This window comes from Mesorhizobium sp. Cs1299R1N3 (assembly GCF_037179625.1).
Classification (GTDB): domain Bacteria; phylum Pseudomonadota; class Alphaproteobacteria; order Rhizobiales; family Rhizobiaceae; genus Mesorhizobium; species Mesorhizobium salmacidum.
The window spans coordinates 1-55589 of the sequence record NZ_JAPYKQ010000023.1 but is presented as its reverse complement, the minus strand read 5'-3'; the positions used below and the strand labels follow the sequence as shown (position 1 = coordinate 55589).

The following is a 55589-nucleotide window of genomic DNA, read 5'->3' as shown; positions in this document are numbered from 1 at the left end:
AGAAACGCACCGTCGAGGACACGTGGCGCCACATCGGACATCTCGTCGAAACCATCGAGGCAGCCGAATGTAAGAACTACTTCGAAAACGCAGGATACGCTTCCGTCAAAACGTGAAAGGCTCTAGGGAAAGCGCTACGCGCTTTTCCGGGGAAAACCGCTTCACACCTTTCCTGGAATTGCTCAGGCGTCAGCCCATCATGTTGATGATCGGCGCGATCTCGACGTTGCAGTTCGGCTCCATCAGGATCGGACACTCCCTGGCCTTGCTGGCAGCGTCATCGATGTCCTTCGCCTCGATGATCGAATAGCCGCCGGTCGGGTTGCTGCCGCCATTGTTCTCGACCTTGCCGCCGGGCAGCACCGTCTTCGACATGCCGACAGGATTGCCGCGCTCGACCACGGCCGAGCCGAGTTTTCCGAACCAGCCTGTCCAGGCGTCGGTCATTGCTTTGCGGTCCGCTTCGTTCGCCGGCATCTTGCCCGAGCCATGATAGATGTAGAGAAACTTTGCCATGCTCTCCTCCCTGATCAGCGGCATCGAACCGACATGCGGTCATGCCGCCTGCCGATCATCGGACCAAAATGACCAGCAGGCAATGAAAATTCGCCAGCGCTAATATTCGTCTCCGTGAGGTGATCGCCATATGCTACTGGACCGTCCTGAAGGTGGGCATCGGTTCCTGGATACCCGCCTTGCGGCGGCTTTCATCACTTGGGCAGAACGCCGGCCGTCGGAAAGGCGGCACTCTTCGGCGCCTGCGGTCCGCCGGGATAGAATTTCGAGGCGGGGTTCTCCTGCATGAAATCATAGGCGACCATGCCGAGCGGCCGCTTTTGCCGTTCCGATGCCGCCTGATGCCAGGGGATCACCTGGCGCAGCGCCTCGAGTGCCGCGGTTGGCGCCTCACCGAATTTCCGCTGCGGGTTCTGCGCCTTGCGGATTTCCATCCAATAGCTTGCCGTCAACAGGTCCTGCGCCAGCAGGTGAAACGACACGTCGACCGCCTGGCGGGCGCGTTGCGTCTTGATGCGGGTCTGCGCTTCGAGGTCCTCGACGGTGGCGACGATGGCCTGGCCATTCGGCGTCACCGGCGTGCCGAGGTCGGCCAGTTCCTGCCAAAGATCGGTCGGCAGATAGCCGTCGAAGGTCGGGATATCGTTACGCTCTTCGGGCTTCAGCACATCGGCCGGCTTGACCACGGTGAAGAAGGGATTGCGGAAGCGCTCGATGCGCTGCGCCACCGCGACGCCAAGGTTGGTGAGAGAGATGGTGAAAGCCTCGACCTGATTGGCCATGGGATAAGGATCCCAGTTGGCGTTGGAGAAGATATAGCCGGACTTGCCGTTACTCAGCGGCCCGCCCTTGATGTAATATTTCATGAATTGCGGTGTGCTCAGCTCCGGCGAGCTCTGCGGCGTCAGGCCCGGCAGCACGGCCGGATTGTGATCCGACGAGTTGATGGAGAGCAGCACGGATTGGCGCAGATCCGCCCAGGCCTGCCAGACCGAGCCCTGGCGCTGGCTGGAGGCGCGCATGCTTTCCGGGTCCTGGATGATGCGGGCCGCATCCTCATCGAAGAGATAGCTACCCTTGATCATGTCCATGATCCTCGCCGCATCCCATGTCAGCCACGGGTAAGGCCGCATCGATTGCACCGGGACCGATATTGGCGTCACGCTGGAATTCATGCCGTTCAGCCCCATGGCGTAGCTGAGGTCGGTCCATTCCAGCAGTTTTCGCGCGTCCTCCAGCAAAAGCACCGCCTGTGCCTGCGCGTAGGCATTGCTGCTGATCAGCGCGGCCTGATCGGCGGCGAACGGTTCGAGCGGCTTCAGGCCGGCCTGCGAAAGGGCCTGCGCGGCCGGCATGCGAACGCCGTTGAGGTAGGCCTCGCCTTCGCCGACCATGGCCGCGCCGATATTGCCGAGTGTCGCGAGGTCACCTTCGCCGAGCGTGCCGCGCGATTGCACGACCGGCGTCACCCGCTTGTTCAGCATGTCGAGGAGCATATGCGTCAGCTGCGGGCTGGCGGCTTCGTAGGACATGGTGTTGGCGCGGATCGCCATGATCGCGCGCACAAGCGCCTCCTCCTGCAGCTCCGGCCCGTAGCCTCTGTTGACCCCGCCCTTGAAGCGGGCGAGCTGCTGATCCTTGAGGAGCTTGCTGTTTTCCGGCGTCGTCGGGTCGCCGGAGAAGATCACCGTTTCGCGCTGGTCGCCGGCGCCACGGTTGAACCAGTAGATCGTGATACCTTCGGCGGCACCCTCGAGCAGCAGGCCGTAGGCATCCGCCGAGCGCTGCAGCGCTTCCGGGCTGAGCTCGACCTTGGCACCGTTGCGGGCGATGTCGATGACCTGGTCGATGGTCAGGTCGTGGCCGGTCAACGTTACTGTCCTGGCCGCCGCCGTCTCGAAAATGGGCTGGTAGGCTGTCGCCGCCTCGAATGCATGGGCGGGTGGGGATGCGAGCGCCAGCGTCATGGTCAGGGCGCAGAGAACAATCGTGGGTTTGGCAATTCGGTCAAGCATAAAGGCTCCCATTCTCGAAGCGTTAGCCTCGGGCACGAAGTTTCACCCCTCGGAAAGTTTGTTTCCCGGAAACCTAGCCGGCAGTGTCTGCCTGTCAACGCTTGATGAGAACCAGGACCGATGGTGGAGCGCGCGTGGCCCTATCGCGCCATGACGTGATATTCGTCGTTCGGCCGCATGTCGATCGCGGCCGCGACACGATTCGACATGTTGAAAAAGGCCGCGGTCGAGGCGATGTCCCAGATGTCGCGATCGCTGAAGCCGGCCTGGCGTAGCGCCGCGCGGTCGGCCTCGACGATCCTGGCCGGCTCTTGCGTCAGCTTGACGGCGAATTCGAGCATCGCCGTTTGCTTCGGGGAAAGGTCGGCGGCGCGGAAATTCATCACCATCATCTCGCCGAGCAAGGGATCGCCGGAGAGCTGACGCACCGCAGCGCCATGCGCGGTCAGGCAATAGTAGCAGTGGTTGATGGAGGAGACGGCGACAGCGATCATCTCGCGTTCCAGCTTCGACAGGCCGGATTCGCCCAGCATCAGGTCGTTATACATGTCGGTGAAGGCGCGCAGCTTCTTGTCGTCGAAGGCATAGGCCCTGAGCACGTTTGGGACGAGGCCGAGCTTTTCCTCGCATTTGGCGAAATAGGCTTTTGTCGGCTCGCTCAGCTCTCCCGAGGCCAGGTCAAGCGCGGTGATTTTGCCGGTCATGGATCATTTCTCCTCGTCAGGCGATGCCTCGCCGCCGAATTCCGACAATTCTTGGCAAGCCGTCAAACCTTTGTCGCCAAACAGCGGTCATCTGCTACCATAGTCGCAAAAGCATGCGACGGGAGGGAAGAAGCGTCATGGCCAGTGTGAAGTCCGCAGCCAAGTCGAAGAAGAAGGCACCTGCGGCGAAGATCGAGGACAGACCAGCCAGGCTTGCCGATTACCTGCTCGCCCGCGCGCCGGCGGAGGATATCGCCGCCTATGACGTGACGGACCTCGAACGTGCCGCCGATCTCGCCGGCCAGGCGGTCGCCGTTCACAAAAAGAGTGAGTGCGTCGTCGCCGTCGAAGCCGATTCGGGCGTCGTTCGCGAAGGCCGCCCGGTAACCGTCATCACGGTCGTCAACGACAACATGCCGTTCCTGTTCGATTCCATCCTCGGCGAGGTCACAGAGACATCAGGTGAACCGACCCTGGTCACCCATCCGGTGATCGCGGTTCGCCATGGCAAGACGGGTGTGGACGAAATCCTCGGCGACGGCAATTTCGCCAGGGATGACGGAAGCCATGACCGGCTGAGCGTGATCCATGTCCACATTCCCCGGCTGACGCCGGAACAGGCAAATGGCTTGACCGAGCGGCTGCGCAAGATGCTTGGACAGGTCCACGCCGCGGTCAACGACTGGCGGCCGATGCTGGCCCGGCTCGATCAGGCAATCTCCGAATTCCGCTATTCGGCGGTGCCGCTCGACAAGAAGAGCGTCGCCGAGGCCATCGCCTTCCTGGAGTGGCTGCGCGACGACAACTTCACCTTCCTCGGCATGCGTGAATTCAAATACACCGGCGGCGAGGAAAGCGGCAATCTGGAACGCGCCGAAAAGCCCGGCCTCGGCATCCTGACCGACCCGGACGTGCTGGTGCTGAGGCGCGGGACCGAGGCGGTGACGACGACGCCGGAAATCCGTGCTTTCCTGCACGGACCGGAGCCGCTGATCGTCACCAAGGCCAATGCCAAGTCGCTGGTGCATCGGCGCATCTATCTCGACTACATCGGCGTCAAGACCTACACCGCCAAGGGCGCGTTGGCGGGCGAACTGCGCATCGTCGGCCTGTTCACCTCGACCGCCTATACGCGGTCGGTGATGAAGATCCCGTATCTCAGGTCGAAGGCCGAAACCATCATCGCCAAGTCCGGGTTCGACCGCCATGACCACTCCGGCAAGGCGCTGATCAACGTGCTGGAAAGCTACCCGCGCGACGAGCTGTTCCAGGTGCCGGTGCCGATCCTGCGCAAGCATGCCGCTGCCATTCTCGGCCTGGTCGAACGGCCGCGCGTGCGAGCGCTGGTGCGCGCCGACCAGTTCGACCGCTTCGTCTCGATCCTCGTCTTCGTGCCGCGCGACCGCTACGACAGCGTCGTGCGCGAGAAGATCGGCGCCTATCTGAAAACCGTGTTCGAGGGCCGGCTGTCGGCCTACTACCCGGCCTTTCCCGAGGGCGGGCTGGCGCGCGTTCACTTCATCATCGGCCGCTCCGGCGGCAAGACGCCGAAGGTCGAGCAGGCGACGATAGAGGCGGCGATCCGCGACATCGTGCGCACCTGGGAAGATGCGCTTGCCGATGCGGCCGAAGCCAGCGGCAGCGACCCGGCGTTGAAAGCTATCGCCGCGCGGCTGCCGGAGAGCTACCGGGATACGTTCAGCGCGGCGGTGGCGCTGGCCGACGCCGGACGTATCGCCAAGATCAGCGCCGGCAATCCGATCGCTATCGACTATTACCGCCATGCCGAGCAGAAGCCGCACCAGGCCGCGCTGAAGATCTATCACCATGGCAGCCCGGTGGCGTTGTCGCGGCGCGTTCCGGTGCTGGAGAACATCGGCTTCCGTGTCATCAGCGAGCGGACTTTCGAAGTCGGCGACGAAGCCTCCGGCATGATCAATAGTGATCAGCCTGGGATGGTCTTCATCCACGACATGGAGCTGGAGAACAGCTACGGCAAGCCGATCGACCTCGCCGACGGCGGCGCGCTGTTCGAGGACGCTTTCCTGTCGGTATGGCGCGGCGATGTCGATAATGATGGCTATAATGGCCTTGCCCAGACCGCCGGCCTGTGGTCGGGCGAGATCACGATCCTGCGCGCCTATGGCCGCTATTTGCAGCAGGTCGGCATTCCGCAGAGCCAGGATTTCATTGCCGCGGCGCTCAACCGCTATCCCGAGATCGCGCGCGGCCTGCATGACCTATTCATCGCGCGGCTCGGCCCGACGGCGGAAACGGAAGGCGTGGTGGCGGCCAAGCACCTCAAGGCCAAGATCAGGGATGCGCTGGAAGATGTGCCCAACATCGACGACGACACCATCATCCGCCGCTATTTAAATCTGATCGAAGCCTCGCTACGCACCAATCATTTCGTTGCCGATACGAACGAGAAAGGCCAATCGCTGGCGATCAAGCTCGAATCGCAAGCGGTCGAGGGATTGCCGGCCCCGCGGCCATGGCGGGAAATCTTCGTCTACGGCTCCGAGGTCGAAGGCCTCCATCTGCGCTTCGGCCCGGTGGCGCGTGGCGGCCTGCGCTGGTCGGACCGCGCCCAGGACTACCGCACCGAAGTGCTCGGCCTGGTCAAGGCGCAACAGGTCAAGAATGCCGTCATCGTGCCTGTCGGCGCCAAGGGCGGCTTCTATCCCAAGAAGCTGCCGATGAGCGCCGGCCGCGACGCCATTTTCGAGGCCGGCACCTCGGCTTACAAGAACTTTGTCTCCAGCCTGCTGTCGATCACCGACAATATCGGTCTGGACGGCGTCATTCCGCCGGCCGGCGTGGTGCGCCGCGACCAGGACGATCCTTATTTCGTCGTCGCCGCCGACAAGGGCACGGCGACCTTCTCCGACACCGCCAACGCCATCTCGGAGAAGCACGGCTTCTGGCTCGACGATGCCTTCGCCAGCGGCGGTTCGGCCGGCTACGACCACAAGAAGATGGGCATCACCGCCAAAGGCGCCTGGGAAGCGGTCAAGCGGCATTTCCGCGAGATGAACCGCGATGTCCAAACCTCGCCGTTCTCTGTTGTCGGTGTCGGTGACATGTCGGGCGACGTGTTCGGCAACGGCATGCTGTTGTCGCCGAAAACGCGGCTGATCGCCGCCTTCGACCATCGCGACATCTTCATCGATCCGGATCCTGACATGGCGGCCTCGATGGCCGAGCGCGAGCGTATGTTCGCGTTGCCGCGTTCGAGCTGGCAGGATTATGACAAGACCAAGCTGTCGGAAGGCGGGGTCATCGTCTCGCGCAGCCAGAAGTCGATCACCTTGCCGGTGGCCGCGGCGGTCGCGATCGGCCTCGCCAAGACGACCGCCACGCCGGTCGAGATCATGACCGCCATCCTCAAGGCGCCGGTCGACCTGTTGTGGTTCGGCGGCATCGGCACGTATCTCAGGGCGTCGACCGAAACCAATGCCGAGGTTGGCGACCGCGCCAACGATGCCGTGCGCATCACGGCGCTCGACGTGCGCGCCAAGGTGATCGGCGAGGGCGCCAATCTGGGTGTGACGCAGCGCGCACGCATCGAGTTCGGCATGAGTGGCGGCCGCTGCAATTCCGACGCCATCGACAATTCGGGCGGCGTCAACTGCTCCGACGTCGAGGTCAACATCAAGATCGCGCTGGCGTCCGCCATGCGCAAGGGATCGCTGACGCGTCCGGCGCGCAACAAGCTGCTGGCCGAGATGACCGACGAGGTCGGCGGCTTGGTGCTGTCCAACAACTACCAGCAGACGCTGGCGCTTTCGATCGCCCGCAAGCGCGGTCTCGCCGACATCGCGCATCAAAGCCGCTTCATGACGGCGCTGGAAGCGCGCGGCCTGCTCGATCGTGTGGTCGAGACGTTGCCGTCGCCGCTGGCCCTTGCCGAGCGCGAGGCACGCGGCGAGCCGCTGACCCGGGCCGAGCTTGGCGTTCTGCTCGCCTATGCCAAGATCGTGCTGTTTTCCGACATCGTCGCCAGCGACGTGCCGGACGATGCGCATTTCGACCGCGACCTGATGGGCTATTTCCCGGACCGGATGGCGAAGAAATACGCTTCCGAGATCCACGGTCATCGGCTGCGCCGCGAGATCATCGCCCGTGTCGTGGCCAACGACCTGGTCAATCGCGGAGGGCCGTCCTTCGTCAACCGGCTGCAGGAAGCGACGGGGCGCACCGCCGCCGATGTGGTGCGCACCTTCGCCGTGGTGCGCGATGGCTTTGCGCTGCCGGCGCTCTATCGCGAGATCGACGCGCTCGACAACCAGATCGACGGCCAGGTGCAGCTCGATCTCTATCAGATGGTGAGCCGGCTCATCTATATGAGCAGCGGCTGGTATCTGAAGAACGATGCCGGCACAGCACCGCTCGGCCAGCGCATCGCCGAACTGCAGGATGCGCGCAAGGCGCTGGAGCCCAAACTGGTATCGCTGCTGCCGGCTTTTTCCCGCGAGCGGATCGAGGAGAAGCGGCACGGGCTGTTCAAGGCTGGCGCCCCGGAGAAGCTGGCCGAGCAGCTGGCGATGAGCGAGGCAGCGGAGCTCATCCCCGACATCGCGCTGACGGCGCGCACCGCCGGTGCCGATATCGTCGCGGCCGCCAGGGCGTTCTTCGCCGTCAGCGATGCCTTCCGCATCCCGCGCGTCGAGGATGCGGCGCGCTCGATCACGCCTTCGGACTATTATGATCAACTCGCTCTGTCCCGCGCCACCGACACGATCGGCGCGGCACGGCGCGGCATCGCGGTCGCCGCCCTCACCGGCCAGTCCAAGGCGGCCGATCCGGTGGCGGCCTGGCTCGAAGCCGGCGGCGAGCGGGTGGCGCGCATCCGCGATCGGCTACAGGCGCTGACGGAAGGCGGCGACATCACCGTGTCGCGGCTGTCGGTTGCGTCGGGCCTGATAAGCGATCTGACGGGAATGTGAGCCAGCGCTTGTCCATTTGCATGAACATTCGAAACATGCAGACATGGCGCCCGAAATGGGCGGAGCGGGTGCCGGGGGAATCATTATGGCGGTAGACACAGTGCAGCGCGCGTCCGGGCGCGGCATCTGGGGGTGGATGTTCTTCGACTGGGCGGCGCAGCCCTTCTTCACGGTCGTCACCACCTTCATTTTCGGCCCCTATTTCGTTTCGCGCATGGCGGGCGATCCCACCACCGGCCAAGCCGTCTGGGGCTATGGCATCGCCGCTGCAGGGCTGGTCATCGCGGTGCTGTCGCCGATCCTCGGTTCGATCGCCGACCAGACCGGACCGCGCAAGCCATGGATCGCCTTCTTCGCCGCGATCAAGGTCACCAGTCTCACCTTGCTCTGGTTCGCCGCGCCCGGCTCGAACCTGTTCCTGATCGTGGCGCTGTTCTCGCTGGCGTCGGTGGCGGCGGAGTTTTCCACCGTCTTCAACGATTCCATGATGCCGCGCCTGGTGCCGAAGAGCGAGATCGGCCGCATCTCCAACGTGGCCTGGGGCCTCGGTTATCTCGGTGGCATGATCGCACTGATCTTCGTCGTCACCTGCCTGGCCGGCTCGCCGGAAACCGGCAAGACGATCATCGGCATCACCCCATTGTTCGGTCTTGACCCCAAGCTGGGCGAGGATGCCCGCGCCACCGGGCCGCTGTCGGCCGGTTGGTATTTCCTGTTCATCCTGCCGATGTTCTTCTTCACGCCCGACGCCATCAAGGGCATCGCGATCGGGCCGGCGGTGCGCGAAGGCCTGTCGGAGCTGAAATCGACGCTGGCCGAGGTGCGCAAGCGTGGCGGCATCTTCCGCTTCCTCGTCGCCCGCATGATCTACCAGGATGGCGTCAATGCGCTGCTGGCGCTGGGCGGCACCTTCGCGGCGGGCATGTTCCAATGGTCTATCACCGAGATCGGCATGTTCGGCATCATCCTCAACGTCGTCGCCATCTTCGGTTGCTGGATCGCGGCGCGGCTCGACACCGGCCTAGGTTCCAAGGCGGTGGTGATGATTTCGCTGGTCATGCTGTCCATCGCCACCATCGGCGTCGTCTCGACCGGGCCGGGCTTCACGCTGCTTGGCCTGATCCAGCTTTCGACCGCCGACTCGGGAGGCCTGTTCGGCACGGCGGCCGAAAAGGCCTACATCATGTACGGCCTGCTGATCGGCCTGGCTTTCGGGCCGGTGCAGGCGTCGTCGCGCTCCTACATGGCGCGCAGCGTGACCGCAGCCGAATCCGGCCGCTATTTCGGCATCTATGCGCTGGCCGGGCGGGCAACCAGTTTCCTGGCGCCGTTCATGGTGGCGACGATTACCGCCACCAGCGGCTCGGCGCGGCTCGGCATGGCGGCGATTATCCTGTTCCTGGCCATTGGCATGGCGATCCTGGTTCGCACACCGTATCCGGCGGATCGGCCAGTTGAATAGCAGCGCCTCTTCCTTCTCCCACAACAAGGGGAGAAGGGAAGAAGCTCCTCAATGCCGGAAATGCCGCACGCCTGTGAACACCATGGCGATGCCGTGTTCGTCGGCGGCGGCGATGACGTCGTCGTCGCGCATCGAACCGCCCGGCTGGATCACGGCGGTGGCACCGGCTTCGATGGCCGACAGCAGGCCGTCGGCGAAGGGGAAGAAGGCGTCCGAAGCGACCACCGAGCCCTTGGTCAAAGGCTCCGCCATGCCTGCCGTCTCCGCCGCGTCGACCGCCTTGCGCGCGGCGATGCGTGAGGAATCGACCCGGCTCATCTGGCCGGCGCCAATGCCGACGGTGGCACCGTCCTTGGCATAGACGATAGCGTTCGACTTGACGTGCTTGGCGACGCGGAAGGCGAATTTCAGATCGGCCATTTCGCTGGGCGTCGGCGCGCGCTTCGTCACCACCTTCAATTCGAGGTCGTCGACCACGGCGTTGTCGCGGCCCTGGACGAGCAGGCCACCGGAAACCGACTTGACCGTCGTGCCTGCCGTGCGCGGGTCGGGCAGGCCGCTGGTGACCAGCAGGCGCAAATTCTTCTTGGCAGCTATGATTGCCGCGGCCTCGTCGGTGGCGTCGGGGGCGATGATCACCTCGGTGAAGGTTTTCACGATTTCCTCGGCCGCCTCGGCGTCAAGGGTGCGGTTCAAGGCGACGATGCCGCCGAAGGCCGAGATCGGGTCGCAGGCGAGCGCCTTGGCGTAGGCCGCTTTCAGCGACGTACCTTCGGCCACGCCGCACGGATTGGCGTGCTTGATGATGGCGACGGCGGCCGAGCGGTTCGGATCGAACTCGCCGGCCAGTTCGAAGGCGGCATCGGTGTCGTTGATGTTGTTGTAGGATAGCTGCTTGCCCTGCAGCTGCCGCGCCGTGGCGACGCCTGGCCGCTTGTCGCCATTGACGTAGAAGCCGGCATCCTGATGCGGGTTTTCGCCGTAGCGCATGACCTCGGCAAGCCTGCCGCCGAAGGCGCGCCAGGTCGGATGCTCGATCTCCAGCGCCTCGGCGAACCAGCCCGAGATCGCCGCGTCATAGGTGGCGGTGCGGGCGAAGGCCTTGGCCGCCAGCTTCTTGCGGAAATCCAGCGACAGCGAGCCGATGTTCATCTCCAGCGCGTTGAGCACCGCGGCGTAGTCGCCGGGATCGGTGACAATGGCGACATAGGCATGGTTCTTGGCCGAGGCGCGGATCATCGCCGGGCCGCCAATGTCGATATTCTCGACGATCGCCGCGTACTCGGCGCTGGAGCGGCGGACTTCCTCGAACGGATAAAGGTTGGAGACGACAAGATCGATCGGCTCGATGCCGTATTTGCGCATCGCCAATGCATGCTCGGGATCGTCGCGCACGCCAAGCAGCGCGCCGTGCACGGACGGGTGCAGCGTCTTGACGCGGCCGTCCATGATCTCGGGAAAACCGGTGAGCTCGGAGACATCGCGCACCGCCATGCCGGCTTCGGCGATCGCTTTTGCCGTGCCGCCGGTGGAGACGAGCTCGACACCGGCCGCGGCCAGTGCCCTGGCGAAATCGATCAGCCCGGTCTTGTCGAAGACGGAGAGCAAGGCACGGCGGACGGGAACGAGGTCCGGGACGGGAATATTCTTGGCGGCGACGGCCATTGGCTGGCGGCCTTTCACGGCTGGTGTGATGGATGCCCGCGCCGTAGCATATGAGGCCCGGAAATCAAGCGTCGCGCGTCATTCGGCGGTTTCATATGAAATTGAGGGCATCCAGTATAGGCTCATCTGCTCGCGATGGAGGAAAACCTATGGCATTCGTGCGTATTGGCCAGTTCATGGCGTTGCCAGACACGACGGAGCGGTTGCGGGAAGTCTACGAGGCCGAGGCGATCCCCGCCATCCGCGCTGCCGAGGGCAATATCAGCGCCGTGCTGCTGCAGCAGCACCAGGCGCGCGACACGTTCATGGCAATCACCGTTTGGAGCACGGCGGAGGATGCCGAGCGCTATGACCGAAGCGGCGAGGCGGCGGCGATGGTCGACAAGATCCGCTTCGCCTTCGCCGGCCCGCCATCGCTCAGCACCTATGACGCCTTCGGTATCCCGCGGCAGGCTTGAGCCGACTGGTTTGGCGGCGGGTCAGTTGTTTTCGGGATAACCGGCGATCTTTGTCCGCGTCAGCTGCCAATGGACTTCGGCAATTTCGGACGCCTTGAAGGCGAGCACGATCTGGCGGCTGCGGCGCGGCCCGCCCAGACCGGCGAAATAGATCGATTCCTCAACTTCGGGCACCACTTCGTCCGAGGTGAACACCCAGGTGTCGGCTTGGTCGGCGGTCAGCACCAGCCGCTCCTGTTCGTCCTGCAGCAGATTGATGTCCGGATGGACGTGAAAGCGCACGGTGATGAAATCGCGGCCGCTGTTGCGGATCGCGGCGTTGCCGGGCCGCTGGAACCGGTCCCGGCCCGCCAGCACATTGCCGTCCGAAGAGAGTTTCAGCTCGCGCTCGTGCAGGAAGCCGAAACGCTGCAGATAGCCGTCATGGCGGGCGATGAAGCCGTGGACGCCCTTCTGGTCGATCCGCTTGCACTGCACTTGCTGCGGGCCGCCGATCAATGGTGAACCCAACTGGTCGTTGACCCGCAGCGCGTGGGTGAAACGCGCCGAAGACGTGTCGTTGATGGTGGCTGTCGAATGCGCTGCGGTAGCGCGGGCCAGTGGCCGGAACTCGGCGGCGCCGTAGGTGTCGATGCCGGCATTGACGATATAGTGCTGGCGGCCCGACGACAGTTCGAACGCGAGGCAGCCGGCATGGGCCGCATTGGACACGTCGACCGGCGGCGGCAGGCCGGTATCGGCGATCACGGTGGTGCCGCCGATTGCCAGCCGTTCATAGCCCGAATGCGGCGCATGCAGCAGCGGGGAGCCGGCGGTGTCGTCATGGCGCAGGATGGTGGCGATGCGGTCATGGATTGTGGCGCCCATGCCGTTGAAGCGGGCGAGGCTGCCATCCTGATGGCGGAAGAAGCGCAGCGCCGGCAGCATGCGGTCGATGGCGCCGATCAGCGCCTGCGGCGGCGCTTCGGCCTGGTTGGCGTAGGTCTGGCGCAGCGGCAGGAGGTCGGCGAGGATTTCCAGCACCGCCATTGGATTGCGCGAGATATGGCCGCCGTCGGCAAGGATCTGGCGATTGAGTTCCCCGGCAAGGTTGCGGGTGGCGCCGCGCAGCGCGGAAGCCGGCGCCGGCAGGGACAGTGCCGCGAAGGCCAGCGCGATACGGGCGCGCAGCCGGTCCTTGCCGTCGGGCATTTCGCGCGCCATCGACCTGAGATAGCGGATCTGCATGGCCAGCGATTTCAGGAAAGCGCGGTAAAAGGGGAACTCGGCGCCCTGCAGCACGACGGAAGAATGCTGCAGCCAGGCGATGATGCGTTTGGCCGTCGTGCCTGGCTCCCAGGCGATGCCTGAAATATGGTTGCCATGCATGGCGATCCAGTCGGAGACGAGCGCGCGGGCGTTTGCCGCGGCGAGCTCCGTGCCGGCGGCACGCATGTGGCGCAGCCAGCGGAAGCCATGCAGCGTCTTCTGCCACCCGTGATTGGGGACATTGATCTGGAAAGGGGATTTGCCGCCGGTCTCGACCAGATGGCCAGACAGGGGATAGCGGCCGTAATAGATCTCGAGTGCGATCTGCGGGTCGGCGAGGCGCAGGTCCGGCGGCGCGATCAGGACACGTTCGGGCGTGCGGCCGGAATAGCGCCAGCGATAGACCGGGCTGGCACGCAGGCGCCGGCGCGTCTTGCGCCAGAACTCCTTCGCGACCAGCGTCCACAGACGCGTCGTGTTGCTGGCAGCCAGTGCCAAAACCCCTCCTGATCGTCCTCTACCCCAAGCACAAGCTTATATGATTCAAGAACTTATGCGAAGGCGAATTCCATAGGACGGCGCCGGGTCCCCTGCTTTTGGACCGGTTCCTTCCTAAAAAAATCTGCAAATCCCAGTGCTTAGGCCGAGGTTCGACGCATGCGCGCGGCGAAGAAGCCGTCCAGCCCGGAGCGCTCCGGCGCGCCGAGGTCAAGATCGGCGGGCGTGGTGCGCAGTGTGCCTTGCGGCGTCAGGAACGAATCGATGCCGGCGATCTCGCCTTGCCGCAGCGGATCGTCAATGACCGCAGCCGTGTCCTTGAGAAAGGAACGATGCAGTTCTTCGCCTTCGAGCGGGTCGAGCGAACAATTGGAAAAGACGATCCGGCCGCCGGGCCTGACCAGCGTAACGGCGCGGGCGAGCAGCCTGCGTTGGAGGTCGGCGAGTTTTTCGACGTCCGCCGCCGTCTTGGTCCACGGCACGTCCGGATGTCGCCGCACCGTGCCCGTCGAGGAACATGGCGCATCGAGCAGCACGGCGTCGAACAATTCGCTGGGCTCGTATTTGAGCAGGTCGGCCTGGACGATGTCGGCGGAGAGGCCGAGGCGGTCGAGATTCTGCGCCAGCCGCGCCAAGCGGTTCTTCGAGGTGTCTACCGCTGTGACCCTGGCGCCAGCGAGAATGAGCTGCGCGGTCTTGCCGCCGGGCGCTGCGCAAAGGTCGGCGACGCGCAGGCCGGTGACATCGCCGAACAGCCGGGCGGGAAGGCTGGCCGCCGCATCCTGGACCCACCATGCCCCCGCCGCGAAGCCCGGCAATTCCGTGACGGCGCAGGCTAGCTTCTCCACCCGAACCGTTCCCGTGGGCAGGACAATGCCGCCGAGCTTTTCGGCCCAGAGTTCGGCATCGGCCTTGACCGAGAAATCGACCGGCGCCTCGTGGCGATGGGCAGCCAGGATCTGCCGGGCCTTCTCGGTGCCATAGGCGGCCTTCAGCCGGTCGGAAAACCATTTTGGCGCTTCGTCTGTGGCGGCAAGCGCGGCCGGAAGCTCGGCTTCCTTGGCTCGCGCCAGCGTGCGCAGCACGCCGTTGACCAGGCCGGAAAAGCGCTGCGTGCGGGGGTCGGACTTGGCGTGGGTCACGGCAAGGTCGACGGCGGCGCTGTCGGGGATGTCGAGGAACAGGATCTGCGCCGCCGCCACATGCAGTATGTGCGACAAGGCGGTCGCGTTGGGCGGCAGCGGTTTTTCCAGGCGCCGCGCCAGCAGTCCCGATATTGTCATGCGGTAGCGCAGCGCGGTGACCAATATGGCGCGCACCAGGCCACGGTCGCGCAAATCGAGTGCCCTGTATTGCGGGTGGCCGTTCTCGTGATCGGTCAGGCCGTCAAGCGGCGTGCGGGCGTCGATGACTGCGGCCAGCAGCCGCGCCGCAGCCTTCCGCGCGGGGAGGCCGGCAACGAACTCGCCGCCGGCATTGTGTTCCTGATCGCCTGAAACCGTGCGTCGAGGTGCTCTGCCCGCCACGCTCACGACCACCGGCCCTTGGGCCCCGTCGGGTTGCGACCCCACGGATTGGATTTCGGGCTGGCCGGTTCGGCCGGCTGCTCCGGTTCGGCCGGCTTGCCCCACGGTCCAGCCGCTTGCGGCTCGTCCGCTTGCGATGGCGTCGGTGCCTGGCGCTGCGCGGTTCGCGGAGCGCCATCGCCCATCTGCCGCGCCATTGCCTGCAGGGCGGCGATGCGGTTGTCGGTGCTCGGATGGGTGGAGAACAGACTGTCCATGCGCTCGCCATGCAGGGGGTTGATGATGAAGAGATGCGCCATCGCGGGATTGCGCTCGGCATCGGGGTTGGGAATGCGTTCGGCCCCGCGGGCGATCTTGTCAAGCGCGGAGGCCAGCCATAGCGGGTGTCCACAGATTTCGGCGCCGCGCCGGTCGGCCTCATATTCGCGGGTGCGGCTGACCGCCATCTGCACGATCATGGCCGCGAAGGGCGCGACGATCATCGCCGCCAGCACGCCGACAAAGCCGAACGGGTTGTTGTCGCGGTTGCCGCCAAGGAAAAAGGCGAAATTGCCGAGCATCGAGATGGCACCGGCAAAGGTGGCGACGATGGTCATGGTCAGCGTGTCGCGGTGCTGGACGTGGGCGAGCTCATGCGCCATCACGGCGGCGACCTCTTCATGGGTCAGCCGCTGCAGCAGGCCGGTGGAGGCGGCGACGGCCGCGTTCTGCGGATTGCGGCCGGTGGCAAAGGCATTCGGCTGCGGATTGTCGATCAGATAGGTTTTCGGCATCGGCAGCCCGGCCTGCTTGGCCAGCGCCTGGACAATGGCGTAATATTCCGGCGCGTTCTTCTCGTCGACCTCGACGGCGCGGTTCATCGACAGCACCATCTTGTCGGCGTTCCAGTAGCTGAACAAATTGGTGCCGGCAGCGACCAGCAGGGCGATCATCATGCCGCCCGAACCGCCGATCAGGAAGCCGACGCCCATGAACAGCGCAGTCATGGCGGCGAGAAGCATGGCGGTGCGAATGGTGTTCATCGTCTGCTCCTGTCCGGATGGTGGTGAAAAAGGGTCGATCCTCGTGACGTCATCGTTATATGATGGGAAACGCCTGTTCCTGTTTCAATCCGCTCGAGATATCGCATGAACGATGAAACCAGTAAAACGCCAGCCGGCACGGATGACGGCGAGCCGCCAAAAGAGCTGACGCCCGCCGCCCGCCGCGCGCTGCAGGAAGCCGAGGCAAGACGGCAAGACTACCGCCGCAAGGAAGCAGCACTGCCCCGGGAAATCGGCGGCCGCGGCGGCAAGGAACCCGGCCGCTATGGCGACTGGGAGGTCAAAGGCCTGACCAGCGACTTCTAGAGTGTGTTGATATTCAGGTGAGACTGCAAACGGAAGCTGCCTGCGCTTCCGTTGCTCCCGTAGCTCAGTACGCTCCGCTCCGGTTCTCGGCAGCTTCCGTTTTCGACTCGGCCTGACCTGAATCTCGGCACACTCCAGGCCGCGCTGCACTCTAAGCTGCGTTGCGCCGGGGCTCGAGCGCGACCCAGCCGCGTTCGTCGAAGGTGATGTCGATTTCGTCGTAACCGGCGATCGCGGCATGCTGTGTTGCCAGGGGATGCTGGTGCGTGGCGTTGATCACCATGACCGACGCTCCCGCCGCCTCCGCCGCCGCGATGCCAGCCGGGGCATCCTCGAACACCAGGCAGTCACGCGCGTCGAAGCCAAGGCGTCTTGCGCCGAGCTGGAAGCAGTCGGGCGCCGGCTTGCCACGGGAAACATCCTCCGCCGCGACGAGGACCCCAGGGACAGGAATGCCGGCGACCTTCATGCGTGCAAGCGCCAACGAGCGTGGCGCCGAGGTTACGATCGCCCAGCGCTCCGGCGGCAGCGCGTTGAGAAACGCCACGGCACCGGAGATCTGGAGGATGCCCTCGAGATCGTCGGCCTCGGCCTTCAGCAGTAGATCGGCTTCGTGTGTCGGGTCGACGCCCGGGAGTGCAAGGGCGGTGATGGTCTCGATCGCGCGCACGCCATGAATTGTCGGCAGGAAGGCCGCGACGTCGAGGCCGTGGCGCAGCGCCCAGTCGCCCCAGACCCGCTCCGCCGAGGCGATGGAATTGATGAGCGTGCCGTCCATGTCGAAGAGGAAGGCGGCGAATTTTTTGCCAGCAAACATGATTTTCCTTGAAGTCCGGGGGAGGGTGTCGAGGGAGGACGCAACCGTAACGCCAAGGTGCCGACATGGAAAGGCGCGAGCGCTTTTGGGTCGCGGTCCAGGGAACCACCGTCACCTTGCAACGTTTGAAACCGTACAATTCCCATCGCGCGAACCAGGGGACGACGCCCATGCTGATACGCCTCGGCTACGAGATCGCGATTGAATGCGCCGAGGCAACCCCGGTGATTTCTCTGCTCGAAATCCACAAGGACAGGCGGGCCGACATCAAGCGGCAGACACGCGTGCTCATCTCGCCATCGGTGCCGACCAGGCTCTATCACGACCTGCATGGCAATGCCTGCCGCCGTTTTACCGCGCCCGCCGGCGGCTTTCGCATCCTCTACGACGCGGTTGTCGAGGACAGTGGCGAGACGGACGAGGTCAACACGCTGGCCCGGGAAATGCCGGTCGCCGAGTTGCCCGACGAGGTGCTCTTCTATCTGCTGGGCAGCCGCTATTGCGAGACAGATCATCTGAGCAATCTCGCCTGGCAGCTTTTCGGCCATCTTCCGTCCGGTTGGGCGCGGGTGCAGGCGATTGTCGACTATGTCCACAACCGCCTGTCCTTCGGCTATGGCTATGCGCGTTCGACCCGCACCGCCGCGCAGGCGCACGAGGAACGCGTCGGAGTGTGCCGCGACTTCGCCCATCTGGCGATCACGCTTTGCCGGTGCATGAACATTCCGGCACGCTACGTGAACGGCTATCTCGGCGACATCGGCGTGCCGGCCGATCCGGCGCCGATGGATTTCTCGGCCTGGATGGAAGCGTTCCTCGACGGCAAGTGGTACACGTTCGATCCGCGCCATAACCGGCCCAGGGTTGGTCGGGTCGTCATCGCGCGCGGCCGCGACGCCACCGACGTTCCCTTGCTGCACAGTTTCGGCCCGCACCGGCTCACCTTGTTCAAGGTATGGACCTACGAACAGGAAGGCAGGCTGTTCAATCCACCCCACCGCGGTATCGACAGGACAGTCAGCGCGCAGGTGCTGGCCTAGCTCTCGGCGTCAGCCATTTTCGAGTCCGCCTGACCTGAATCTCAACGCGTTGGCTAATGCATGTCGCCCGGAAGTGTCCTCGGTTCCGGGACAACGACATGCATTAAATCAGAAGCCTACAGCAGGTCGGGCGCACCCATTCGCCGCGACATGCTGTAGGTTTGTGCCATGCCTCGCAACCCTGGGACAGTTGGTCCGCTTCGGCACAGAAGGCCTGTGCCGCAACAGGACGTCGCCAAGGCTTCGGCGATTACCTCGTCTCGAGCATGGTAAGCGCCTGGTAAACGCGGCGACGATCGTGGTTTTTCGTTTACCAGTCGTTCACCTTTGCGAAGGTCGAGAGCAAGCAAAAACAACGGTTTGATCTCTGGCCGAAGGTGTTGCGGCCGGAGGTGGCGTCATCCGGCTGGAATCCTGCATTGCCCTGTCCGCGGCGACGAGGCCGAGGCAAGCGGAGGCGGTTGGATGCGGAATTACGGGGGTCTTGTTCACGCGGTCGGCGGGTTCGCCAGAGATCGCGGTGGAAATTTCGCGGTCCTGTTCGGCTTTGCTGCCTCGGTCTTGGCGCTGGTCGCGGGCTTCTCGGTCAATGTCACCCAGCTCTACAATGCCAAATCGAGCCTGCAGGGCGTCGTCGACGCGGCGGTGACATCGACGGCACGTGACCTGACCACCGGCGCCATCAAGGAGGCCGACGCAAACAAATCCGTGCAGGCCTTTCTCGACGCCAACGCTACCGCCGGAATTCTGCAGGCCGGCCAGATCGTGCTCGACAAGCTGATCGTCGACAGGACCGCCAATACGGTCCAGGCGGATGCCCACGTCGATGTCGGCCTCTATTTCCCGCTGTTCAGCACCGGTGACATGCAGCGCGTCGGCGCTTCCACCACAGCGCTCTATTCCGACAAGCAGATCGAGGTGGCCATGATGCTCGACATAACGGGATCGATGGCCAAGCGGGGCAATGTCAACAAGATCGGCGATCTGATAGCCGCTGCGAGAAATGCCGTCCAGACGATGCTCGAGAACCAGGACCCGAAGAACCCCCGCGTCCGTGTCGCGATTGTGCCTTATGCATCTGGAGTGAACGCCGGCAAACTGGCCGAAAACGTCTATGCCGAAAAGCAAGGGAGCTCTGAACTGCCACCCGTCGCCGGCAGTTCGCTTCTCGTTGCCAAGACGGGCAAAAATCTGCTGCCGTCCTTCAGCGACTACATCTCCATTGTTGGTGCGGCCATGCCGCGCCCGGATAGTTGCGCTACCGAGCGCAAGAACCAAAACGGCGATGCGGATTTGAGCGCCGACGGCCCAGACACTGTTCGCACCGACAGGAACGGCAAGAAATATTATGCCCTGGTCAATCGGGATGATCATCTCGGCGGCGAGGGAATGAACAGGTGTCCTGACGCACAAGTGATCCCGCTGACCGCGGATTCCGATGCATTGCTTGATTCGATCGACGACTTCCGGGCCGGTGGTTATACAGCCGGCGCGATCGCCATTCAGTGGACCTATTATATGCTGTCGCCGCAATGGCGCACTGCGATCAAGAATGCCGGCCTCGGCAACGGCGCTTCGAATCCCAATGGGAAGAAGATTGCCAAGGTCGCAATCCTGATGACGGATGGCCAGTTCAATACGGCCTTCGCGGGTGTCGCCGGGAGCTACAACAGCCAGGGTAACCTTGCGCGCGGCAATGCCGAAACGCTGTGCGGCAACATGAAAAATGACGGCATCGAGATTTTCACCATCGGCTTCGACCTGAACGACAAGGACATGTCGGCAACCGAGCGGGACCAGGCAAAGGCGGTGCTAAAGGATTGTTCGTCGAAAGACGCCTCCGCCGCCGAGAGACATTATTTCGAGGTGTCCACCGGAGGTGAATTGGACGATGCCTTTCAGGAAATCATCCGCAACACCGAAAAGGTCATACTGACCCAATAATCCATGAAACGGAAAAGGCCGCCGCTTCTTTCGAAGCCGGCGGCCTTCCGTGTTTCCGTCCATGGCGCGGCTCAATGGCGATGACGTTCGCGTCACCCGCCGCGCATCTCGCGCCTTAACGGGAAGACTGCTTCCCGAAAGTGCAATCCGCTGAGGCCACGTTCTGGAAAACGAAATCACTCGACATCGGATCACCTCCTTTCGATTTGTTGAACACACCCTCATGATGGGGTGCGTTGCAGCAAATGACAAGTGCCATGCTGAAAAAGGCGTCTTTGCCGGAAGAAGGCGCCGCATGCTTTGGCTTGCGATCCAGGTCCCGAACGGACAAGATTGAGCCATCGACAGCGGGGAAGGGTATGGACGCCACCGAAAGAGCTGCGCGCATCGTTCGAACGGTAGTCGAGGCGGTGAAGCCCGGCTTCGCGGTCAGGCTGTGGACCGGCGAGCGGATCGGCCCCGCCACCGGCCCCGTGCTCGTCATCAACGACCACGACATTGTCTGGCAGATCGTTCGCCGACCGTCCCTGTCGACCCTTATCGAGATGTGGATTTCCAAGGCAGTCGACATCGAGGATGGATCGCTGTTCGATTTCTACGCCCTGCCTTCGACGGGCAAGTTGCGGTCGAAGCTGAAGGCATTGCCGAAACGGGCTCTTCTGCGTGACTTGCCGGCGGTGCTGTTTTCGAGAAAGCAGATGGCGTCGCGGGTTGATCTCGCTGGTCGCAACCCGTTCGTCAGCGGCTCCAGCAAGGAGGCGATCCAGCATCACTATGATATCTCGAATGCCTTCTACGGGCTCTTTCTCGACGAGCGCATGGTCTATAGCTGCGGGTATTTCCAGGATTTCGCAAATGGCATCGACGAGGCGCAGGTCGACAAGCTCGACCATATCTGCCGCAAGCTTCGGCTGAAACCGGGTGAAAGATTGCTCGACATCGGCTGCGGCTGGGGCGCGATGCTGATCCACGCCGCGAAAAATTATGGTGTCGTCGGACACGGCGTCTCGCTGTCGCAGGCCCAGACCTCGCTAGCCCGCGAGCGCATTCGCGCCGAGGGTCTGGAGGACAAGATCACCATCGAGATAAAGTCCTACGCAGAGCTCACCGGCACCTTCGACAAGATATCGTCCATCGGTATGTTCGAGCATCTGGGCCTGGCAAACCATGCGGCCTACTTCTCCGCTGTCCACCGGCTGCTGAAACCGGGCGGCATCTATCTGCATCACGCCATCACAAGGCGCAGCAAGGGCGACATCAAGAAGACCCTGCGCAAGGGGCCGGAATACAAGGCGCTGATCAAATACATTTTCCCGGGCGGTGAGCTCGACACGATCGGCATGACGCTAGGCAATCTCGAAGCACACGGCTTCCTCGTCTACGATGTCGAGAATTTGCGCGAGCACTATGCCCGCACCTGCAGGCTATGGGCCGAGCGTCTGCAGGCGCGGTTCGGCGAGGCGATCGCCGAGGTCGGCGAAGCCAAGGCGCGGCTGTGGCTGCTTTACCTGAGCGGCTGCTCCATCACCTTCGAACGCGCCTCGGCGCAGATATTCCAGACCGTCGCCACCAAACGCGCGCGAGGCCCGAGCGGCCTGCCACCGACGCGGGCGGATCTTTATCGGTAGGCTTGGGTCGGCAGGTCAGACAAACCGCATCGGCGCGCCGATCTCGACACGGCCAGGCTGGTCGACGGTGCAATAGACGCCGAGATTGTGGGCGTTGTGGCGGACCAGATTGCGCAGGATCCCCGGATCATTGTCGAAACCGTCCTGGGCGATGATGGTGAAGCCGCAGCGGCGGCATGGCTCGGAGATGGTCAAGACGAGGTCGCCGATGGCGAGCTTGCGGCCGATCCATTCGGTTTCGGGAAACGAGCCGTCGACCGGAGCGATGTCGACGACGATGTTGGGGCGGAAGCGGCGCGGATCGGCGGCCCCTTCCGGATGCAGTTCCTCCAGCCGCGCCAGCGATGCCGTGGTCAGGAGATGGATCGGCGCCTTGCGATACCGCTCCGTGGTCAGTGGACCGTCATAGCCTGCGGCATTCTCCCTGCGGAACGGCCGGATCGAGGCGCCGAAGCCGAGATAGGCCGACACGGCGCGGTCGCATTCGGCGCTGGGTGCGGCGAGCCAGTCGCCATCGGGGATGGCGATTTCCAATTCGCCGCCGCGGCTCAGCCGGGTGCGGATGCGCGGCACCTTGTGCCATTTGGCGTCACGATCGGGTCGGGCGATCTCGTTGTCCGAGATGTCGACGAGGCCGAACATACGGTCGCCCTCGATGCTGTCGGTGCCGATCAGGATGGCGCCCTGGCGCTCGCCGGCGAGCGAACTCGCCGGATAGCGCCACAACTGGGTGACGGTGCCCAATGCCGCGTCTTCCCGCATCAGCCCTTCTTGTTCTGCCGGTTGGCGATGAGGTCGTCGACCACGGCCGGATCGGCAAGCGTCGAGGTGTCGCCGAGTGCGGAAAAATCGTCCTCGGCGATCTTGCGCAGGATGCGGCGCATGATCTTGCCCGAACGCGTCTTGGGCAGGCCGGGCGCGAACTGGATCTTGTCGGGCGTGGCGATGGCGCCGATCTCCTTGCGGACATGGGCGACGAGTTCCTTACGCAACTCCTCGCTCGGCTGCTCGCCGGCCATCAGCGTGACATAGCAATAGATGCCCTGGCCCTTGATGTCATGGGGATAGCCGACCACGGCGGCCTCGGAAACCTTGTCATGGCTGACCAGAGCCGATTCGACCTCGGCCGTGCCCATGCGGTGGCCTGAGACATTGATGACGTCGTCGACGCGGCCGGTGATCCAGTAGTAGCCGTCCGCATCGCGGCGGCAGCCGTCACCCGTGAAATATTTTCCCTTGTAGGCGGAGAAATAGGTCTGCACGAAACGGTCGTGATCGCCATAGACGGTGCGCATCTGGCCCGGCCAGGAATCGGTGATGCAGAGGTTGCCGTCGGCCGCACCGTCCACCACCTTGCCCTCGCTGTCGACCAGTTGCGGCTGGACACCGAAGAAGGGCCGTGTCGCCGAGCCTGCCTTGAGGTCGGTAGCGCCCGGCAGCGGCGTGATCAGGATGCCTCCGGTCTCGGTCTGCCACCATGTGTCGACGATCGGCACCTTGCCGTCGCCGACGACGTTGAAATACCACTCCCAGGCTTCCGGGTTGATCGGCTCGCCGACCGAGCCCAGCACGCGCAGCGATTTTCGCGACGTCTTGGTGACATGCGCGTCGCCGGCGCCCATCAGCGCGCGCAGCGCTGTCGGGGCGGTGTAGAAGATGTTGACCTTGTGCTTGTCGATGACTTCCCAGAAGCGCGACTGCGAGGGGTAGTTCGGCACCCCCTCGAACATCAGCGTGGTGGCGCCGTTGGCGAGCGGTCCATAGACGATGTAGCTGTGGCCGGTCACCCAGCCGACATCGGCGGTGCACCAGTAGATGTCGCCGTCATGACAGTCGAAGACATATTGGTGCGTCATCGACACGTAGACGAGATAGCCGGCGGTGGTGTGCAGCACGCCTTTCGGCTTGCCGGTCGAGCCCGACGTGTAGAGGATGAACAGCGGATCCTCGGCCTTCATCTTCTCCGGCTTGCACTCAGGCTTCACCGTCGCGGCTTCGTCGTGATACCAGACATCGCGCCCCGGCGCCCAGCCGATCTTGCCGCCCGTGCGGCGCACGACCACGACGGTCTTGACCTCGACATGGTGCTTGGCGGCAACGTCGATCGCCTTGTCGGTGTTCTCCTTCAGAGGAATGGGTTTTCCTCCACGCAGACCCTCATCGGCGGTGATGACGAAGGTCGATTCGCAGTCGACGATGCGGCCGGCCAAGGCATCCGGCGAAAAGCCGCCGAAGACGACCGAATGGATGGCGCCGATACGCGTGCAGGCCAGCATCGCGTAGGCCGCCTCCGGGATCATCGGCATGTAGATGGTGACGCGGTCGCCTTTCTTGACGCCGTGCTTCTTCATCACATTGGCAAGCCGGCAGACATGCTCGTAGAGCTCGTTGTAGGTGACTTTCCTGTCGTCGTAGGGATTGTCGCCTTCCCAGATGATGGCGGTCTGGTCGCCGCGCTTCTTCAGGTGGCGGTCGATGCAATTATGCGAGACGTTGGTCTGGCCGTCCTCGAACCACTTGATCGAGACCTTGCCGTCGAAGGAGGTGTTCTTGACCTTGGAGAAGGGCTTGAACCAGTCGATCCGCTTGCCGTGCTTGCCCCAGAACTTGTCCGGGTTCTTCACGCTGTCGGCATACCATTTGAGGTAAGTGTCATTGTCGATCAGCGCGTTCTTCTTCCACGCCGGCTGGACGCGATGGACATGAACCTCGGACATTTCTTGGCTTTCCTCCCGAACCAATCCGCGGGCTTGAAACGCCCGCGGGATCGCGGTCACGCAGCCGCGAATTCGGCGGCATTATTACCAGTTCCGCCGCGACGGCAACATTAGACGTTGGATTCGCGTGGCGGGATGCCGCAGGGACGCTTTTCGAGGCTGTCAGCACTCGACGCGGTTCGCTGCTAACTGCATGTTTTTGTAGGAAAAGTTCGTTCTGCGATCAAGAAAAATCAATAGACAGTTAAGTAACGGCGCGCACAATTGGTGCTTGGGAGGACAGGAGAATCAACCTTGGGGACCGCAATGCGCGACCATCTTGAAATGGACCTGATGCTCAAAGGCTACGGCCTGACCACGGCCAAGATTCTTTATCATTTTCCCGACCACCCGCATCTCCTGCAGAGCTTCGTCTGGCAGGACTACGACATCGCTCCGACATTTCCGGTGCTGATCAGGTTCATCGAATTCTGGAAGGCCAAGCTCGACGGGCCGCTGCATTCGGTCAGCTACACGCACCAGAAGCTGATCGCGCCGAACGAATGGCGCAAGGTGGATGGCGAGTTCGTGCTGCACTGAACGATGGCAACGTGACGATGGCTGTTGAGGTAGGCACCCTACGGCGCCCCCCTCTGTCCTGCCGGACATCTCCCCCTCAAGTGGGGAGATTGGCTGGTTCGGTGATGCCGCCGCTCTGTCAACGTTCGACATTGGCGAAAGCCATCGCGGCATCCGATCTCCCCCCACGAGGGGGAGATGGCCGGCAGGCCAGAGGGGGGCGCTGTCCCTCGGCCTACCTTGTTAGCGGCCTCAATCAAACCGCGGGCGGGTTCAGCCGGGCAAAGCCTTCCTGACGCCGATAAGGGAAATAGGGGTAGGGCGCGGTGACCTCGCTCGCGGCGTCGAGCTTTTTCACCTGCTCGGTCGTCAGCCCCCAGCCGACGGCGCCGAGGTTCTGGCGCAGTTGCTCCTCGTTGCGGGCGCCGATGATGACGGAGGAGACGGTCGGGCGCCGCAGCAGCCAGTTGATCGCGATCTGCGGAACCGTCTTGCCGGTTTCCTCCGCCACCGCGTCGAGCGCATCCATGACCCGATAGAGATGCTCATCCTCGACCGGCGGGCCGAAGCTCGCGGTCTCGTGCAGCCGGCTCTTTTCCGGCAAAGGCTGGCCGCGGCGGATCTTACCGGTCAGGCGACCCCAGCCGAGCGGACTCCACACCAGCGCGCCGAGGCCCTGGTCGAGGCCGAGCGGCATCAACTCCCATTCATAGTCGCGGCCGAGCAGCGAATAGTAGACCTGATGCGCGACATAGCGTGGGTAGCCGTGCTTCTCCGCCAGCCCGAGCGACTTCATCACTTGCCAGCCGGAGAAGTTGGAGACGCCGACATAGCGCAGCTTGCCGGAGCGAACGAGGCCGTCCAGCGTCGACAGAACTTCCTCGATCGGCGTGCCGGCATCGAAGGCGTGTAGCTGCAAGAGGTCGACGTAGTCCGTGCCGAGGCGCTTCAGCGCGGCGTCGACCGATTTGATCAGCCGCGAGCGCGACGAGCCATAGTCGGCCGGCCCGTCGCCCATCGGCAGCGTGGTCTTGGTCGAGATCAGCACCGCGTCGCGGCGGCCCTTGATCGCTTCGCCGAGCACCTCCTCCGAGGCGCCGTTCGAATAGACGTCGGCGGTGTCGAACAAATTGACGCCGGCCTCGAGGCAGATGTCGATGAGGCGCCGCGCTTCGCTGGCGTCGCTGTTGCCCCAGGCACCGAACAGAGGGCCGGAACCGCCGAAAGTTCCGGCGCCGAATGAGAGCGCCGGCACATTCAGGCCCGATGCGCCGAGACGTCGATAGTCCATTTTCTTGCTCCTGGTGGTTTGTGAAGAGTGAGGCGATTCGGGTGTCGGCTGATGTCACGACCGGACGGTGGCAGGCGCGCCTGATGTGGTGCCACGATCGAGGCGAAGCGCCAGTCCGGCCACGGCGAGTGCCGCCAGCGGCAGCAGGGCGGCGACCCAGGTGAGCGAATCCAGCCCAAGGCCGTGGGCGATGACCGTGCCGCCAAGCCAGGCGCCGGCCGCATTGCCGAGATTGAAGGCGGCGATGTTGAACGATGAGGCCAGGCTTTGGCCGGCGCCTTGCGCTTTCTCCAGCACCCACATCTGCAGCGGCGCCACGGTGGCGAAGGCGGCCGCGCCGAGCAGGCCGACATAGATCACGGCCATGACCTGGCTGTGGATGGCGAAGCTCATCGTGACAAGCACCAGCGCCAGCACCACGAGGCTGCCGAGCACCGCCGGCACCAGCCAGCGATCGGCGACCTTGCCGCCGGCGAGATTGCCGGCGATGAGGCCACCGCCGAAGACGAGCAGGATCGGCGACACGGCTGCTTCCCTGAAGCCGCTGATCTCGGTGAGCAACGGGGCGATGTAGGTGAAGACGGCGAAGACGCCGGCATAGCCGAGCACCGTCGTGGCGAGGCCGAGCAGCACGGGCGTGCGGCGCAGCACGGCGAGATCGGTGCGCAAATCGCTCTTCTCGAGCGCTACGTGGCCGCGCGGCACCAGGGCCAGGATGACGGCGAAGGCCGCGAGGCCGACGGCGGTCACCGCCCAGAAGGTCGCGCGCCAGCCAAAGGCCTGGCCGAGCCAGGTGCCGAAGGGCACGCCGAGGATGTTGGCGATGGTGAGCCCAGTGAACATCAGCGCGATCGCCGAAGCCTTCCGGTTGGGCGCGACCAGACCGGTGGCGACCACCGAGCCGACGCCGAAGAAAGTGCCATGGGCAAAGGCGGTGACGATGCGGGCGCCCATCAGCGTCCAATAATCGGGCGCCAGCGCACAGGCGAGGTTGCCAATCGTGAAGATCGCCATCAGCGCCAGCAGCACGGTTTTGCGCGGCCAGTTGCCTGTAGCGATGGTCAACAGGGGTGCACCGATGACAACACCGAGCGCGTAACCCGAGATCAATTGGCCAGCGGCCGAGATCGACACACCAAGATCCTTACTGACATCTATGAGCAGGCCCATGATGACGAATTCGGTGACACCGATGCCAAAGGCACCGGCAGCGAGGGCATAGAGAGCAAGAGGCATGGCGGTCGGTCCCATCTGTCAGCAAAGGACGCCCAGTCCGCGCCCGGCCCGGAAGATCGTGATCCGCCATGTTGTGAACCAGACTTGCCCAAGGCATATTTCCTGTGAAATAGATTCACAGATGGCCAGGCCCGATATCAACCGCTCCGGCGAGATCGAAGTCTTCGTACGCGTCGTCGAAGCGGGGAGCTTCTCGGCCGCGGCGCGGCGGCTGCGCATGACACCGTCGGCGGTGAGCAAGCTGATCGCGCGGCTCGAAACACGGCTTGGCGCGCGGCTTGTCAGCCGCTCGACGCGCAAGCTCCAACTCACGCCGGAAGGGACGGCCTTCTACGACAGCGGCGTGCGCGTCCTGGCTGACCTCGATGCCGCCGAGCGGGAAGCGGCGGCGGGTGCGGCGCCGCGCGGGCGGCTGAGGGTCAATGCCTATGTGCCGTTTGGCCAACATCGGCTAATGGCACTGCTGCCGCGCTTTCTGGAACGGTATCCGGAGATTTTCGTCGAGGCTGTGCTGACCGACAGCGTGATCGACCTGTTGGAAGAGCGCGCCGATGTCGCGATCCGCGCCGGGCCGCTTCGCGAGTCACGACTGGTGGCGCGCAAGCTCGGCCAGAGCCGGATGGTGGTGGTTGCCGCGCCTGCCTATCTCGAAGCGCGCGGCACGCCGCTAACGCCCGGCGATCTCGGCCGTCACAACATGCTTGCCTTCGGTTTCGTCCGATACATCGACGGCTGGCCGTTCATCGACGCGGCCGGCGCACCGGTCATGGTCCCGATCGCAGGCACTGCCACGGTGAGCGACGGCGAAGCGATGCGGCTGTCCGCCCTGTCAGGAGCGGGCATTGCGCGGCTGGCGCGCTGGCATGTCGAGCCCGACATTGCCGCCGGCCGGCTGGTGCCGCTGCTGGAAGACTTCAACCCTGGCGACGAAGAGCCGACGCATGCCGTCTATGTCGGCCAGGGCAAACACCTGCCTGCACGGGTGCGGGCCTTTCTCGACTTTCTCGCCGAGGCCGTCCGGCTGTAGTCGAAGCCGCGCGTCCATGGGACACGCGGCGTCGAAAAGGCTGGCTTGCCAGCGGTAGGGCTATGCCTTCGGGACGAAAGGCGCCGGACGACGGCCGGCGCCCTGGCGTTCGACCATCCAGCCGGGATATTCGGCCGGCAAGGCGCTCACTTCGTCCAGCCTGGCGAGGTCGTCGGCATCGAGCTTGAGGCTGGTGGCGGCGAGGTTCTGCTCGAGCTGCTCCATGCGGCTGGCGCCGATGATCACACTCATGACGAAAGGCTTGGCCAGGACATAGCCGAGCGCCACGGTGGCGACGCTGACATCATGTTTCTTGGCGACCTCGCGCATGACGGCGACCGCTGCCCAGGCGCGGTCCTCGTTGACCGGCGGGAAGTTGAAGGACGCGCGGCGGCCTTCGCCGTTGCCCGGCGCGCCGGGGCCGTATTTGCCGGACAGCAGCCCGCCGGCCATCGGCGACCACACCATCAGGCCGAGCTTCTCCTCGTTGATCAGCGGCACGATCTCGCGCTCGAGGTCGCGGCCGGCGATCGAATAATAGGACTGGATGGTCTCGAAGCGGGCAAAGCCCTTGCGGTCGGCGATGCCGAGCGCCTTGGCGATGCGCCAGGCCTGCCAGTTGGACACGCCGACATAGCGAACCTTGCCACTTGCGACGAGATCATCGAGTGCCCGCAGCGTTTCGTCGATCGGCGTCACCGCGTCGGTGCCGTGCAACTGATAGAGATCGATGTGGTCGAGCTGCAGCCGTTCGAGGCTGGCATCGATCGAATCCATGATGTGGCCGCGCGAGGAGCCGCGCTGGTTCGGCCCGTCGCCCATGGCGGCATGGACCTTGGTGGCGATGACCACGTTCGACCTGACAACACTGAGATCCCTAAGCGACTGGCCGAGCAGGCGTTCGGACTCGCCGACGGAATAGACGTCGGCCGTGTCGAAGAAGTTCACGCCGGCGGCGATCGAGCGGCCGACGATTTCGTTGACGCCCTTCTGGTCGAGGCTGGCGATCAGGCCCCATTGGGCGTTCTGGCCGGCGGCGCCGAAGGTCATGGTGCCGAGGCAAAGTTCGGAGACGAAAAGCCCGGTATTTCCAAGCTGATTATAACGCATCGTGTTGCTCCAGGAGGATGTGTGGTGACGTCGGGACAAATAGGAACGGTACGTTTCGTTTCAAGCACTGGGGCAATGAACTAGGCGGGCTGGCCTAAGAGACTAGCGGTTGCCGAAGATCGCCGAACCCACGCGGACGCTGGTGGCGCCGAAGGCGATCGCGGTCTCGTAGTCGCCGGACATGCCCATCGACAGTTTGGCGACGCCGGCCTCTCTCGCCATTTTTTCCAGCAGTGCGAAATGCGGGCCGGGATTCTCGTCCGCCGGCGGAATACACATAAGGCCTTCGATGGCGAGGCCATGAACTTCCCGGCAGCGCTTGATGAAGGCGACCGCCTCGCGCGGTTCGATGCCGGCTTTCTGCGGTTCGGAACCGGTATTCACCTGGACATAGAGCTTTGGCGCACGGCCTTGCCTGGCAATTTCCTTGGCGAGCTCGGCGGCGATCTTGTCGCGGTCGATGGTCTCGATGACGTCGAACAGCGCCACCGCCTCCTTGGCCTTGTTCGACTGCAGCGGGCCGATCAGGTGCAGTTCGATATCGGGGAAAGCCTTCTTCAGCGCTGGCCATTTGCCTTGTGCTTCCTGGACGCGGTTCTCGCCGAAGACGCGTTGGCCGGCCTCGATCACCGGCTGGATATCGACGGCGTCGAAGGTCTTGGAGACCGCCACCAGCGTCACCGCGCCGGCTTCACGGCCGGCCTCCTGCTCGGCGGCGGCGATTTTCGCCTTGACCGCGAAAAACTGCTGAACGGTGTCGCCCATATGCAAATCCCGCTGTTTGACCCGCGTTTTTGTCAGCCGCGATGCCCATATGGTTGACGGGTTTGCCAAACCATGGTGAACACCCGGACCACATTTCGTGAACTGCCGGGCTCTTGCCCGCAGTTCGCATGCTTTTAAGTGAAAAACGTCCCATGGCAACCGAACGATACAATCCGCGCGCGTCAGAACCCAAATGGCAGAAGGCCTGGGCCGAAAAGAAGCTTTTCGAAGCGCACAATGACGATCCGCGCCCAAAATACTACGTGCTGGAGATGTTCCCCTATCCGTCGGGGCGTATCCATATCGGCCATACCCGCAATTATACGATGGGCGACGTGGTGGCGCGCTACAAGCGGGCCAAAGGCTTCAACGTGCTGCATCCGATGGGCTGGGACGCCTTCGGCATGCCGGCCGAGAACGCGGCCATGCAGAACAAGGTCCATCCCAAGGAGTGGACCTACCAGAACATCGCCACCATGCGCGAGCAGCTCAAGGTGATGGGCCTGTCGCTGGACTGGGCGCGCGAATTCGCCACCTGCGACGTCGATTACTACCATCGCCAGCAGATGCTGTTCCTCGACTTCGTCGCGAAGGGGCTGGTGACGCGCAAATCTTCCAAGGTCAACTGGGACCCGGAGGACATGACGGTGCTCGCCAACGAGCAGGTCATCGACGGGCGCGGCTGGCGCTCCGGCGCGCTGGTCGAACAGCGCGAGCTGACGCAATGGTTCTTCAAGATCACGGACTTTGCCCAGGACCTGCTGGATTCATTGGACGGCCTCGACGAATGGCCCGAAAAAGTGAAGCTGATGCAGCAGAACTGGATCGGCCGTTCGGAAGGCTTGCTGATCCGCTGGCCGCTGGCCTCGGAAATTGCCGGCGAGCATGAGCTGGAAGTCTACACGACGCGGCCCGACACCATTTTCGGCGCCTCGTTCATGGCGATCGCCGCCGATCACCCGCTGGCCAAGAAGGCTGCGGCGACCAATCCGGCGCTGGCGAAGTTCATCGACGAAGTGCGCCATATGGGCACTTCGGTGGCGGCGCTCGAGACGGCCGAGAAGAAGGGCTTCGATACCGGTATCCGCGTCGTTCATCCCTTCGACGATACCTGGACGCTGCCGGTCTATGTCGCCAATTTCGTGCTGATGGAATACGGCACCGGCGCCATCTTCGGTTGCCCGGCGCATGACCAGCGCGACCTCGACTTCGCCAACAAATACGGCTTGCCAGTGGTGCCGGTGGTGATGCCGGACGGCGAGAATCCGTCGGCTTTCCAGATCATCGACGAGGCCTATGTCGACGAGGGCGCGATGATCAATTCGCGCTTCCTCGACGGCATGAAGCCGGACCGGGCTTTCGACGAGGTCGCGAACCTGCTGGAACAGAAGACGATCGGCAACCGGCCGATGGCCGAGCGCAAGGTGAATTTCCGCCTGCGCGACTGGGGCATTTCGCGCCAGCGCTACTGGGGCTGCCCGATCCCGATGATCCATTGCGAGGATTGCGGCGTGGTGCCGGTGCCGAAGGCCGACCTACCGGTCAAGCTGCCGGACGACGTCGATTTCGACCGGCCGGGCAATCCGCTCGATCGTCACCCGACCTGGCGGCATGTGAAATGCCCGCAATGCGGCAAGGACGCGCGGCGCGAAACCGATACGATGGACACGTTCGTCGATTCGTCCTGGTACTTCGCCCGCTTCACGGCGCCCTGGGCGCATGATCCGACCGATCCCAAGGCAGCGAACGAGTGGCTGGCGGTCGATCAGTATATTGGCGGCATCGAGCATGCGATCCTGCATCTGCTCTATTCGCGCTTCTTCACCCGCGCCATGCGCGAGACCGGCCATGTCGACCTGGCCGAGCCGTTCAAGGGCCTGTTCACGCAAGGCATGGTGGTGCACGAAACCTACCGTGTCGGCTCGGCATCGAATGGCCGCTGGCTGGCGCCGACCGAAGTGCGTCTGGAGGAAGTCGACGGCAAGCGCCGCGCCATCGACATCGCCACGGGCGAGGCGGTCACCATCGGCCCGCTCGAGAAGATGTCGAAGTCGAAAAAGAACACGGTGAGCCCGGAAGACATCACCGATGGCTACGGCGCCGACACGGCGCGGTGGTTCATGCTGTCGGATTCACCGCCCGAACGCGATGTCGAGTGGACCGACGAAGGGGCAGCCGGCGCGCATCGCTTCATGCAGCGCATCTGGCGCCTGGTGTCGACGGCGGCCGAGACGCTGGCTGGCATCGCACCCAAGGCGGCCAATGATGGCGAGGCCGGGGCGGTTTCCAAGGCCGCGCACAAGATCCTGAAGGCGGTCGGCGAAGACATCGAGAAGCTCGCCTTCAACCGTGCCATCGCCCGCATCTATGAACTGGCCAACGCGCTGACCACCCCGCTCAACGAGGTGGCGGAAGCCAAGGCCGATCCAGCGCTGAAAAACGCCTGCCGCGAGGCCGTCGAGATCATGGTGCACCTGATCGCGCCTGTGATGCCGCACCTTGCCGAAGAGTGCTGGGAGACGCTGGGCGGCAGCGATCTGGTGGCCGAACGGCCGTGGCCGGTCTTCGATCCGGCGCTGGTCGTCGACAATGAAGTCACCTATCCGGTACAGGTCAACGGCAAGAAGCGGGGGGATTTGACAATTGCCCGCGACGCGGACCAAGGTGCGGTCGAAAAAGCGGTCTTGGCTCTCGACTTCGTGCAGAAGGCACTTGAAGGCAAGGCTCCGCGCAAGGTGATCATCGTGCCGCAGAGGATCGTCAATGTCGTTGCCTGATCGGGAAAAGACAGAGTTGAGCCGTTTGCTGCGCCGCATCGCGCTTGCCGGTCTTGTCGGTTCGCTTGCGCTCGTCTCGGCCTGTCAGGTGCGGCCGCTCTATTCGAGCGCGCCGCTGTCGACCGGCTCCACAGCCAATGCCGAGATGGCGTCGATCGCCGTCAAGCCGGTCCGGACGCGTTATGCCCAGCAGGTGCGCAACAATCTGATCTTCGGGTTCGGGCGCGGCGCCGGCGAACCGGCTTCGCCGCTTTATTCGCTCGATCTCGGCGTGACCGAAGCAGTTGAATCGTCGGCACTCGTCCAGGTTGGAACCGATCAAGACGAGCCGACCGCCGGTTCGGTGACGCTGACCGCCGGCTACACGCTGACCGATGCGAAAACCGGCGCGGTGATCGCGGTCGGCAGGCGGGCGATCACCTCGTCCTTCGACAGGCCGCGTCAGGAATTTGCCTCGTACCGGGCGCAGATCGACGCCGAGAACCGTGCCGCGCGCGAACTGGCCGAAGCCCTGCAACTGTCCATCGCGCAGGATCTGGCCCGTCACGGCAAGGCAGCCAGCTAGCGCCACTCTTCGTTCACGAAAGACGTCCTCTCGATCCTGGTGCCCCCGGCTGTTTCCCGATGGCCAAGGGCCGGCGCGTGCACTTGCTCGGCCCGCATACGTGGACGATCGTCGAATACGATCCAGCGCTCGAATCCGTATCGTTCGGCATCGCCGCGAAAGATATTTTTCGCTCGCTCCAACGGCGCTGACGGAAGCAACTGTTAACCACTCGCTCCCTATTGCTCAGCAGACGTTCCACAGTGAGTCTTGAGCATGGAAGCCAGGCGTTTTTCTCGGGTCAATTCGTTGCACGCAGCTTCGCCCGATGACCCCGAAAGAGAGCGCTCCGGCGGCCCGCGCGGCAAGGTGGATGTCCGCCAGTCCGGTGCTTCCCATGCGGGCCATTCCGGGCGGGTAACCGATCCCGGCGACGACCGCGGACCCTCCGTGGGGCCGAATGGGAAGCCCGCGGCGGACAAAGCTTTCCCGCACGGCGACACCGAAAGCCCTGCCTGGCAAGAGTATTTTTTCCTTGCGCCCAATGTGCGTTTTACACGCACGCCGGATTACGAGCCCAAGCATCGCCAGCCGAATGACGAGGTTGCCGAGCAGGGCGGCCCGCAGGCACTCCCTACAGAGCGGGTCGGGCCTGGCGCCGTCATGCATCGCGGACCGTCACCGGCCGCGTCCGCTCAGCCGGCGCGCGGCGGCGAGACGTCGCAAGGTGTTCAGCCGGCGGCTCTGAAGATGCCCGCAACGGCACGAGCGGCCGCGCGCCCGGCGCCCGTTGTCGTGAATGGCGCGCCGGTCAAAACAGCCACCGCTGAAAAAGCCCGGCGGCCCTATCTTTCGGATCACGCCTTCTTCGAGGGCTTGGCTCCCCTTCTGGTTGACGTGACGTCGCCGCCCCGCTCAGTCAGCCCGGTTTCGCGTGTACCGGTCGCGGCTGCGCCGGTCGCCGCGGCCCGGGCCGACATCTCCGCGTCCGCCGTGGCCGATGTCACCGCCTTGTTCCGTGTCATCGAATGCCTTCCGGGCCAGGCCTCGTCCGCGCTGCCGGACGTCTTTCCGGCCAACTCCAACAAGGCCTTGGTCGAGCCGCCCGTTCCGGCGGGCAGGGCTGTCCGGCAGGCTCGGACGACGTCAGTGGTCGCATCTGCCGCAAGCAGCGCCGCCCCACTTGTGCAGCGCGTGGAGGAAACCGTTGCCACCGTGCGCGGGCCGTCGCTGCCCATGGCTGGCAAGGTTGCGCGGCCGGTGACGGGCGAAAGCTACGAGCTTCCCTCGGAGGAACTGCTGCAGCAGCCGCCGGAAGGGCAGGGCTTCTACATGTCGCAGGAGCGGCTCGAGCAGAATGCCGATCTCCTGGAAAGCGTGCTGGAGGATTTCGGCGTGCGCGGCGAGATCATCCACGTTCGCCCTGGCCCGGTCGTTACCCTCTATGAGTTCGAGCCGGCGCCGGGTGTCAAGTCGTCGCGCGTCATTGGCCTCGCCGACGATATCGCCCGCTCCATGTCGGCGGTCTCGGCGCGCGTCGCCGTGGTGCCCGGCCGCAATGTCATCGGTATCGAGCTGCCGAACGAGACCCGCGAAACCGTCTATTTCCGCGAACTGATCGAATCGCAGGGCTTCCGCAAGACCAGCTGCAAGCTGGCGCTTTGCCTTGGCAAGACGATCGGCGGCGAACCTGTCATTGCCGAGCTGGCGAAAATGCCGCACCTGCTCGTCGCCGGCACCACCGGCTCCGGCAAGTCGGTCGCCATCAACACCATGATCCTGTCGCTGCTCTACCGGCTGAAGCCGGAAGAATGCCGGCTGATCATGGTCGACCCGAAAATGCTTGAGCTCTCCGTCTATGACGGTATCCCGCACCTTCTGACCCCCGTCGTCACGGATCCCAAGAAGGCCGTTACCGCGCTCAAATGGGCGGTGCGCGAGATGGAGGATCGCTATCGCAAGATGGCGCGGCTCGGCGTGCGCAACATCGACGGCTACAATGAGCGCGCCGCCCAAGCCCGCGACAAGGGCGAGACGGTCGTCATGACCGTGCAGGCCGGCTTCGAGAAGGGCACCGGCGAGCCGCTGTTCGAACAGCAGGAAATCGATCTCGCGCCGATGCCCTACATCGTCGTCATCGTCGACGAGATGGCCGACCTCATGATGGTTGCCGGCAAGGAGATCGAAGGCGCCATCCAGCGCCTGGCGCAGATGGCGCGCGCCGCCGGCATCCACCTGATCATGGCAACGCAGCGGCCTTCGGTCGATGTCATCACCGGCACGATCAAGGCCAATTTCCCGACCCGCATCTCCTTCCAGGTCACCTCCAAGATCGACAGCCGCACCATCTTGGGCGAGCAGGGCGCCGAGCAGCTGCTCGGCCAGGGCGACATGCTGCACATGATGGGCGGCGGGCGCATTGCCCGTGTGCACGGCCCCTTTGTTTCCGACGCCGAGGTCGAGCATGTCGTGGCGCATCTGAAGGCGCAGGGCCGTCCCGAATATCTGGAGACCGTGACGGCCGACGAGGATGAAGAGGAAGAGGACGGCGACCAGGGTCCGGTCTTCGACAAGGGAGCCGTTGCCGCCGAGGATGGCGATTCCAGCTATGACGAGGCGGTCAAGGTGGTGTTGCGCGACAAGAAATGTTCGACGTCCTACATCCAGCGCCGCCTCGGCATCGGCTACAATCGCGCGGCTTCACTGGTCGAACGCATGGAGAAGGAGGGTCTGGTCGGCGCACCCAACCATGTCGGCAAGCGCGAGATCATGGCGGGCAAGCGCCCGTCGCCTATCGCGCCCCCCGACGACGGCATGGACTGACCGGGCGGTCAGCTCTTGATCCGCAGCGCATGAAAAAGGCCGGTTGCCCGGCCTTTCTTCGTATCTGGTGTGGGACCGCTCAGCCGATCTTCTGGCCGGTCTTGGCCCAATCGGCGAGGAAGGCGGCCAGGCCCTTGTCGGTCAGCGGATGGTTGACCAGCGCCTTCAGCGTCGCCGGCGGCGCGGTGATGACGTCGGCGCCGATGAGAGCCGCCTGCTTGACGTGGTTCACCGTGCGCACGGAAGCGGTCAGGATCTCGGTCTGGAAATCGTAGTTGTCGTAGATCTGACGGATCTCCTGGATCAGCTCCATGCCGTCCGAGCCGGTGTCGTCGATGCGGCCGACGAAGGGCGAGATGAAGGACGCGCCGGCCTTGGCCGCGAGCAGCGCCTGGGTGGCCGAGAAGCACAGCGTGACGTTGACCATGCGGTTCATCTCGGTGCGGATCGTCTTGCAGGCCTTCAGGCCGTCCAGCGTCAGCGGCACCTTGATGGCAATATTGGGCGCGATCTTGGCCAGCACCTCGGCCTCGGCCATCATCTGCTTGAACTCGGTCGCCACGACCTCGGCCGAGACCGGGCCTTCGACGATGTCGCAGATCTGCTTGGTGACCTCGATGATCTTGCCACCCGATTTCAGGATCAGCGAGGGATTGGTGGTGACGCCATCGAGCAGTCCCAGATCGTTCAGTTCCTTGATCTCTTTGATATCGGCGGTGTCGGCAAAAAATTTCATGGCGGGTCTCCTGACGATTTCGTCGTGCTTGGGAAGGCACGTTCAGCGTTGCTCTTTGATCTAGACCAAAGTCAGGGCAAGGTCACGCCTCATGATCGAAGATTCGCCCTTTGTCGCGGCCGCGCCGGTGCTGGTGCCGATGCCGGCCGAACGCCCCTACACCTATGCCGTGCCGGCCGGCATGCGCGTGGTGCCGGGTTCGATCGTGCGCGTGCCGCTTGGGCCGCGCCAGGTCGCCGGCATTGTCTGGGACGGCGCGGTCGAACAGGTCGATGCCAGGAAATTACGTCCGATCGAGCAGGTTTTCGACTGTCCGCCAATCGACCGCGCCATGCGTCGCTTCGTCGACTGGGTGGCGCAATACACGCTGTCGCCGCCGGGCATGGTGGCGCGCATGTTGCTCAGGACGCCGGAGGCCTTTGATCCCGAACCCTGGATCGAAGGGCTGCAGCGCACCCTGCTCGTGCCTGACCGGATGACCGATGCCAGGGCCCGCGTGCTGGAGACGGCCGAAGGTGGCCTTGCCTGGACGCGATCCGGCCTCGCGCACGCCGCGGGCGTGTCGTCGACGGTGATCGAGGGGCTGAAAGCGCAAGGCGTGTTCGAGACGGTGATGATCCCGCCGCGCCCAGTGGTGGCCGCGCCTGATCCCAGCTATGCCGTTCCCGAACTGATGCCGGACCAGAACGAGGCCGCGTCGATGCTGCGCGCCAATGTCGCGGCCGGCGAGTTCAATGTCGCGTTGCTCGACGGCGTCACCGGTTCGGGCAAGACGGAGGTTTATTTCGAGGCGGTGGCGGCCGCGCTCGAGCAGGGCAAGCAGGTGCTCATCCTGCTGCCGGAAATCGCGCTGACGCATGCCTTTCTCGAACGCTTCCAGCAACGTTTCGGCGCCAAGCCGGGCGAATGGCATTCGGATTTGCCACCGCGAATGCGTGAAAAGGTCTGGCGGCAGGTGGCGGAAGGCGGCGTGCGCGTCGTCGCTGGCGCGCGCTCGGCGCTGTTCCTGCCGTTCCGGGAGCTTGGCCTGATCGTGGTCGACGAAGAGCACGACCCCGCCTACAAGCAGGAAGACCGCGTCTTCTACAATGCGCGAGACATGGCTGTCGTGCGCGGCCACATAGGCGGCTTCCCCGTCGTCCTGGCGTCCGCGACGCCATCGGTCGAGAGCCGGGTCAACGCCAGCCAGGGCCGTTATGCCAGGGCTGTGCTTTCCGCCCGCTTCGCCGAGGCGGCACTTCCCGATCTCAAATCGATCGACATGCGCCGCGCACCGCCCGCCCGTGGCGGATTTCTGTCGCCGGTGCTGATCGACCATATGCGCCGGACGCTGGAGAAGAAGGAGCAGTCGCTGCTGTTCCTCAACCGGCGCGGCTATGCGCCGCTGACGCTGTGCCGGGTCTGCGGCCATCGCTTCGGCTGTCCGGTGTGCTCGGCCTGGCTGGTCGAACACCGCTTTCGCGGCCAGTTGGTGTGTCATCACTGCGGTCACAACGAGCGCCGTCCCGAAGCCTGCCCGGAATGCGGCACACTCGACCATCTGGTGGCTTGCGGGCCGGGGGTCGAACGCATCGCCGAGGAGGTCGTGACGCATTTCCCGGAGGCGCGCACCATCGTGCTGTCGTCGGACATCATGGGCGGTGTACGACGGTTGCGGCTGGAGCTGGAGGCAATCGCCAATGGCGAGGCCGATATCGTCATCGGCACGCAACTGGTCGCCAAGGGCCACAATTTCCCGAACATGACGCTGGTCGGCGTCGTCGACGCCGATCTCGGCCTTGCCAATGGCGATCCGCGGGCCGCCGAGCGCACGTTTCAGCTGCTCAGCCAGGTGACCGGCCGTGCCGGCCGCACCGGCAAGAAGAGCCTTGGCCTGCTGCAGACCTTCCAGCCCGACCATCCGGTGATGCGGGCGATCGTCTCAGGCGATGCCGAATCTTTCTACCAGCGCGAGATTTCGGAGCGCGAACGCGCTGCCTTGCCGCCCTTCGGCCGGCTGGCCGGCGTCATCGTAAGCGCGGTGACGCGGGCGGAAGCGGAAGGCCATGCACGCGGCCTGCGCCGCGCGGCACCGGAAGCGTCGGACCTGTTCGTGCTCGGGCCGGCGGAAGCCCCGCTGTCGCTGCTCGGCGGCCGCCACCGCTTCCGCCTGCTGATCCAGGGCGAACGGCGCGCCGACATGCAAGGCTTTATCAGGGCAATGCTCGCCAACGGACCGAAGCCGCGCGGCTCGGTCCGGGTGCAGGTCGACATCGACCCCCAGAGTTTTTTGTAGGGACGCAATTCAGCTACAGTTGTCTCGGCGAGAGAAACGGAAAGATCACATGAAAACCCTTGGCCTGCTCGGCGGCATGAGCTGGGAATCGACCGCGATCTACTATCGCCTGCTCAACGAGATCGTGCGCGAGCGGCTGGGTGGGCTGCATTCGGCGAAGCTGCTGCTCTGGTCGTTCGATTTTTCCGACATCGCGGAGCGGCAGCATCATGGCGATTGGGACGGTGCCGGCGCGCTGCTGACCGATGCCGCGCGCAAGCTTGAGGCCGGCGGCTCGGAAGGTCTGCTCTTGTGCACCAACACCATGCATAAGCTGGCCGACCCGGTGCAGGCGTCCGTGTCGATCCCGCTGATCCATATTGCCGATGCCACCGCGGCCGCGATCAGGCAGGCCGGTTTGCGGCGCCCGGCGCTGCTGGCGACGCGGTTCACCATGGAGCAGGACTTCTACAAGGGGCGGCTTGCCGACAAATATGGCCTCTCGCCAGTGGTGCCCGATGACGTCGGGCGCGACATGGTCCATCGCGTCATCTACGAGGAACTCTGCCAGGGCGTTGTCTCCGAAGCTTCGAAGGCCGCCTATGTCGCCGAGGCAAACCGCCTTCGCCGCGAAGAGGCCGCCGACAGCCTGATCATGGGCTGCACCGAGATCACCATGCTGATCGGCCAGGGCGATTTCGACATTCCGGTTTTCGATACGACGCGCATCCATGCCGAGGCGGCGGTGGAATTCGCGCTCGGTTGATGCGCGCCTCCTAAAGTGCCTGGAGCCATCTGGCGCGGCATTTTTACTCCGCTAGAATGCCCGCGATTTCAAAGCAGACTTTTCGAGGGGACACGATGGACTTTGCGCTTCCATGGCCGACGAGCCAGGGCGAATGGCTGGCCTGGTCGAGCGCGGTCTTCACCGTGCTGCTCGGCCTTCTGTTCTTCCTGGCGCCGGGCCTGGCGTTCCGCATCCTGCGCCTGCAGGCCAAACCCGAGAAGGCGGCGGCGATCGCCGAAGGCCGAGGCCGCATGTCGGGCTTCTATCTAGGGGTCGGATTGTGCTGCATCCTGCTCGCGCAGCCGCTGGTCTACATGGCGCTCGGCTTCTCCTGGCTGTTCACCGCCTTCGGCCGGCTGCTGTCGATGATGTCGGATGGCGCCAATACACCTTTCAATTGGGTTTCCATCGTGGTGGAACTGGCGCTCGCGGCCTTGCCGCTCGCCTTTGCCTTCGGCTTTGTGCCCTGAATCCAAGGGTATTCCGGCGCGCAGGACCCGAGTCTTTCGCCGGATGCGACAATAGTGCCTGAAAACCATGCGGAACGACGCATTGCGGTCTTAAAATGCCTGTGCTAGACGGCAATCGACTTTCGGCCGGGGATAGCGGAAGCCGCGCCTCCGTGCTTGGAAAAATGCAGTAAGGTCAAAGATTTAGCCAGAGTTTTTGCTCGCGCCAACAATCTGCGGCCTGTCAGACAAGAGAAAAGACGGTCCGTGGCCCAATCGTCATCGCCAATCTCAGGTGTCGCAGAGCGCTATGCCGGTTCGCTGTTCGAACTGGCATCGCAGTCAAATTCCGTGGCCAAGGTCGAGGCCGACCTGAATGGTTTCGAGGCCATGCTGGCGGGCAGCGCGGACCTCACCCGGCTGATCAACAGCCCGGTATTCTCCAGCGAGGACCAGGCCAAGGCCATCGCGGCGATCGCCGACAAGGCCGGCATCACCGGCCTGACGGGCAATTTCCTGCGCGTCGTCGCCAAGAACCGCCGCCTGTTCGCGGTGCCTGGCATGATCAAGGCATTCCGCCAGATCGCCGCTGAGCACCGTGGCGAGGCTGCTGCTGAAGTGACGTCGGCGCATGAGCTGACCGCGGCCCAGCAGACCGAACTCAAGGCGGCGCTGAAGAGCGTTGCCGGCAAGGACGTGGCCATTTCCGTCACCGTCGACCCGTCGCTGCTCGGCGGACTGGTGGTCAAGATGGGCTCGCGCCAGATCGATACGTCGCTCAAAACCAAACTCAATTCGCTCAAGCTTGCACTGAAGGAGGTCGGCTGATGGACATCCGCGCCGCGGAAATTTCCGCAATTCTGAAAGACCAGATCAAGAATTTCGGCAAGGAGGCCGAGGTCTCCGAAGTCGGACAGGTGCTGTCCGTCGGTGACGGTATCGCCCGCGTCTACGGTCTCGACAATGTCCAGGCCGGCGAAATGGTCGAATTCCCCGGCGGCATCCGCGGCATGGCGCTCAATCTCGAAGCCGACAATGTCGGCGTCGTCATCTTCGGCGCCGACCGCGACATCAAGGAAGGCGACACCGTCAAGCGCACCGGCGCCATCGTCGACGCGCCTGTCGGCCCCGGCCTGCTCGGCCGCGTTGTCGACGCGCTCGGCAACCCGATCGACGGCAAAGGCCCGATCAAGGCGATCGAGCGCAAGCGCGTCGACGTCAAGGCGCCCGGCATCATCCCGCGCAAATCGGTGAACGAGCCGATGTCGACCGGCCTCAAGGCCATCGATGCGCTGATCCCGGTCGGCCGCGGCCAGCGCGAGCTGGTCATCGGCGACCGCCAGACCGGCAAGACCGCCATCATCCTCGACACGATGCTCAACCAGAAGTCGGTGCACGACAACGGCCCCGAGAAGGAAAAGCTCTACTGCGTCTACGTCGCCGTCGGCCAGAAGCGCTCGACCGTCGCGCAGTTCGTCAAGGTGCTGGAAGAGCGCGGCGCGCTCGAATATTCGATCATCGTCGCCGCCACCGCGTCCGATCCGGCGCCGATGCAGTTCCTGGCGCCGTTCACGGCCTGCACCATGGGCGAATATTTCCGCGACAACGGCATGCATGCGCTGATCAGCTATGACGATCTGTCGAAGCAGGCCGTCGCCTATCGCCAGATGTCGCTGTTGCTGCGCCGCCCGCCGGGCCGCGAAGCCTATCCGGGCGACGTCTTCTACCTGCACTCGCGCCTGCTCGAGCGCGCCGCCAAGCTCAACGACGACCTGGGTGGCGGCTCGCTGACCGCGCTGCCGGTCATCGAAACGCAGGCCAACGACGTGTCGGCCTACATCCCGACCAACGTGATCTCGATCACCGACGGCCAGATCTTCCTCGAAACCAACCTGTTCTTCCAGGGCATCCGTCCGGCCGTCAACGTCGGCCTGTCGGTGTCGCGCGTCGGTTCCTCGGCGCAGATCAAGGCGATGAAGCAGGTCGCCGGCTCGATCAAGGGCGAGCTCGCGCAGTACCGCGAAATGGCTGCTTTCGCGCAATTCGGCTCGGATCTCGATGCCGCCACGCAGCGCCTGCTCAACCGCGGCTCGCGCCTGACCGAACTTCTGAAGCAGCCGCAGTTCTCGCCGCTGAAGACGGAAGAGCAGGTCGCGGTGATCTTCGCCGGCGTCAACGGCTATCTCGACAAGCTGCCGGTCAACCAGGTCGGCAAGTTCGAGCACGGCCTGCTCAGCCACATGCGCTCGGCCGGCAAGGACGTCCTCGACGCCATCCGCAAGGAAAAGGCGCTGTCGGACGATCTGCGCGCCAAGCTGAAGGCCGAGATCGACGCCTTCGCCAAGACCTTCGCCTGAGCGAAGTGCAAGACGGGATCAGGTTTGAAGCATGCCTTCATTAAAAGACCTTCGTAACCGTATCGCCTCGGTCAAGGCGACGCAGAAGATCACCAAGGCGATGCAGATGGTCGCCGCGGCGAAGCTGCGCCGTGCGCAAGAGGCGGCGGAAGCGGCGCGTCCCTATTCGGAGCGCATGGGTTCCGTCCTGGCCAACATCACCCAGGCTGTCGGTGGCGGTGGCGATGCCCCGGCGCTGATGGCGGGAACCGGCAAGGATGACGTGCATCTGCTCGTCGTCTGCACCGCCGAGCGCGGCCTGTGCGGCGGCTTCAATTCGCAGATCGCCCGTCATGCCCGCGACCATATCCGCCGGCTGCTGGCCGATGGCAAGCAGGTCAAGATCATCTGCGTCGGCAAGAAGGGTTTCGACATCCTGCGCCGCGACTATGCCGCGATGATCATCGAGCGCGTCGATCTGCGCGAGGTCAAGACGCTCGGCTTCGTCAATGCCGATGCGATCGCCCGCAAGGTCATCCACCTGTTCAACGAGGGCGCCTTCGACGTCTGCACGCTGTTCTATTCGCAATTCAAGTCGGTGATCAGCCAGGTTCCGACCGCGCAGCAGATCATTCCGGCAGCGTCCGCCTCTTCGGCCCGACCAGAGTCGGCGGATGGCGCCAGCGCCGTCTACGAGTATGAGCCGGAGCCGGGCGAAATCCTGTCCGACCTCATCCCGCGCAACATCGCGGTGCAGGTTTTCCGCGCGCTGCTCGAAAACGCGGCGGGCGAAATGGGCGCCAAGATGAGCGCCATGGACAATGCGACGCGCAACGCCGGTGAGATGATCAACAAGCTGTCGATCACCTACAACCGCCAGCGGCAGGCGCAGATCACCAAGGAACTGATCGAAATCATTTCGGGCGCCGAGGCGCTCTAGGCGCGGTCCGCGGGTCATGGCCCGCGAACCGGACCGCGTGAGAAACAAAGGACGAAAAGGGTAAAGACGATGGCGAAAGCAGCGACCCCCCAGAAGGCAGCCCCGAAGACAGCAGCCCCCGCCAAGGCGGCCAAGGCAGCGGCAGCAAAGGCGGCTCCGGCCAAGGCAGCAGCAGCGCCGGCCAAGGCCGCCGCTGCCAGGACCCAGGCCGTGGCCACCAGGGCCACGGGCGTTGTCGGCAAGGTCCGCCAGGTCATCGGCGCGGTCGTCGACGTGCAGTTCGGCGAGCACCTGCCGCCGATCCTGAACGCGCTCGAGACCAACAATGTCGGCAACCGGCTGGTGCTCGAAGTTGCCCAGCATCTCGGTGAAAACACCGTGCGCTGCATCGCGATGGATTCCACCGAAGGCCTGGTGCGCGGCCAGGAAGTGCGCGACACCGGCGGCCCGATCGCCGTGCCGGTCGGCCCGGGCATGCTCGGCCGCATCATCAACGTCATCGGCGAGCCGGTCGACGAAGCAGGCCCGGTCGACGCGGTCGAATTGCGCTCGATCCATCAGCCGGCTCCGGCCTATATCGAACAATCGACGGAAGCGCAGATCCTGATCACCGGCATCAAGGTGCTCGACCTGTTGGCTCCCTACGCCAAGGGCGGCAAGATCGGCCTGTTCGGCGGCGCCGGCGTCGGCAAGACCGTGCTGATCCAGGAACTGATCAACAACATCGCCAAGGCGCATGGTGGTTACTCGGTGTTCGCCGGCGTCGGCGAGCGCACCCGCGAAGGCAACGACCTTTACCACGAGTTCATCGAATCCGGCGTCAACAAGAAGGGCGGCGGCGAAGGCTCGAAGGCGGCGCTGGTGTACGGCCAGATGAACGAGCCGCCGGGCGCGCGCGCCCGCGTCGGCCTGACCGGCCTGACGGTTGCCGAATATTTCCGCGACCAGGGCCAGGACGTGCTGTTCTTCGTCGACAACATCTTCCGCTTCACGCAGGCGGGTTCCGAAGTGTCGGCGCTGCTCGGCCGTATCCCGTCGGCCGTGGGCTATCAGCCGACGCTCGCCACCGACATGGGCGCGCTGCAGGAACGCATCACCACCACCACCAAGGGTTCGATCACCTCGGTGCAGGCGATCTACGTGCCGGCCGACGACTTGACCGACCCGGCGCCGGCGACCTCGTTCGCTCACCTTGACGCGACGACGACGCTGAACCGTTCGATCGCCGAAAAGGGCATCTATCCGGCCGTCGATCCGCTGGACTCGACCTCGCGCATGCTCGACCCGCTGGTCGTCGGCGACGAGCATTATGGCGTCGCCCGCCAGGTGCAGTCGATCCTCCAGCGCTACAAGTCGCTGCAGGACATCATCGCCATCCTGGGCATGGACGAGCTCTCGGAAGAGGACAAGCAGACGGTGGCTCGCGCCCGCAAGATCGAGCGCTTCCTGTCGCAGCCCTTCTTCGTCGCCGAAGTGTTCACCGGCGCACCGGGCAAGCTGGTCGACCTCGCCGACACCATCAAGGGCTTCAAGGGCCTCTGCAACGGCGATTATGACCACCTGCCGGAAGCCGCCTTCTACATGGTCGGCGGCATCGACGAAGCAGTCGAGAAGGCACAGCGCCTCGCGGCTGAAGCGGCGTAATTCAAGCGAATAGCGAATAGCGAATAGGGAGTAGCGAATAGGGTAAATGTGAGCCGAGCGAGTTTTCTTCCCTACTCGCTACTCACTATTCCCTACTCGCTAGATAATCATGGCTGAAGCTTTCAAGTTCGAACTGGTCTCGCCGGAGCGCCTGCTGGTTTCCGCCGAGGTCGAATCCGTCGTCATTCCAGGCGCCGAAGGCGAGATGACCGTCCTGGCCCATCACGCGCCGGTCATGACCACGATCAAGCCGGGCGTCGTCACGGTGAAGAACGCCTCGGGCAGCGAAGAACGCTATGTCGTGTTCGGCGGCTTTGCCGATATCGTGCCCACCGGCTGCACGCTGCTGGCGGAATCGGCCGTCGCGGTGAAGGATGTCGACCGCGCCGATCTCGCCCGCCGCATCCAGGAAGCCAGGGAAGACGCCGTCGACGCCAAGGACGACCAGGCGCGCAGCAAGGCGGAGCAGTTCCTTGGCCAGCTCACCACGCTGGAAGGCGCCATCCTGCCGGCCTGAGGTTCCATTCAGAAGCGAAGTGAAAAGCGGGGCACTTGCCTCGCTTTTTTGTTTTGTTTGAGCGGCGAGAATTCAGCTATGGCGGCGATGTAGCACCGGCGTTAAGTCCTCTATCGCCTGCTGATCCGTGCCAGCTTCGCCTTACGGCCCTTCGCCCTCTATGCCGAGCGCAGCAAAAGCCAAAGTCGGGCCGTCCCGTCGCAGATGGACGAGATGGACGGCCACGAGTTCGATCAGCGTCTGGCGTTCGGCGTGATCCCTGGCGAAGCCGGCCAGATCGAACACCGTCGTCACGGTTTCGTTCGCCGGCAGTTGCTGGTTCAAAAGCGCAGTCAGCGGAGCATCGAGCGGGTCGGTGAAATGGCCCTCCGGCAAGCTCTTTCCGCGCGCCGCGCAGGCGGCGATCCAGGCTGCCACCACCAGCGTGAGATGGACAAGTTCGGTGCCGGCTTCGAGGCACTCGATGGCCGAAGCGATGATGCGCTGCGGCAATTTCTGGCTGCCGTCATTGGCGATCTGCGCCGTGCGGTGGGCAAGTGCCGTGTTCGAAAAACGTTCGGCGAGCTCGGCCGTATAGGCTGATGTGTCGAGGCCGGCATCATCCGGCAATGTCGATTTGGCCTCCTCCCACAGTGCATCGACGAATTGCCTTATCGCCGGATCGGCGAAGGCGCGATCGACCGTGGCGTGGCCGCTGAGCAGGCCGAGATAGGCGATGCCCGAATGCGCGCCGTTGAGCAGCCTCAGCTTCATGTCCTCGAAGGGAGCGACATCGCCGACCATGGTGACGCCGAATTTTTCCCAGGCAGGCCGGCCGGCCGGGAAATCGTCCTCGATCACCCATTGGCTGAAGGGTTCCGTCATCACGGGCCAGGCGTCCTCGATACCAAGTTCGCCCGATATCCGCGACCTGTCGGCATCGGTCGTGGCCGGCACGATGCGGTCGACCATGCTCGAGGGAAATGCGACATGACCTGCGATGTGGCCGGCGACCCCAGCATCGCCCGCCGAACCAGGACTGGCATCGCGCAATCTGGCGAATTCGATCAGCAGCCTGTGCAAGGTGGCGCCGTTGGCCGGCAGGTTGTCGCAACAAAGCACGGTAAAAGGCGGCGTGCTGGCGGCCCGCCTGCGGGCGAGCGCTTCAGTCAGAAAACCATGTGCCGTCTTCGGCTTTCGCGGATTGGCCAGGTCGTGGACGATGTCGGGGTGCGTCGCGTCCAGCCCGCCACCGGCCGCCCGCAAATAGGCTTTCTCGGTGATCGTCAGCGTCACGATGCGGGTGCGCGGATCGGTCAGCGCCGCCAGCACCGCGGCCGGGTCTTCCGGCGCCACCAGCATCGAACCGATGGAGCCGATGACATGCAGCTTCTCGCCGCCGCTGCCGCGGACCGCCAGTGTGTAAAGCCCATTCTGCGGCGCCAGCGCGTCGCGCGTATCGGCGCTGCGCAATGACACGCCGGTTATGCCCCAGCCCGTCTCGCCGGCCGTCAGGCATTCATCGATATAGGCGGCCTGGTGGGCGCGGTGAAAGGCGCCGACGCCCAGATGCACGATGCCCGGTGTAACCGCACCGCGATCATATCGCGGCGCGGCGACCTTGGCCGGTAATGCCGGCGCCGTGCCGTTGGAAAGGCGGCGGTCTGTCATCGGTTCGCGCACTCATCTCGTGAAACGGCTGGTTATGGAGCGGCTGGTATCCGGAGGCGGATCGCAAGCCGCAGAACACTGGCGGCGTAACACCGGCGGCGTTCGCCGACAATGCTCAGCTTTGCTCAAAACTCATCATACAACAATCCAATTTTTGTATGTTGACATTATTTCTGCTCAACCCTACCGATAGGATCGATGGCCGTGGCACTGATCAATGCGGATTTGCTGTTTCCAGCCGAGGCGCGTCCGCTCTCGATCGCCCGCGATCTCTATGCCGGCATCAAGGACCTGCCCATCATCAGCCCGCACGGGCATACCGATCCGCGCTGGTATGCGCTGAACGAGCCGTTCCCCGATCCCGCGCAGCTGCTCATCGTACCGGACCACTATATTTTTCGCATGCTGTTCAGCCAGGGCGTGCGGCTGGAGGCTCTCGGCGTGCCGACCCTCGATGGTGCGCCCGTCGAGACCGACGGCCGGGCGATCTGGCGGCTGTTCGCTGAACATTATTACCTCTTCCGTGGCACGCCGACCCGGCTGTGGTTCGACCATGTGCTTGCGCATCTGTTCGCCATCGAAGAGCCGTTGAGCGCCGCAACCGCCGATCGCCATTACGACACGATCGCGACGGTGCTGCAGTGGGAGAACTTCCGCCCTCGCGCCCTGTTCGAGCGCTTCAACATCGAGGTCATCGCGACGACCGAAGGCGCGCTCGACGACCTCAGATGGCACCAGATGATCCGCGATAGCGGCTGGGAGGGCCGCGTCGTCACCGCCTATCGGCCGGACGCCGTCGTCGATCCCGATTTCGAAGCCTTTTCGGCCAATCTGGATCGGCTCGGCGAGATCACCGGCTGCGACACCGGGACCTGGGCCGGCTATCTCGACGCGCACCGCCAGCGGCGCGCCTTCTTCAAGAGCTTCGGCGCGACTTCATCGGACCATGGCCATCCGACGGCGGAGACCGCCAATCTTTCCGACGCGGCGGCGCAGGAGCTGTTCAACCGGATTCGCGCCGGCTCGGAAGATGAGCGCGAACGAAAGCTGTTTCGCGCCCAGATGCTGACCGAAATGGCCAAGATGAGCCGGGATGACGGGCTGGTGCTGCAGATCCATCCGGGCTCCTGGCGCAACCATTCGCCTGGTGTTTTCCAGAAATTCGGCAGGGACAAGGGCTTCGACATCCCGACGCGCACCGACTATGTGACTGCGCTGAAGCCGCTGCTCGACTGTGTCGGGCTGGAGCGTGACCTCACCGTCATCCTGTTCACGCTGGATGAGGCCGGCTATACGCGCGAACTGGCGCCGCTGGCCGGCGTCTACCCGGCGCTGAAGCTCGGGCCGGCCTGGTGGTTCCACGACAGCCCGGAAGGCATGCGCCGTTTCCGCGAGATGACCACCGAGACCGCCGGCTTCTACAACACGGTCGGCTTCAACGACGACACCCGCGCCTTTCCGTCGATCCCGGCCCGCCACGACGTGGCGCGCCGCGTCGACTGCGCGTTCCTGGCGCGTCTCGTCGCCGAGCACCGGCTGCGCGAGGACGAGGCGCATGAACTGGCGAAGGAGCTTGCCTACACGCTTGCCAAAAATGCGTACCGGCTCTGAGCCGGACGTTTCGATTTTCAAAGGGAGGAAGTCATGTTGCATATTTCGAAATTGACGGCGGCCACGTTTGCCTTCGGCTCGCTGCTGATCGGTATTGCCAACGCCGAAACCGTGCTGCGATCCTCGGATACCCATCCGGATGGCTACCCGACCGTGGAGGCGGTCAAGTACATGGGCGACCTGATCAAGCAGCGCACCGCCGGCCGCTATTCGATCGAGGTCTATCACTCGGCGCAACTCGGCGAGGAGAAGGACACGATCGAGCAGACCCAGGCCGGCGTCATCGACCTCGACCGTGTCTCGATGGGACCGTTCAACGGCATCGTGCCGGAGACCGCGGTGCCGTCGCTGCCCTACATGTTCCGCTCGGTCGAGCACATGCGCCACGTCATGGACGGCCCGATCGGCGACCAGATCCTGAAGGCGTTCGAGGCGCACGACCTTGTCGGCCTCGCCTTCTACGATTCCGGCGCGCGGTCCTTCTACAACACCAAGAAGGACATCACCTCGATGGCCGACATGAAAGGCATGAAGTTCCGCGTCATCCAGTCCGACGTGTTCGTCGACATGGTCAACGCGCTTGGCGCCAATGCGACGCCGATGGCCTATGGCGAGGTCTATTCGGCGCTGCAGACGGGCGTCATCGACGGCGCCGAAAACAACTGGCCGAGCTTCGAATCCGCCAAGCACTACGAAGTGGCCAAGCATTACACGATGGACCAACACCAGATCGTACCGGAAGTGCTGGTCATGTCGAAGGCAAGCTGGGACAAGCTGTCGCCGGAAGACCAGGCGATCGTGCGGCAGGCGGCCAAGGACAGCGTCGTCAAGATGCGCGAACTCTGGGACGCGCAGGAGAAGAAGTCGCGCGGCATCGTCGAGGCCGCGGGGGTCAAGGTCAGCGAGATCGACAAGCAGCCGCTGATCGACGCGATGAAGCCGGTCTACGACAAGTATCTGTCGACGCCCGAGCTGAAGGACCTGGCCGCCCGCATACAGGCCGAGAAATGAACGGCACGGGCAACGGACCGAGCAGCGCGGAGGCCCCCGCGCTGGCTTCGGGCGCGTCGGCCATGCGAGGCTTCTGGCTGGGTGCGGAGCGCATCCTATCAGGACTAGCCAGGCTGGCACTTTGGATCAGCGGCGCCGGCCTGACGCTGATGACGATCATCATCTTCTGGCAGGTGTTCTCGCGCTACGTGCTGAACCGCTCGCCGAGCTGGACGGAATCCTTCTCGGTGCTGCTGATGGGCTGGTTCATTTTTCTCGGTGCCGCCGTCGGCGTGCGGGAGCGTACGCATCTCGGCTTCGACGTGCTGCTCTATGTCTTGCCTGCCTCGGGCAAGGCGGTGCTGCGCAGCATTTCCGATCTCGTCGTGCTGGCCTTCGGCGCCGGCATGATCGTCTATGGCGTACAACTGGCGAGGCTGACCTGGAACACGGTGATGCCTTCGCTCGCTTTGCCGGGCGGCGTCAGCTTCCTGCCGGTCATCCTGGGTGGCGCGCTGGTCTGCCTGTTTTCCTTGGAACGGCTGGCCGGGCGTTTTGCCGGCCTGCCCGTCGACGTCGACATCCATGCAGCCGGCGAGGAGCCCTGAACCATGGCGCTTATGGTCCTCTTCGGCACCTTCGTGTTCCTGCTGGTCATCGGCACGCCGATCGCGTTCTGCCTCGGCGTCGCCAGCTTCGCGACGATCCTCACGCTCGGGCTGCCGCCGGTCGTGGTGTTCCAGCGGCTCAATTCCGGCGTCAGCGTCTTTTCGCTGATGGCCATCCCCTTCTTCATCTTCGCCGGCGACCTGATGGTGCGCGGCGGCATCGCCGCGCGGCTGGTCGCACTGGCAGGCTCCCTGGTCGGCCATTTGCGGGGCGGCCTGGGGCAAGTCAACATCGCTGCGTCGACCATGTTCGGCGGCATTTCCGGCTCGGCGGTGGCGGATGCGTCGGCGGTCGGCGGGCTGATGATCCCGCAGATGAAGGCGCGCGGCTACGGCATCGACTACGCCGTCAACATTACGTCGGTCGGCGCCATCATCGCACTTCTCATTCCACCGTCCCACAACATGATCATCTATTCGATTTCGGCCGGCGGCCGTATCTCGATCGCCGACCTGTTCACGGCCGGCGTGCTGCCGGGTCTGCTGCTGGCGCTGTCGCTGATGATAACGGCCTATTGGGTTGCCAGCCGCCGCGGCTATCCGACGGAGCCCTTCGCCGGCTTCGGCCGGGCCATGCAGCTGCTTGTCGCCGCCATTCCCGGCCTCATCCTGATCGCCATCATCTTCGGCGGCGTCAGGTCCGGCATCTTCACCGCGACCGAGAGCTCCTGCATCGCCATCGTCTATGCCTTCCTGGTGACGCTGATCATCTACCGCTCGATGAGCTGGGGCGACTTCGTCGCGGCGACGACGGCGTCGGTGCGCACCACCGCCATGGTGCTGATGATCATCGGCTGCGCGGCGGCCTTCGGCTGGCTGCTCGCCTATCTCAGGGTGCCGGCGGCGCTGGTCGCCTTTCTGCAGTCGGTGTCCGACAACAAGCTGGTCATCCTGCTGCTGCTCAATCTCATCCTGCTCATCCTCGGCACCTTCATGGACATGTCGCCGCTGATCATCATCACCACGCCGATCTTCCTGCCGGTGGTCATGGCCTATGGCGTCGATCCCGTGCATTTCGGCGTCATTCTCATCCTCAATCTCGGCATCGGGCTTTGCACGCCACCAGTCGGCGCGGTCCTGTTTGTCAGCTGCGCCATCGGCCGCATTCCGATCTGGACCGCGATGCGCTCGATCTGGCCATTCTACGGCGCCGCCTTCGCCGTGCTGATGCTTGTCACCTACGTACCGGAAATCTCATTGTGGCTGCCGGGCCTGTTCCATTAGGAGATCGCCACGTGTCCGTCAGTCCCGATCTCAAGGTCGAACGAAAACCCAAGCTTTCTGAAAGCGTGATCACGGCGATACGCAAGCAATTGCTGGCGGGCGAGATCCTGCCCGGCCAAAAATTGCCGACCGAGGGCCAGCTGACCGAAACCTTCGGCGTCAGCCGCACCGTCATCCGCGAGGCGCTGGCGAAGCTTGCCGCCGACGGCCTTGTCGAGCCGCGGCAGGGCGCCGGCGTCTTCGTCACCGAGCACATTTCGACCATGTTCGGCGCGCTTGCAGCCGACATGGGAGCCAAGGATTCCATTGCGCTCAACGTGCTCGAGGTGCGCCTGGCGATCGAAATCGAATCGGCCGGCCTCGCCGCCATCCGCCGCAACGCAGCGCAGGAAGCGGCGATCCAGGAAGCTTTCTTCGAGTTCGAGCGGATGCTGCTCGACAGCCAGCCGACCGGACCCGCCGACCTTGCCTTCCACCGCGCCATCGCCAGCGCCACCAACAATCCGTTCTATGTCGAAATGCTCGACGTGCTCGGCCGGCGCGCCATTCCGTGCGACGTGACCTCGCCCTGGTCGACCGAACTGGTGCAGTCCGACAGCTACCAGCGCGGGCTGCAGCGCGAGCATCTGGTGATCCTGAATGCGATCACGGCGGGCCATGCCGAAGCCGCGCGCGAGGCGATGCGCACCCATCTCGGCGCCAGCCAACAGCGCTACCGCGAGCGCCTGCAGGCGCGGCAGGCCTATTACGCCAGTTCGGTCAACGCCGCCGGCGAATGATCCACCAGAAGTCAGGACAGAGATGAGCCAGAACCACACCGACTACACATCGCGCTTCGCCATCGACCCGGCCGCCGCCGCCGCCATGGGAACGGACGAACTGCGCCATAATTTCCACATCGAAGACCTCTTCCAGCCCGGCCGCGTCAGCCTGACCTATACCCACTACGACCGCATGATCGTCGGCGGCGCCATGCCGGTGGCGACGGCATTGCCGTTGGAAGCGATCAAGCCGACCGGCACCAAAGGTTTTCTCGACCGGCGCGAAATGATCGCCGTCAACATCGGCGGCGCCGGCTCGATCGAAGCTGGCGGCCAGTCCTTCGACCTGCGGGCGCGCGACATGCTCTATCTCGGCATGGGCACCAGCGATGTGTCATTCGCCTCCGCCGACAAGGCCGCGCCGGCCAAGTTCTACCTGCTCAGCGCGCCGGCGCACCAGGTCCATCCCAGCCGGCTGATCCGCCTCGATGACGCCAAGCGCCTCGATCTCGGCAGCAAGGAGGCCTGCAACGAGCGCTCGATCTTCCAGTTCATCCATGACGGCGGAACAAGAACCTGCCAGCTCGTGGTTGGCATGACGCAACTGGCGCCGGGCTCGATCTGGAACACCATGCCGTGTCATGTGCATGACCGGCGCATGGAGGCCTATCTTTATTTCGACCTGCCCGAGGCGGCGCGCGTCTTCCATTTCATGGGTGAGCCGGACGAGACACGGCACATCGTCATGCGCAATGAAGAGGCGGTGCTGTCACCGGGCTGGTCGATCCATTCGGGCGCCGGCACGTCCAACTACGCCTTCATCTGGGCGATGGCCGGCGACAATGTCGACTACACCGATGTCGACCCGGTGGCGATGGACGATTTGCGGTGAGCGACCTCACAGCCTTCAGCCTGGCCGGCAAGCGCATCCTGGTGACCGGCGCCAACACCGGCATCGGCCAAGGCATCGCGGTCTCGATCGCGCGCGCCGGCGGCGCGGTGATCGGCGTCGGCCGCTCGTCGATGGAGGAGACGGCGAGCAAGGTCGCGGCTCTGGGCGGCCAATTCGAGACGGTTGCCGCCGACCTTGCCGACATGGGCGCGGCCGGACCGATGCTCGATCGTGTCTGGGACGAAAACGGGCCGCTCGACGGGTTGGTCAACAATGCCGGGATCATCCGGCGCGCCGATGCCGTCGATCTCAGCGAAGCCGATTGGGACGATGTCATCGACGTTAATTTGAAGGCCGTCTTTCTGCTCTGCCAGGCCTTTGCGCGGCGCGTCCTTGCCGGTGGTCGCCGGGGCAAGATCGTCAACATCGCCTCGGTGCTGAGTTTCCAGGGCGGCATCCGCGTTGCGTCCTACACGGCGTCAAAGCATGGCGTGCTCGGCATCACCCGTCTGCTCGCCTGCGAATGGGCGGCGAAAGGCATCAACGTCAACGGCATAGCGCCGGGCTATATCGAGACCAACAACACGCAGGCGCTGCGCGCCGATCCCGACCGCAGTGCGGCGATCCTCGGGCGCATTCCCGCCGGCCGCTGGGGGGAGCCCGGAGACATTGGCGATGCCGCCGTCTTCCTGCTGGCGCCGGCCTCGAACTATATGCATGGCGCGGTGGTGCCGGTGGATGGCGGCTGGCTGGCGCGGTGAGGAGATGACGATGACCGAGCCGAAGATTTTCGCGCAAGCCGGCGAGACTGCCTGGACTCCGACCCCGGACGGCAATCGCCGGCGCGTGCTCCTATCCACCGACGAGCTGATGATGGTCGAGTTCGGCTTCGACAAGGGCGGCGTCGGCGCGCTGCATTCACACCCGCATGTCCAGGCAAGCTATGTCGCCGAAGGCCGTTTCGAGGTGACCATCGACGGACGGACCGAAATCCTGGAGACCGGCGGCAGCTTCATCGTTCCCTCCGGGCTGGTGCACGGCGTCAGGGCGCTGGAGGCCGGGCGTCTGGTCGACAGTTTTGCGCCGCACCGCGCCGATTTTCTCGCCTGACCTTCTCGGCCAATGAAAAACCCGCGCCTCCAGGGAAGCGCGGGTTTGTTGCCTGGGCGCCAGAGCGTCTCTCCGTTTCACAGAAACGGCGAAACGTTCTATCTCTGTCTGACGCAATTCCGGACGGAAAACCGTTTCACACTTTTCCTGGAATTGCTCCAATGACGCCGCGGTACTCAAAACATCACCGCAGGACAGGAAACCTGCCGCATCATGGTGAAAATAAAGGTTGTGTGCGTCAAGTTCTGCAAAATTGGGCGGCCATGGTGCTGGTCATGCGGCTTGGCGTAGAGCGAGTTTTTTGTGCTCGCGCAGATCGTCCATATTGATGTATCGGTTGGCCTCCATCCAGT

The 55589-nt window shown here is 64.2% G+C and carries 45 protein-coding genes and 1 pseudogene; 30 read left to right on the top strand and 16 right to left on the bottom strand.

What is annotated here, in order from left to right:
• A pseudogene (locus O7B34_RS29220) lies at window positions 1-116 on the top strand (IS630 family transposase); the annotation flags it as partial.
• A 73-nt stretch (window positions 117-189) separates the two neighbouring features.
• On the opposite strand, the gene O7B34_RS29215 reads toward O7B34_RS29220, so the two are convergent.
• From O7B34_RS29215 to O7B34_RS29205, 3 genes are all read right to left on the bottom strand, one after another.
• Window positions 190-516: a hypothetical protein gene (locus O7B34_RS29215; protein WP_027145156.1), complete on the bottom strand. Its 327-nt coding sequence runs from the start codon at window positions 514-516 to the stop codon at window positions 190-192.
• Between the two features lie 194 nt (window positions 517-710).
• Window positions 711-2531 carry an aromatic amino acid ammonia-lyase gene (locus O7B34_RS29210; protein ID WP_337149269.1) on the bottom strand — a complete coding sequence of 607 codons (1821 nt, stop codon included), beginning with the start codon at window positions 2529-2531 and terminating at the stop codon, window positions 711-713.
• Window positions 2532-2671: 140 nt separating this feature from the next.
• Window positions 2672-3235, bottom strand: a complete 564-nt coding sequence (locus tag O7B34_RS29205; RefSeq protein ID WP_337149267.1) for a peroxidase-related enzyme — start codon at window positions 3233-3235, stop codon at window positions 2672-2674.
• 137 nt (window positions 3236-3372) lie between these two features.
• On the opposite strand from O7B34_RS29205, the gene O7B34_RS29200 reads away from it, so the two are divergent.
• Both O7B34_RS29200 and O7B34_RS29195 read left to right on the top strand, forming a co-directional pair.
• Entirely contained in the window at window positions 3373-8184 is a 4812-nt protein-coding gene (locus O7B34_RS29200) for an NAD-glutamate dehydrogenase (RefSeq protein ID WP_337149265.1), read from the top strand.
• A gap of 85 nt (window positions 8185-8269) precedes the next feature.
• Complete coding sequence (locus O7B34_RS29195) at window positions 8270-9646, top strand: MFS transporter (protein WP_337149263.1); 1377 nt, start codon at window positions 8270-8272, stop codon at window positions 9644-9646.
• A 48-nt stretch (window positions 9647-9694) separates the two neighbouring features.
• Here the strand turns inward: O7B34_RS29195 and purH are convergent, their stop codons facing one another.
• The gene (gene purH, locus O7B34_RS29190; protein ID WP_337149262.1) at window positions 9695-11311 is read right to left on the bottom strand and encodes a bifunctional phosphoribosylaminoimidazolecarboxamide formyltransferase/IMP cyclohydrolase; all 1617 of its coding nucleotides are present in this window, start codon (window positions 11309-11311) and stop codon (window positions 9695-9697) included.
• A 149-nt stretch (window positions 11312-11460) separates the two neighbouring features.
• Here purH and O7B34_RS29185 point away from each other — a divergent pair, with 149 nt between their 5' ends.
• A complete protein-coding gene (locus tag O7B34_RS29185; RefSeq protein ID WP_337149261.1) occupies window positions 11461-11769 on the top strand; it encodes a putative quinol monooxygenase in 309 nt (102 codons plus the stop codon).
• A gap of 21 nt (window positions 11770-11790) precedes the next feature.
• Here O7B34_RS29185 and O7B34_RS29180 read toward each other — a convergent pair whose 3' ends face one another.
• From O7B34_RS29180 to htpX, 3 genes are all read right to left on the bottom strand, one after another.
• Window positions 11791-13515: a heparinase II/III family protein gene (locus O7B34_RS29180; RefSeq protein ID WP_337149260.1), complete on the bottom strand. Its 1725-nt coding sequence runs from the start codon at window positions 13513-13515 to the stop codon at window positions 11791-11793.
• Between the two features lie 140 nt (window positions 13516-13655).
• The gene (locus O7B34_RS29175; RefSeq protein ID WP_337149259.1) at window positions 13656-15047 is read right to left on the bottom strand and encodes an RsmB/NOP family class I SAM-dependent RNA methyltransferase; all 1392 of its coding nucleotides are present in this window, start codon (window positions 15045-15047) and stop codon (window positions 13656-13658) included.
• A complete protein-coding gene (gene htpX / locus O7B34_RS29170) occupies window positions 15044-16063 on the bottom strand; it encodes a zinc metalloprotease HtpX (protein ID WP_337149258.1) in 1020 nt (339 codons plus the stop codon). Before htpX ends, O7B34_RS29175 begins: the two co-directional genes overlap by 4 nt.
• Before the next feature lie 105 nt (window positions 16064-16168).
• Between htpX and O7B34_RS29165 the strand changes: the two genes are divergently transcribed.
• The gene (locus O7B34_RS29165; protein WP_027145146.1) at window positions 16169-16390 is read left to right on the top strand and encodes a DUF1674 domain-containing protein; all 222 of its coding nucleotides are present in this window, start codon (window positions 16169-16171) and stop codon (window positions 16388-16390) included.
• A gap of 151 nt (window positions 16391-16541) precedes the next feature.
• Here O7B34_RS29165 and O7B34_RS29160 read toward each other — a convergent pair whose 3' ends face one another.
• Window positions 16542-17207 (bottom strand): HAD-IA family hydrolase, encoded by a 666-nt coding sequence (locus O7B34_RS29160; protein ID WP_337149257.1) that lies wholly within the window; start codon window positions 17205-17207, stop codon window positions 16542-16544.
• Between the two features lie 170 nt (window positions 17208-17377).
• On the opposite strand from O7B34_RS29160, the gene O7B34_RS29155 reads away from it, so the two are divergent.
• From O7B34_RS29155 to O7B34_RS29145, 3 genes are all read left to right on the top strand, one after another.
• Complete coding sequence (locus O7B34_RS29155; protein ID WP_337142393.1) at window positions 17378-18247, top strand: transglutaminase-like domain-containing protein; 870 nt, start codon at window positions 17378-17380, stop codon at window positions 18245-18247.
• A gap of 465 nt (window positions 18248-18712) precedes the next feature.
• Window positions 18713-20191 (top strand): TadE/TadG family type IV pilus assembly protein, encoded by a 1479-nt coding sequence (locus tag O7B34_RS29150; protein ID WP_337149256.1) that lies wholly within the window; start codon window positions 18713-18715, stop codon window positions 20189-20191.
• Window positions 20192-20550: 359 nt separating this feature from the next.
• Window positions 20551-21819: a cyclopropane-fatty-acyl-phospholipid synthase family protein gene (locus tag O7B34_RS29145; RefSeq protein WP_337149255.1), complete on the top strand. Its 1269-nt coding sequence runs from the start codon at window positions 20551-20553 to the stop codon at window positions 21817-21819.
• A 15-nt stretch (window positions 21820-21834) separates the two neighbouring features.
• Here O7B34_RS29145 and O7B34_RS29140 read toward each other — a convergent pair whose 3' ends face one another.
• Entirely contained in the window at window positions 21835-22581 is a 747-nt protein-coding gene (locus O7B34_RS29140; protein ID WP_337142390.1) for an MOSC domain-containing protein, read from the bottom strand.
• Window positions 22581-24536, bottom strand: coding sequence for an acetate--CoA ligase (gene acs / locus O7B34_RS29135; RefSeq protein ID WP_337149254.1), 1956 nt, complete (start codon window positions 24534-24536; stop codon window positions 22581-22583). The genes O7B34_RS29140 and acs overlap by 1 nt, the downstream gene beginning before the upstream one ends.
• Before the next feature lie 306 nt (window positions 24537-24842).
• Between acs and O7B34_RS29130 the strand changes: the two genes are divergently transcribed.
• Window positions 24843-25115, top strand: coding sequence for an usg protein (locus O7B34_RS29130; RefSeq protein WP_140503972.1), 273 nt, complete (start codon window positions 24843-24845; stop codon window positions 25113-25115).
• Window positions 25116-25350: 235 nt separating this feature from the next.
• On the opposite strand, the gene O7B34_RS29125 is transcribed toward O7B34_RS29130, so the two are convergent.
• Complete coding sequence (locus O7B34_RS29125; RefSeq protein ID WP_337149253.1) at window positions 25351-26385, bottom strand: aldo/keto reductase; 1035 nt, start codon at window positions 26383-26385, stop codon at window positions 25351-25353.
• Window positions 26386-26439: 54 nt separating this feature from the next.
• Window positions 26440-27621, bottom strand: a complete 1182-nt coding sequence (locus O7B34_RS29120) for an MFS transporter (protein ID WP_337149252.1) — start codon at window positions 27619-27621, stop codon at window positions 26440-26442.
• A gap of 121 nt (window positions 27622-27742) precedes the next feature.
• Between O7B34_RS29120 and O7B34_RS29115 the strand changes: the two genes are divergently transcribed.
• Window positions 27743-28648 (top strand): LysR family transcriptional regulator, encoded by a 906-nt coding sequence (locus O7B34_RS29115; protein ID WP_337149251.1) that lies wholly within the window; start codon window positions 27743-27745, stop codon window positions 28646-28648.
• Window positions 28649-28708: 60 nt separating this feature from the next.
• Here the strand turns inward: O7B34_RS29115 and O7B34_RS29110 are convergent, their stop codons facing one another.
• Together O7B34_RS29110 and O7B34_RS29105 are read right to left on the bottom strand one after the other, a co-directional pair.
• Window positions 28709-29758 (bottom strand): aldo/keto reductase, encoded by a 1050-nt coding sequence (locus O7B34_RS29110; protein ID WP_337149250.1) that lies wholly within the window; start codon window positions 29756-29758, stop codon window positions 28709-28711.
• Between the two features lie 102 nt (window positions 29759-29860).
• Complete coding sequence (locus tag O7B34_RS29105) at window positions 29861-30523, bottom strand: YggS family pyridoxal phosphate-dependent enzyme (RefSeq protein ID WP_337149249.1); 663 nt, start codon at window positions 30521-30523, stop codon at window positions 29861-29863.
• 152 nt (window positions 30524-30675) lie between these two features.
• Here O7B34_RS29105 and leuS point away from each other — a divergent pair, with 152 nt between their 5' ends.
• From leuS to O7B34_RS29085, 4 genes are all read left to right on the top strand, one after another.
• Window positions 30676-33300, top strand: a complete 2625-nt coding sequence (leuS, locus tag O7B34_RS29100) for a leucine--tRNA ligase (RefSeq protein ID WP_337149248.1) — start codon at window positions 30676-30678, stop codon at window positions 33298-33300.
• Window positions 33287-33865 carry an LPS assembly lipoprotein LptE gene (gene lptE / locus O7B34_RS29095; RefSeq protein WP_337142382.1) on the top strand — a complete coding sequence of 193 codons (579 nt, stop codon included), beginning with the start codon at window positions 33287-33289 and terminating at the stop codon, window positions 33863-33865. Before leuS ends, lptE begins: the two co-directional genes overlap by 14 nt.
• Before the next feature lie 59 nt (window positions 33866-33924).
• A complete protein-coding gene (locus O7B34_RS29090; protein WP_337149247.1) occupies window positions 33925-34056 on the top strand; it encodes a hypothetical protein in 132 nt (43 codons plus the stop codon).
• A gap of 64 nt (window positions 34057-34120) precedes the next feature.
• Entirely contained in the window at window positions 34121-36667 is a 2547-nt protein-coding gene (locus O7B34_RS29085) for a DNA translocase FtsK (RefSeq protein WP_337149246.1), read from the top strand.
• 79 nt (window positions 36668-36746) lie between these two features.
• Here O7B34_RS29085 and fsa read toward each other — a convergent pair whose 3' ends face one another.
• Window positions 36747-37403 carry a fructose-6-phosphate aldolase gene (gene fsa / locus O7B34_RS29080; RefSeq protein ID WP_027145130.1) on the bottom strand — a complete coding sequence of 219 codons (657 nt, stop codon included), beginning with the start codon at window positions 37401-37403 and terminating at the stop codon, window positions 36747-36749.
• Window positions 37404-37494: 91 nt separating this feature from the next.
• On the opposite strand from fsa, the gene O7B34_RS29075 reads away from it, so the two are divergent.
• The 8 genes from O7B34_RS29075 (at window position 37495) to O7B34_RS29040 (ending at window position 46330) form a co-directional block, all read left to right on the top strand.
• Window positions 37495-39678 (top strand): primosomal protein N', encoded by a 2184-nt coding sequence (locus O7B34_RS29075; protein WP_337149245.1) that lies wholly within the window; start codon window positions 37495-37497, stop codon window positions 39676-39678.
• Window positions 39679-39727: 49 nt separating this feature from the next.
• Window positions 39728-40423 carry an aspartate/glutamate racemase family protein gene (locus O7B34_RS29070; protein WP_337149244.1) on the top strand — a complete coding sequence of 232 codons (696 nt, stop codon included), beginning with the start codon at window positions 39728-39730 and terminating at the stop codon, window positions 40421-40423.
• Between the two features lie 95 nt (window positions 40424-40518).
• Window positions 40519-40914, top strand: coding sequence for an AGROH133_08824 family phage infection protein (locus tag O7B34_RS29065; RefSeq protein ID WP_127275645.1), 396 nt, complete (start codon window positions 40519-40521; stop codon window positions 40912-40914).
• A 246-nt stretch (window positions 40915-41160) separates the two neighbouring features.
• Window positions 41161-41721, top strand: a complete 561-nt coding sequence (locus O7B34_RS29060) for a F0F1 ATP synthase subunit delta (protein WP_140769492.1) — start codon at window positions 41161-41163, stop codon at window positions 41719-41721.
• Window positions 41721-43250: a F0F1 ATP synthase subunit alpha gene (gene atpA / locus O7B34_RS29055; RefSeq protein ID WP_027145125.1), complete on the top strand. Its 1530-nt coding sequence runs from the start codon at window positions 41721-41723 to the stop codon at window positions 43248-43250. Before O7B34_RS29060 ends, atpA begins: the two co-directional genes overlap by 1 nt.
• A 31-nt stretch (window positions 43251-43281) precedes the next feature.
• Window positions 43282-44169, top strand: coding sequence for a F0F1 ATP synthase subunit gamma (locus O7B34_RS29050; RefSeq protein WP_337149243.1), 888 nt, complete (start codon window positions 43282-43284; stop codon window positions 44167-44169).
• Between the two features lie 69 nt (window positions 44170-44238).
• Window positions 44239-45813: a F0F1 ATP synthase subunit beta gene (gene atpD, locus O7B34_RS29045; RefSeq protein WP_337149241.1), complete on the top strand. Its 1575-nt coding sequence runs from the start codon at window positions 44239-44241 to the stop codon at window positions 45811-45813.
• A 109-nt stretch (window positions 45814-45922) separates the two neighbouring features.
• Window positions 45923-46330, top strand: coding sequence for a F0F1 ATP synthase subunit epsilon (locus tag O7B34_RS29040; RefSeq protein ID WP_337149240.1), 408 nt, complete (start codon window positions 45923-45925; stop codon window positions 46328-46330).
• Window positions 46331-46471: 141 nt separating this feature from the next.
• Here the strand turns inward: O7B34_RS29040 and O7B34_RS29035 are convergent, their stop codons facing one another.
• Window positions 46472-47980, bottom strand: coding sequence for a mannitol dehydrogenase family protein (locus O7B34_RS29035; protein WP_337149239.1), 1509 nt, complete (start codon window positions 47978-47980; stop codon window positions 46472-46474).
• A 198-nt stretch (window positions 47981-48178) separates the two neighbouring features.
• Between O7B34_RS29035 and uxaC the strand changes: the two genes are divergently transcribed.
• The 8 genes from uxaC to O7B34_RS28995 all read left to right on the top strand — a co-directional run bounded on the left by uxaC (window position 48179) and on the right by O7B34_RS28995 (window position 55236).
• On the top strand, window positions 48179-49591 hold the full coding sequence (gene uxaC / locus O7B34_RS29030; protein WP_337149238.1) for a glucuronate isomerase: 1413 nt from the start codon (window positions 48179-48181) through the stop codon (window positions 49589-49591).
• A gap of 33 nt (window positions 49592-49624) precedes the next feature.
• Window positions 49625-50602 carry a TRAP transporter substrate-binding protein gene (locus O7B34_RS29025; protein ID WP_337149237.1) on the top strand — a complete coding sequence of 326 codons (978 nt, stop codon included), beginning with the start codon at window positions 49625-49627 and terminating at the stop codon, window positions 50600-50602.
• Window positions 50603-50664: 62 nt separating this feature from the next.
• Entirely contained in the window at window positions 50665-51189 is a 525-nt protein-coding gene (locus tag O7B34_RS29020) for a TRAP transporter small permease (RefSeq protein WP_337149270.1), read from the top strand.
• A gap of 3 nt (window positions 51190-51192) precedes the next feature.
• Window positions 51193-52473 carry a TRAP transporter large permease gene (locus O7B34_RS29015; protein ID WP_337149236.1) on the top strand — a complete coding sequence of 427 codons (1281 nt, stop codon included), beginning with the start codon at window positions 51193-51195 and terminating at the stop codon, window positions 52471-52473.
• Between the two features lie 11 nt (window positions 52474-52484).
• Window positions 52485-53252 (top strand): FadR/GntR family transcriptional regulator, encoded by a 768-nt coding sequence (locus O7B34_RS29010; RefSeq protein ID WP_337149235.1) that lies wholly within the window; start codon window positions 52485-52487, stop codon window positions 53250-53252.
• A gap of 22 nt (window positions 53253-53274) precedes the next feature.
• Window positions 53275-54126, top strand: a complete 852-nt coding sequence (gene kduI, locus O7B34_RS29005; RefSeq protein WP_337149234.1) for a 5-dehydro-4-deoxy-D-glucuronate isomerase — start codon at window positions 53275-53277, stop codon at window positions 54124-54126.
• Window positions 54123-54887, top strand: a complete 765-nt coding sequence (gene kduD, locus O7B34_RS29000; protein ID WP_337149233.1) for a 2-dehydro-3-deoxy-D-gluconate 5-dehydrogenase KduD — start codon at window positions 54123-54125, stop codon at window positions 54885-54887. Before kduI ends, kduD begins: the two co-directional genes overlap by 4 nt.
• Window positions 54888-54897: 10 nt before the next feature.
• Complete coding sequence (locus O7B34_RS28995; RefSeq protein ID WP_337149231.1) at window positions 54898-55236, top strand: cupin domain-containing protein; 339 nt, start codon at window positions 54898-54900, stop codon at window positions 55234-55236.
• Window positions 55237-55589 lie beyond the last annotated feature (353 nt).

Excerpts from the sequence above, each read along its gene's own strand:
- O7B34_RS29215 (WP_027145156.1), bottom strand. The coding sequence starts at position 516 with ATGGCAAAGTTTCTCTACATCTATCATGGCTCGGGCAAGATGCCGGCG.
- O7B34_RS29210 (WP_337149269.1), bottom strand. The coding sequence starts at position 2,531 with ATGCTTGACCGAATTGCCAAACCCACGATTGTTCTCTGCGCCCTGACC.
- O7B34_RS29205 (WP_337149267.1), bottom strand. The coding sequence starts at position 3,235 with ATGACCGGCAAAATCACCGCGCTTGACCTGGCCTCGGGAGAGCTGAGC.
- O7B34_RS29200 (WP_337149265.1), top strand. The coding sequence starts at position 3,373 with ATGGCCAGTGTGAAGTCCGCAGCCAAGTCGAAGAAGAAGGCACCTGCG.
- O7B34_RS29195 (WP_337149263.1), top strand. The coding sequence starts at position 8,270 with ATGGCGGTAGACACAGTGCAGCGCGCGTCCGGGCGCGGCATCTGGGGG.
- purH (WP_337149262.1), bottom strand. The coding sequence starts at position 11,311 with ATGGCCGTCGCCGCCAAGAATATTCCCGTCCCGGACCTCGTTCCCGTC.
- O7B34_RS29185 (WP_337149261.1), top strand. The coding sequence starts at position 11,461 with ATGGCATTCGTGCGTATTGGCCAGTTCATGGCGTTGCCAGACACGACG.
- htpX (WP_337149258.1), bottom strand. The coding sequence starts at position 16,063 with ATGAACACCATTCGCACCGCCATGCTTCTCGCCGCCATGACTGCGCTG.
- O7B34_RS29165 (WP_027145146.1), top strand. The coding sequence starts at position 16,169 with ATGAACGATGAAACCAGTAAAACGCCAGCCGGCACGGATGACGGCGAG.
- O7B34_RS29160 (WP_337149257.1), bottom strand. The coding sequence starts at position 17,207 with ATGTTTGCTGGCAAAAAATTCGCCGCCTTCCTCTTCGACATGGACGGC.
- O7B34_RS29155 (WP_337142393.1), top strand. The coding sequence starts at position 17,378 with ATGCTGATACGCCTCGGCTACGAGATCGCGATTGAATGCGCCGAGGCA.
- O7B34_RS29150 (WP_337149256.1), top strand. The coding sequence starts at position 18,713 with ATGCGGAATTACGGGGGTCTTGTTCACGCGGTCGGCGGGTTCGCCAGA.
- O7B34_RS29145 (WP_337149255.1), top strand. The coding sequence starts at position 20,551 with ATGGACGCCACCGAAAGAGCTGCGCGCATCGTTCGAACGGTAGTCGAG.
- O7B34_RS29140 (WP_337142390.1), bottom strand. The coding sequence starts at position 22,581 with ATGCGGGAAGACGCGGCATTGGGCACCGTCACCCAGTTGTGGCGCTAT.
- acs (WP_337149254.1), bottom strand. The coding sequence starts at position 24,536 with ATGTCCGAGGTTCATGTCCATCGCGTCCAGCCGGCGTGGAAGAAGAAC.
- O7B34_RS29130 (WP_140503972.1), top strand. The coding sequence starts at position 24,843 with ATGCGCGACCATCTTGAAATGGACCTGATGCTCAAAGGCTACGGCCTG.
- O7B34_RS29125 (WP_337149253.1), bottom strand. The coding sequence starts at position 26,385 with ATGGACTATCGACGTCTCGGCGCATCGGGCCTGAATGTGCCGGCGCTC.
- O7B34_RS29120 (WP_337149252.1), bottom strand. The coding sequence starts at position 27,621 with ATGCCTCTTGCTCTCTATGCCCTCGCTGCCGGTGCCTTTGGCATCGGT.
- O7B34_RS29115 (WP_337149251.1), top strand. The coding sequence starts at position 27,743 with ATGGCCAGGCCCGATATCAACCGCTCCGGCGAGATCGAAGTCTTCGTA.
- O7B34_RS29110 (WP_337149250.1), bottom strand. The coding sequence starts at position 29,758 with ATGCGTTATAATCAGCTTGGAAATACCGGGCTTTTCGTCTCCGAACTT.
- O7B34_RS29105 (WP_337149249.1), bottom strand. The coding sequence starts at position 30,523 with ATGGGCGACACCGTTCAGCAGTTTTTCGCGGTCAAGGCGAAAATCGCC.
- leuS (WP_337149248.1), top strand. The coding sequence starts at position 30,676 with ATGGCAACCGAACGATACAATCCGCGCGCGTCAGAACCCAAATGGCAG.
- lptE (WP_337142382.1), top strand. The coding sequence starts at position 33,287 with ATGTCGTTGCCTGATCGGGAAAAGACAGAGTTGAGCCGTTTGCTGCGC.
- O7B34_RS29090 (WP_337149247.1), top strand. The coding sequence starts at position 33,925 with ATGGCCAAGGGCCGGCGCGTGCACTTGCTCGGCCCGCATACGTGGACG.
- O7B34_RS29085 (WP_337149246.1), top strand. The coding sequence starts at position 34,121 with ATGGAAGCCAGGCGTTTTTCTCGGGTCAATTCGTTGCACGCAGCTTCG.
- fsa (WP_027145130.1), bottom strand. The coding sequence starts at position 37,403 with ATGAAATTTTTTGCCGACACCGCCGATATCAAAGAGATCAAGGAACTG.
- O7B34_RS29075 (WP_337149245.1), top strand. The coding sequence starts at position 37,495 with ATGATCGAAGATTCGCCCTTTGTCGCGGCCGCGCCGGTGCTGGTGCCG.
- O7B34_RS29070 (WP_337149244.1), top strand. The coding sequence starts at position 39,728 with ATGAAAACCCTTGGCCTGCTCGGCGGCATGAGCTGGGAATCGACCGCG.
- O7B34_RS29065 (WP_127275645.1), top strand. The coding sequence starts at position 40,519 with ATGGACTTTGCGCTTCCATGGCCGACGAGCCAGGGCGAATGGCTGGCC.
- atpA (WP_027145125.1), top strand. The coding sequence starts at position 41,721 with ATGGACATCCGCGCCGCGGAAATTTCCGCAATTCTGAAAGACCAGATC.
- O7B34_RS29050 (WP_337149243.1), top strand. The coding sequence starts at position 43,282 with ATGCCTTCATTAAAAGACCTTCGTAACCGTATCGCCTCGGTCAAGGCG.
- atpD (WP_337149241.1), top strand. The coding sequence starts at position 44,239 with ATGGCGAAAGCAGCGACCCCCCAGAAGGCAGCCCCGAAGACAGCAGCC.
- O7B34_RS29040 (WP_337149240.1), top strand. The coding sequence starts at position 45,923 with ATGGCTGAAGCTTTCAAGTTCGAACTGGTCTCGCCGGAGCGCCTGCTG.
- O7B34_RS29035 (WP_337149239.1), bottom strand. The coding sequence starts at position 47,980 with ATGACAGACCGCCGCCTTTCCAACGGCACGGCGCCGGCATTACCGGCC.
- uxaC (WP_337149238.1), top strand. The coding sequence starts at position 48,179 with ATGGCCGTGGCACTGATCAATGCGGATTTGCTGTTTCCAGCCGAGGCG.
- O7B34_RS29025 (WP_337149237.1), top strand. The coding sequence starts at position 49,625 with ATGTTGCATATTTCGAAATTGACGGCGGCCACGTTTGCCTTCGGCTCG.
- O7B34_RS29020 (WP_337149270.1), top strand. The coding sequence starts at position 50,665 with ATGCGAGGCTTCTGGCTGGGTGCGGAGCGCATCCTATCAGGACTAGCC.
- O7B34_RS29015 (WP_337149236.1), top strand. The coding sequence starts at position 51,193 with ATGGCGCTTATGGTCCTCTTCGGCACCTTCGTGTTCCTGCTGGTCATC.
- kduI (WP_337149234.1), top strand. The coding sequence starts at position 53,275 with ATGAGCCAGAACCACACCGACTACACATCGCGCTTCGCCATCGACCCG.
- O7B34_RS28995 (WP_337149231.1), top strand. The coding sequence starts at position 54,898 with ATGACCGAGCCGAAGATTTTCGCGCAAGCCGGCGAGACTGCCTGGACT.